The 54,502-nt window shown below is 61.8% G+C and carries 57 protein-coding genes, 1 tRNA gene and 3 pseudogenes (1 of these 61 cut by a window edge); 26 read left to right on the top strand and 35 right to left on the bottom strand.

Annotated elements, in window-relative coordinates; all coding sequences use genetic code 11:
- Both FJ979_RS29090 and FJ979_RS29085 read right to left on the bottom strand, forming a co-directional pair.
- Positions 1 to 36, bottom strand: partial view of a TIGR02281 family clan AA aspartic protease gene (locus FJ979_RS29090; protein WP_140584433.1) — the 5' portion only. It extends 669 nt beyond the left edge of the window; only the first 36 of its 705 coding nucleotides appear in the window; the start codon lies at positions 34 to 36; its stop codon lies beyond the left edge, outside the window.
- 13 nt (positions 37 to 49) lie between these two features.
- Complete coding sequence (locus FJ979_RS29085) at positions 50 to 283, bottom strand: DUF1289 domain-containing protein (protein ID WP_140515375.1); 234 nt, start codon at positions 281 to 283, stop codon at positions 50 to 52.
- A 160-nt stretch (positions 284 to 443) separates the two neighbouring features.
- Between FJ979_RS29085 and FJ979_RS29080 the strand changes: the two genes are divergently transcribed.
- Positions 444 to 1,442, top strand: coding sequence for a nicotinate-nucleotide--dimethylbenzimidazole phosphoribosyltransferase (locus FJ979_RS29080; protein WP_140584444.1), 999 nt, complete (start codon positions 444 to 446; stop codon positions 1,440 to 1,442).
- A 37-nt stretch (positions 1,443 to 1,479) separates the two neighbouring features.
- Here the strand turns inward: FJ979_RS29080 and FJ979_RS29075 are convergent, their stop codons facing one another.
- Positions 1,480 to 3,000, bottom strand: coding sequence for a HAMP domain-containing sensor histidine kinase (locus FJ979_RS29075; RefSeq protein ID WP_140515376.1), 1,521 nt, complete (start codon positions 2,998 to 3,000; stop codon positions 1,480 to 1,482).
- 73 nt (positions 3,001 to 3,073) lie between these two features.
- Here FJ979_RS29075 and FJ979_RS29070 point away from each other — a divergent pair, with 73 nt between their 5' ends.
- The 4 genes from FJ979_RS29070 to FJ979_RS29055 all read left to right on the top strand — a co-directional run bounded on the left by FJ979_RS29070 (position 3,074) and on the right by FJ979_RS29055 (position 5,578).
- Entirely contained in the window at positions 3,074 to 3,697 is a 624-nt protein-coding gene (locus FJ979_RS29070; RefSeq protein WP_140584432.1) for a thermonuclease family protein, read from the top strand.
- 49 nt (positions 3,698 to 3,746) lie between these two features.
- Positions 3,747 to 4,358 carry a glutathione S-transferase gene (locus FJ979_RS29065; protein ID WP_140498639.1) on the top strand — a complete coding sequence of 204 codons (612 nt, stop codon included), beginning with the start codon at positions 3,747 to 3,749 and terminating at the stop codon, positions 4,356 to 4,358.
- Positions 4,298 to 4,978 (top strand): uracil-DNA glycosylase family protein, encoded by a 681-nt coding sequence (locus tag FJ979_RS29060; RefSeq protein WP_140561231.1) that lies wholly within the window; start codon positions 4,298 to 4,300, stop codon positions 4,976 to 4,978. Before FJ979_RS29065 ends, FJ979_RS29060 begins: the two co-directional genes overlap by 61 nt.
- Before the next feature lie 108 nt (positions 4,979 to 5,086).
- Entirely contained in the window at positions 5,087 to 5,578 is a 492-nt protein-coding gene (locus tag FJ979_RS29055) for an Lrp/AsnC family transcriptional regulator (protein WP_006205209.1), read from the top strand.
- 46 nt (positions 5,579 to 5,624) lie between these two features.
- On the opposite strand, the gene FJ979_RS29050 is transcribed toward FJ979_RS29055, so the two are convergent.
- The 13 genes and pseudogenes from FJ979_RS29050 to moaA form a co-directional block, all read right to left on the bottom strand.
- Entirely contained in the window at positions 5,625 to 6,194 is a 570-nt protein-coding gene (locus FJ979_RS29050; RefSeq protein WP_140498637.1) for a DUF3299 domain-containing protein, read from the bottom strand.
- A 47-nt stretch (positions 6,195 to 6,241) separates the two neighbouring features.
- The gene (locus tag FJ979_RS29045) at positions 6,242 to 6,721 is read right to left on the bottom strand and encodes a GNAT family N-acetyltransferase (protein WP_246679052.1); all 480 of its coding nucleotides are present in this window, start codon (positions 6,719 to 6,721) and stop codon (positions 6,242 to 6,244) included.
- 58 nt (positions 6,722 to 6,779) lie between these two features.
- The gene (locus FJ979_RS29040; RefSeq protein ID WP_140584430.1) at positions 6,780 to 7,484 is read right to left on the bottom strand and encodes a DNA alkylation repair protein; all 705 of its coding nucleotides are present in this window, start codon (positions 7,482 to 7,484) and stop codon (positions 6,780 to 6,782) included.
- Positions 7,485 to 7,491: 7 nt separating this feature from the next.
- Positions 7,492 to 8,361 (bottom strand): NAD(P)-dependent oxidoreductase, encoded by an 870-nt coding sequence (locus tag FJ979_RS29035; protein ID WP_140584429.1) that lies wholly within the window; start codon positions 8,359 to 8,361, stop codon positions 7,492 to 7,494.
- A 110-nt stretch (positions 8,362 to 8,471) separates the two neighbouring features.
- Positions 8,472 to 9,296 carry an ABC transporter permease gene (locus tag FJ979_RS29030; RefSeq protein ID WP_140584428.1) on the bottom strand — a complete coding sequence of 275 codons (825 nt, stop codon included), beginning with the start codon at positions 9,294 to 9,296 and terminating at the stop codon, positions 8,472 to 8,474.
- Positions 9,293 to 10,009 (bottom strand): ABC transporter permease, encoded by a 717-nt coding sequence (locus FJ979_RS29025; protein WP_140525212.1) that lies wholly within the window; start codon positions 10,007 to 10,009, stop codon positions 9,293 to 9,295. The genes FJ979_RS29030 and FJ979_RS29025 overlap by 4 nt, the downstream gene beginning before the upstream one ends.
- A gap of 74 nt (positions 10,010 to 10,083) precedes the next feature.
- On the bottom strand, positions 10,084 to 10,869 hold the full coding sequence (locus FJ979_RS29020) for an ABC transporter substrate-binding protein (RefSeq protein ID WP_140498631.1): 786 nt from the start codon (positions 10,867 to 10,869) through the stop codon (positions 10,084 to 10,086).
- A gap of 159 nt (positions 10,870 to 11,028) precedes the next feature.
- Complete coding sequence (gene mobB / locus FJ979_RS29015) at positions 11,029 to 11,538, bottom strand: molybdopterin-guanine dinucleotide biosynthesis protein B (protein ID WP_140498630.1); 510 nt, start codon at positions 11,536 to 11,538, stop codon at positions 11,029 to 11,031.
- Positions 11,539 to 11,588: 50 nt separating this feature from the next.
- Positions 11,589 to 11,678 (bottom strand): annotated as a pseudogene (locus FJ979_RS33505) (molybdenum cofactor guanylyltransferase MobA); the annotation flags it as partial.
- A gap of 50 nt (positions 11,679 to 11,728) precedes the next feature.
- A complete protein-coding gene (locus FJ979_RS29005; RefSeq protein WP_140584427.1) occupies positions 11,729 to 12,649 on the bottom strand; it encodes a DMT family transporter in 921 nt (306 codons plus the stop codon).
- Between the two features lie 119 nt (positions 12,650 to 12,768).
- Positions 12,769 to 13,128: a hypothetical protein gene (locus FJ979_RS29000; protein WP_140584426.1), complete on the bottom strand. Its 360-nt coding sequence runs from the start codon at positions 13,126 to 13,128 to the stop codon at positions 12,769 to 12,771.
- Between the two features lie 117 nt (positions 13,129 to 13,245).
- Positions 13,246 to 13,719 (bottom strand): hypothetical protein, encoded by a 474-nt coding sequence (locus FJ979_RS28995; RefSeq protein WP_140584425.1) that lies wholly within the window; start codon positions 13,717 to 13,719, stop codon positions 13,246 to 13,248.
- Between the two features lie 54 nt (positions 13,720 to 13,773).
- A complete protein-coding gene (gene moaA, locus FJ979_RS28990) occupies positions 13,774 to 14,769 on the bottom strand; it encodes a GTP 3',8-cyclase MoaA (protein ID WP_140584424.1) in 996 nt (331 codons plus the stop codon).
- A gap of 196 nt (positions 14,770 to 14,965) precedes the next feature.
- Here moaA and FJ979_RS28985 point away from each other — a divergent pair, with 196 nt between their 5' ends.
- Complete coding sequence (locus FJ979_RS28985; protein ID WP_140498625.1) at positions 14,966 to 15,319, top strand: DUF971 domain-containing protein; 354 nt, start codon at positions 14,966 to 14,968, stop codon at positions 15,317 to 15,319.
- Between the two features lie 63 nt (positions 15,320 to 15,382).
- Positions 15,383 to 15,994 carry a pyridoxamine 5'-phosphate oxidase family protein gene (locus tag FJ979_RS28980; RefSeq protein ID WP_140584423.1) on the top strand — a complete coding sequence of 204 codons (612 nt, stop codon included), beginning with the start codon at positions 15,383 to 15,385 and terminating at the stop codon, positions 15,992 to 15,994.
- A 21-nt stretch (positions 15,995 to 16,015) separates the two neighbouring features.
- Here the strand turns inward: FJ979_RS28980 and FJ979_RS28975 are convergent, their stop codons facing one another.
- On the bottom strand, positions 16,016 to 16,468 hold the full coding sequence (locus FJ979_RS28975; RefSeq protein WP_140548466.1) for a MarR family transcriptional regulator: 453 nt from the start codon (positions 16,466 to 16,468) through the stop codon (positions 16,016 to 16,018).
- Positions 16,469 to 16,515: 47 nt separating this feature from the next.
- Between FJ979_RS28975 and FJ979_RS28970 the strand changes: the two genes are divergently transcribed.
- Entirely contained in the window at positions 16,516 to 17,427 is a 912-nt protein-coding gene (locus FJ979_RS28970) for an alpha/beta fold hydrolase (RefSeq protein ID WP_140584422.1), read from the top strand.
- A 7-nt stretch (positions 17,428 to 17,434) separates the two neighbouring features.
- Here the strand turns inward: FJ979_RS28970 and FJ979_RS28965 are convergent, their stop codons facing one another.
- Entirely contained in the window at positions 17,435 to 17,836 is a 402-nt protein-coding gene (locus FJ979_RS28965; protein WP_140548470.1) for a rhodanese-like domain-containing protein, read from the bottom strand.
- Between the two features lie 72 nt (positions 17,837 to 17,908).
- Positions 17,909 to 18,088: pseudogene (locus tag FJ979_RS28960) on the bottom strand (TetR/AcrR family transcriptional regulator); the annotation flags it as partial.
- Positions 18,089 to 18,312: 224 nt separating this feature from the next.
- Here FJ979_RS28960 and FJ979_RS28955 point away from each other — a divergent pair.
- Positions 18,313 to 20,208: a murein L,D-transpeptidase gene (locus FJ979_RS28955; protein WP_140584421.1), complete on the top strand. Its 1,896-nt coding sequence runs from the start codon at positions 18,313 to 18,315 to the stop codon at positions 20,206 to 20,208.
- A gap of 4 nt (positions 20,209 to 20,212) precedes the next feature.
- Here the strand turns inward: FJ979_RS28955 and FJ979_RS28950 are convergent, their stop codons facing one another.
- Positions 20,213 to 20,689: a hypothetical protein gene (locus tag FJ979_RS28950; RefSeq protein ID WP_140584420.1), complete on the bottom strand. Its 477-nt coding sequence runs from the start codon at positions 20,687 to 20,689 to the stop codon at positions 20,213 to 20,215.
- Between the two features lie 161 nt (positions 20,690 to 20,850).
- Positions 20,851 to 21,108 carry a PepSY domain-containing protein gene (locus FJ979_RS28945; protein WP_140515390.1) on the bottom strand — a complete coding sequence of 86 codons (258 nt, stop codon included), beginning with the start codon at positions 21,106 to 21,108 and terminating at the stop codon, positions 20,851 to 20,853.
- 114 nt (positions 21,109 to 21,222) lie between these two features.
- Here FJ979_RS28945 and FJ979_RS28940 point away from each other — a divergent pair.
- A pseudogene (locus tag FJ979_RS28940) lies at positions 21,223 to 21,383 on the top strand (glutathione S-transferase N-terminal domain-containing protein); the annotation flags it as partial.
- A gap of 30 nt (positions 21,384 to 21,413) precedes the next feature.
- On the opposite strand, the gene FJ979_RS32715 reads toward FJ979_RS28940, so the two are convergent.
- The 3 genes from FJ979_RS32715 to FJ979_RS28930 form a co-directional block, all read right to left on the bottom strand.
- The gene (locus FJ979_RS32715) at positions 21,414 to 21,587 is read right to left on the bottom strand and encodes a hypothetical protein (protein WP_181165341.1); all 174 of its coding nucleotides are present in this window, start codon (positions 21,585 to 21,587) and stop codon (positions 21,414 to 21,416) included.
- A 196-nt stretch (positions 21,588 to 21,783) separates the two neighbouring features.
- Positions 21,784 to 21,858: transfer RNA gene (locus tag FJ979_RS28935), tRNA-Val, on the bottom strand.
- Between the two features lie 374 nt (positions 21,859 to 22,232).
- Positions 22,233 to 22,916 carry a phosphoglycolate phosphatase gene (locus FJ979_RS28930; RefSeq protein WP_140498617.1) on the bottom strand — a complete coding sequence of 228 codons (684 nt, stop codon included), beginning with the start codon at positions 22,914 to 22,916 and terminating at the stop codon, positions 22,233 to 22,235.
- Positions 22,917 to 23,303: 387 nt separating this feature from the next.
- On the opposite strand from FJ979_RS28930, the gene rpiA reads away from it, so the two are divergent.
- From rpiA to gor, 3 genes are all read left to right on the top strand, one after another.
- Positions 23,304 to 23,999, top strand: a complete 696-nt coding sequence (rpiA, locus tag FJ979_RS28925) for a ribose-5-phosphate isomerase RpiA (protein ID WP_140515391.1) — start codon at positions 23,304 to 23,306, stop codon at positions 23,997 to 23,999.
- A 22-nt stretch (positions 24,000 to 24,021) separates the two neighbouring features.
- Positions 24,022 to 24,618, top strand: coding sequence for a DUF2059 domain-containing protein (locus tag FJ979_RS28920; RefSeq protein WP_140584419.1), 597 nt, complete (start codon positions 24,022 to 24,024; stop codon positions 24,616 to 24,618).
- Positions 24,619 to 24,736: 118 nt separating this feature from the next.
- Complete coding sequence (gene gor, locus FJ979_RS28915) at positions 24,737 to 26,128, top strand: glutathione-disulfide reductase (protein WP_140584418.1); 1,392 nt, start codon at positions 24,737 to 24,739, stop codon at positions 26,126 to 26,128.
- Between the two features lie 52 nt (positions 26,129 to 26,180).
- Here the strand turns inward: gor and mgtE are convergent, their stop codons facing one another.
- The 4 genes from mgtE to FJ979_RS28895 all read right to left on the bottom strand — a co-directional run bounded on the left by mgtE (position 26,181) and on the right by FJ979_RS28895 (position 32,927).
- Positions 26,181 to 27,545 (bottom strand): magnesium transporter, encoded by a 1,365-nt coding sequence (gene mgtE, locus FJ979_RS28910; protein WP_140584417.1) that lies wholly within the window; start codon positions 27,543 to 27,545, stop codon positions 26,181 to 26,183.
- 290 nt (positions 27,546 to 27,835) lie between these two features.
- Positions 27,836 to 29,740 carry an ABC transporter ATP-binding protein/permease gene (locus tag FJ979_RS28905; protein ID WP_181168624.1) on the bottom strand — a complete coding sequence of 635 codons (1,905 nt, stop codon included), beginning with the start codon at positions 29,738 to 29,740 and terminating at the stop codon, positions 27,836 to 27,838.
- A 614-nt stretch (positions 29,741 to 30,354) separates the two neighbouring features.
- Positions 30,355 to 31,035: a DsbA family protein gene (locus tag FJ979_RS28900; RefSeq protein ID WP_140584416.1), complete on the bottom strand. Its 681-nt coding sequence runs from the start codon at positions 31,033 to 31,035 to the stop codon at positions 30,355 to 30,357.
- A 71-nt stretch (positions 31,036 to 31,106) separates the two neighbouring features.
- Positions 31,107 to 32,927, bottom strand: coding sequence for an extracellular solute-binding protein (locus tag FJ979_RS28895; protein WP_140584415.1), 1,821 nt, complete (start codon positions 32,925 to 32,927; stop codon positions 31,107 to 31,109).
- Positions 32,928 to 33,152: 225 nt separating this feature from the next.
- Here FJ979_RS28895 and FJ979_RS28890 point away from each other — a divergent pair, with 225 nt between their 5' ends.
- Positions 33,153 to 33,782 (top strand): invasion associated locus B family protein, encoded by a 630-nt coding sequence (locus tag FJ979_RS28890; protein ID WP_140498608.1) that lies wholly within the window; start codon positions 33,153 to 33,155, stop codon positions 33,780 to 33,782.
- A gap of 92 nt (positions 33,783 to 33,874) precedes the next feature.
- Here the strand turns inward: FJ979_RS28890 and hspQ are convergent, their stop codons facing one another.
- The gene (gene hspQ, locus FJ979_RS28885; RefSeq protein WP_181165343.1) at positions 33,875 to 34,198 is read right to left on the bottom strand and encodes a heat shock protein HspQ; all 324 of its coding nucleotides are present in this window, start codon (positions 34,196 to 34,198) and stop codon (positions 33,875 to 33,877) included.
- A 159-nt stretch (positions 34,199 to 34,357) separates the two neighbouring features.
- Complete coding sequence (locus FJ979_RS28880; protein ID WP_140584414.1) at positions 34,358 to 35,572, bottom strand: UbiH/UbiF family hydroxylase; 1,215 nt, start codon at positions 35,570 to 35,572, stop codon at positions 34,358 to 34,360.
- A 112-nt stretch (positions 35,573 to 35,684) separates the two neighbouring features.
- On the opposite strand from FJ979_RS28880, the gene FJ979_RS28875 reads away from it, so the two are divergent.
- The 8 genes from FJ979_RS28875 (at position 35,685) to FJ979_RS28840 (ending at position 43,989) form a co-directional block, all read left to right on the top strand.
- Positions 35,685 to 36,581: a DUF2182 domain-containing protein gene (locus FJ979_RS28875; protein WP_181168623.1), complete on the top strand. Its 897-nt coding sequence runs from the start codon at positions 35,685 to 35,687 to the stop codon at positions 36,579 to 36,581.
- A gap of 14 nt (positions 36,582 to 36,595) precedes the next feature.
- Positions 36,596 to 37,210, top strand: a complete 615-nt coding sequence (locus tag FJ979_RS28870) for a DUF1326 domain-containing protein (protein ID WP_140515399.1) — start codon at positions 36,596 to 36,598, stop codon at positions 37,208 to 37,210.
- A complete protein-coding gene (gene pcsA, locus FJ979_RS28865; RefSeq protein WP_140498605.1) occupies positions 37,207 to 38,025 on the top strand; it encodes a phosphatidylcholine synthase in 819 nt (272 codons plus the stop codon). Before FJ979_RS28870 ends, pcsA begins: the two co-directional genes overlap by 4 nt.
- Positions 38,026 to 38,052: 27 nt before the next feature.
- Positions 38,053 to 39,030, top strand: coding sequence for a quinone oxidoreductase (locus FJ979_RS28860; RefSeq protein ID WP_140557210.1), 978 nt, complete (start codon positions 38,053 to 38,055; stop codon positions 39,028 to 39,030).
- A gap of 215 nt (positions 39,031 to 39,245) precedes the next feature.
- Positions 39,246 to 40,823 carry an ABC transporter ATP-binding protein gene (locus FJ979_RS28855; protein ID WP_181165345.1) on the top strand — a complete coding sequence of 526 codons (1,578 nt, stop codon included), beginning with the start codon at positions 39,246 to 39,248 and terminating at the stop codon, positions 40,821 to 40,823.
- Positions 40,820 to 41,950 (top strand): ABC transporter permease, encoded by a 1,131-nt coding sequence (locus FJ979_RS28850; RefSeq protein ID WP_140584413.1) that lies wholly within the window; start codon positions 40,820 to 40,822, stop codon positions 41,948 to 41,950. The genes FJ979_RS28855 and FJ979_RS28850 overlap by 4 nt, the downstream gene beginning before the upstream one ends.
- Positions 41,950 to 42,870, top strand: a complete 921-nt coding sequence (locus FJ979_RS28845; RefSeq protein ID WP_140498601.1) for an ABC transporter permease — start codon at positions 41,950 to 41,952, stop codon at positions 42,868 to 42,870. Before FJ979_RS28850 ends, FJ979_RS28845 begins: the two co-directional genes overlap by 1 nt.
- A gap of 51 nt (positions 42,871 to 42,921) precedes the next feature.
- Positions 42,922 to 43,989, top strand: a complete 1,068-nt coding sequence (locus FJ979_RS28840; protein WP_140498600.1) for a BMP family ABC transporter substrate-binding protein — start codon at positions 42,922 to 42,924, stop codon at positions 43,987 to 43,989.
- Positions 43,990 to 44,034: 45 nt separating this feature from the next.
- Here the strand turns inward: FJ979_RS28840 and FJ979_RS28835 are convergent, their stop codons facing one another.
- Together FJ979_RS28835 and rimO are read right to left on the bottom strand one after the other, a co-directional pair.
- Complete coding sequence (locus tag FJ979_RS28835; protein ID WP_140498599.1) at positions 44,035 to 45,141, bottom strand: acyltransferase; 1,107 nt, start codon at positions 45,139 to 45,141, stop codon at positions 44,035 to 44,037.
- 98 nt (positions 45,142 to 45,239) lie between these two features.
- Positions 45,240 to 46,553 (bottom strand): 30S ribosomal protein S12 methylthiotransferase RimO, encoded by a 1,314-nt coding sequence (gene rimO, locus FJ979_RS28830; RefSeq protein ID WP_140498598.1) that lies wholly within the window; start codon positions 46,551 to 46,553, stop codon positions 45,240 to 45,242.
- A gap of 314 nt (positions 46,554 to 46,867) precedes the next feature.
- On the opposite strand from rimO, the gene FJ979_RS28825 reads away from it, so the two are divergent.
- Positions 46,868 to 47,293: a hypothetical protein gene (locus FJ979_RS28825; RefSeq protein ID WP_140584412.1), complete on the top strand. Its 426-nt coding sequence runs from the start codon at positions 46,868 to 46,870 to the stop codon at positions 47,291 to 47,293.
- A gap of 29 nt (positions 47,294 to 47,322) precedes the next feature.
- Here FJ979_RS28825 and FJ979_RS28820 read toward each other — a convergent pair whose 3' ends face one another.
- The 3 genes from FJ979_RS28820 to FJ979_RS28810 form a co-directional block, all read right to left on the bottom strand.
- Positions 47,323 to 48,009 carry a TerC family protein gene (locus FJ979_RS28820; protein ID WP_140498596.1) on the bottom strand — a complete coding sequence of 229 codons (687 nt, stop codon included), beginning with the start codon at positions 48,007 to 48,009 and terminating at the stop codon, positions 47,323 to 47,325.
- Between the two features lie 185 nt (positions 48,010 to 48,194).
- Positions 48,195 to 48,602: a DUF930 domain-containing protein gene (locus FJ979_RS28815; protein WP_140498595.1), complete on the bottom strand. Its 408-nt coding sequence runs from the start codon at positions 48,600 to 48,602 to the stop codon at positions 48,195 to 48,197.
- 45 nt (positions 48,603 to 48,647) lie between these two features.
- Entirely contained in the window at positions 48,648 to 49,346 is a 699-nt protein-coding gene (locus tag FJ979_RS28810; RefSeq protein WP_140525192.1) for a DUF2161 family putative PD-(D/E)XK-type phosphodiesterase, read from the bottom strand.
- Positions 49,347 to 50,055: 709 nt separating this feature from the next.
- Between FJ979_RS28810 and FJ979_RS28805 the strand changes: the two genes are divergently transcribed.
- From FJ979_RS28805 to FJ979_RS28795, 3 genes are read left to right on the top strand one after another with little or no spacing between them, the layout of a single operon-like run.
- A complete protein-coding gene (locus FJ979_RS28805; RefSeq protein ID WP_140584411.1) occupies positions 50,056 to 52,062 on the top strand; it encodes an N-6 DNA methylase in 2,007 nt (668 codons plus the stop codon).
- Positions 52,063 to 52,082: 20 nt separating this feature from the next.
- Entirely contained in the window at positions 52,083 to 53,495 is a 1,413-nt protein-coding gene (locus tag FJ979_RS28800; protein WP_140584410.1) for a hypothetical protein, read from the top strand.
- Positions 53,495 to 54,319 (top strand): hypothetical protein, encoded by an 825-nt coding sequence (locus FJ979_RS28795; RefSeq protein WP_140584409.1) that lies wholly within the window; start codon positions 53,495 to 53,497, stop codon positions 54,317 to 54,319. The genes FJ979_RS28800 and FJ979_RS28795 overlap by 1 nt, the downstream gene beginning before the upstream one ends.
- The last annotated feature ends 183 nt before the right edge of the window (positions 54,320 to 54,502 follow it).

Here is a 54,502-nt window from a genome sequence, read left to right as displayed (position 1 = left end):
GATGACGAGCATCAGGATCCAGAACAGGCGGTTCATGTCGGCAATCCGTTCACGAGAGCGCGTCGCGTTCCCGTGCCATACGGGTGCGGCGGGTTTCGCGGCGCGGCCGGCGCTCTACCGTCTCCAGCCTTGCAGGCAGTTGGGCCATGACGTCACGGCGCGCCTGCGCCGTCATGTCGATCCAGGCGCCGATCTCGTCCCGGGTGCGGCCGCACCCGAAACAGAAACCGGTCTTCATATCGATCGAACAGACCAGAATGCATGGGGATTCGATGGCCGTCATGAATGTTTCCTTGGCTGACTTCCACATGGTGCAACGGCATGCCCTTTGCAAGCCCTCGGGAATGCGTCGCCCACGGCCGCTTTTACATCAGGCGCGGGAGGTTGTGCCGGCGCACGAGGGCGGCTATGCCGCTGCCATCTGCAAGGACGATTTCCACGACATGACCAGAGCACAGCCCTTCGACGATTTCCGTAACCTGCTGGCCAACCTGCCGGCGGCCGACACGACAGCCGAGGCCCGTGTGCGAACGCTGTTCGCCAAGGCGGACAAGCCAAGGAACTCGCTTGGTCGCATCGAGGATATCGCTGCCTGGCTGGCAGCATGGAGTGGCCGTGCGCCGCCGGCAGTGACGCGGCCTCTGGTCGCGGTCTTTGCCGGCAACCATGGTGTTGTCAGGCACGGCGTCTCGCCGAGAGCCGTGGCGGCGACCGCAAACGCCGTCGAACTGTGTGCGGCCGGCGGTGCAGCGATCAACCAGGTCTGCGTCGCCAACGACCTCGGGCTGAAGGTTTTCGATCTCGCCTTGCATATTCCGACAGCCGACATCACGCAGGATGCCGCACTCGACGAGCGGGGTTGCGCCGTGACCATGGCCTTTGGCATGGAGGCGATCGCCGGCGGCGCCGACCTGCTTTGCCTCGGCGATCTGGGCGTCGGCAATTCCACCGTCGCCGCGGCCCTGTTCGCGGCCGTGTTGGGCGGCAAGGGCACCGATTGGGTCGGCCCGGGCTCTGGCGCCGATGCGGCGATGCAGGCGCGCAAGGCGGAGGTGGTCGATGCGGCGCTGGCTTTCCACGCCGGCCATCTCGATGAACCGTTGGAGGTGCTGCGCCGGCTCGGTGGCCGTGAGTTCGCGGCGATAGCCGGCGCCATCCTTGCGGCACGGATGCAAAAGATCCCCGTGCTGCTCGACGGAGTTGCGGCAACGGCAGCCGCAGCGGTCCTGCATGCCGCCAATCCTGCCGCGCTGGATCATTGCCTTCTCGCCGGCCTGTCGCCGGAGCCCGCGCATGCGCAGGCCGCCGAGCGCCTTGGCCTTCGCCCCTTGCTTGACCTCGGCGTCGGCCACGGCGAGGGAGTAGGCGCGGCACTTGCCGCCGGCCTAATCAAGGCAGCGGCACTGACCAGTTCGGGCATGGCCGCGGCCGTTCGCGGCTAGGCCGAGCATTCGTCGCTCATTCCACGCATGAGGCGCGTCAACGCCGACGCGCCGCGACCGCCGCGGTCGGCAGGGCCGGGAGTTCCTCCATCACCCGGCTCAGCGGGAAGATGGCAATCGCCTCTGTGCCTTCGCGCAGCTTGGAATGAAGTTGGAATTCGCCGCCATGCATGGCGAGCAGGCCCTGCACGATCGGCAGACCAAGTCCGGTGCCCTGTTCGGCGCTCTTGATGGCGATCGAACCCTGGCCGAAGGCCGAAAGCACTACCGGGATCTCGTCTTCCGGTATGCCGGGGCCGTTGTCCCTGACCGAGATGTATTGTCCGCCGCCGGCCGTCCAGCCGACGCGCACGCGGATTTCGCCGCCGGTAGCGGTGAACTTGATCGCGTTGGACAAGAGGTTGAGGGTGATCTGGCGCACCGCGCGCTCGTCGGCGAACAGGCGCGGCAAGGCATGTTCGAAATCCTGAATGACGCGGATATCCTTGTTGCGCGCCTTCAACTCCATCATGTGGCAGCAATCCTCGACAATGCCGAGCAGCATCACCGGCTCTTCATTGAGCTGGTACCGGCCGGCCTCGATGCGCGACAGGTCGAGGATCTCGTTGATGAGGTCGAGAAGATGCTGGCCGGATTCGTGCACGTCATGGGCATAGTCGCGATAAGTGGGATTGCTCATCGGCCCCAGCACTTCGTTCGACATCACTTCGGAAAAACCGAGAATTGCGTTGAGCGGCGTGCGCAATTCATGGCTCATCGAGGCAAGAAAGCGCGATTTGGCCAGATTGGCATCTTCCGCGCGCCGCCGCGCCTCGTCCGACATCGATTTCGCGGTCTCGACTTCGGCGATCAGTGCGTCCTTTTCGGAGCGGAACGACAAAAGCATCAGGGAGGAGCGGTTGAGGTTCCGCGCGATATAGGCAAAGAAAGGCAGCGAAAGAACGAGCAGTACGGCCATGATCGCCCCGACAGGCATCCACAGCCTTATTTCGGCGTAGGCGTAAAGCGTCACCGGAACAGCGAAAGTCGCCAGCAGCGCCCCGCGCAGGGATGAGGCCATGATAGCGGTTCCGGCCATGGCAAGCAGCAGCACCACGGCCTTGACCACCTGAAACTGGTCGACCGCGCAGGCACCGCAGCCGAGCCAGACGAACCAGCCCCAGCCGAGGCCGCACAGGAAATGTGCGAACAGGAATTCTCTCTGGGTTTGCAACGGGTTAAGCTCGGACGCTTCCACGCGTTCGACGCGGCGCGCCATGAAAGCCAACATCGTGTAGCAGGTCAGGGTGAACAGCGCCCAGAGAATGATCTCATTGCCGATGCCGGCCAGCCGGCCAAGCGCGGCGATCGCCAGGACAAGCAGCGGAATGGCAATGGCGCCGCTGGTCATCGCGCGCGCATGGAGTTTCAATAGTTCGCGATCGAAATCCGGATTGCCGGCCTGTTGCGAAAGACGGTCGCGCGTCTTGCGCACCGCGCGCGCGACATCGCTGTTGCGATGGCGTTTCCTGCGGTCCACAATGAATTTGTCCGCTGTGTTCGAGCGTTGCAAAGGCATGAAGACTTCAATTATGCGGGCGGCATTTCAAGGTGTTAAGCTACGTTCGAATGATTAACCAACCGTTTGCCATATGAGCCGTTCCTGGTCGCAAGGACCGCGCCGGCGGTACGCTGCGCCGCGTCCGCGAAGCCCATGGCGCAAATTGCTGGACTACGGGCTGACCGTCATTATTCTGGGGTTGCTGATCGTGCTTGCGGCGCGCCTCGATCGCGTGGAGACGCGAAAGACACAGGGCGTCGCCATCATCAATGATGGCGACTCGATCACGCTCGGCGCCGAACGCATTCGCATGCGCGGCATCGACGCGCCGGAATACACTCAGACCTGCCGCAAGAAAGGCGCCGACTATTCCTGTGGCACGCTTGCGCGCCAATCTCTGGTGCGCCTGATCGCCGGCAGGCCCGTCATCTGCAGCGGCTGGCAGCGCGATCGTTACGGCCGGCTGCTCGGCGATTGCAAGGCGGGCGATACCGATCTCAACCGCGCACAGGTCGAGGCAGGCTGGGCGGTCGCTTTCGGCGATTACGAGAGCGAGGAAGCCATCGCGCGCGCGGCAAGGGCCGGCATCTGGGCAGGTACATTCGACCAGCCGCAAGATTGGCGCGACAGCCACCATGGCGAGTCCGTCGAGAGAAAACATGGCACGCTCGCCTCCATCGCCGATGCCGTGCGAGAGATTTTCCGCTTCTGGTAAGCCGGCGGAAGCTGAACCCTGCCGTCACCGGCAAGAACTGGAGGATCGAATGAAGCTCTTCGACGGCGGCCGGGCGCCCAACCCAAGGCGGGTTCGCGTTTTTCTGGCCGAGAAGGGAATCGCGGTTCCGCTGGTGTCCGTCGACATGGGCGCGCTGGAACACAGGCAACAGGCGGTCAGCTCGCGCAATCCACTGCGGCGACTGCCGGTGCTGGAGCTTGACGACGGCACCGTCATCACCGAGTCCGTCGCCATCTGCCGCTATTTCGAGGAACTCAATCCCGAGCCCGCACTGTTCGGTCGCGGGGCGCTCGGCAAGGCGCAGGTCGAGATGTGGCAAAGGCGGATGGAATTCAACCTGCTGACCTGCGTCGCGCAAGCTTTCCGCCACACCCATCCGGCCATGAAGGAATGGGAGATCCCGCAGATTCCCGAGTGGGGCGAGGCCAACAAGCCGAAGGCAATCGAATTCCTGCGACTTCTCGACGGCGAGCTGGGAACCCGCGAATTCGCCGCCGGCGACGCCTATTCGATCGCCGATATCACCGGGATGATCGCCATCGATTTCATGAAACCGGCGCGCATCAAGGTGCCGGACGAGTGCAGCAATGTGTTGCGCTGGTATCGGATGGTTTCGAGCCGGCCGAGTGCCGCGGCCTGAGGATGACTGCGGAACTCGAAAGCTTCGCCGCGACGGTTCGCTCCTGCCGCATCTGCGTCGACAATCCGATCGGCCGGCCACTGCCGCACGAACCGCGCCCGGTGCTGCGACCCTCGTCGAATGCCCGCATCCTGATTGCCAGCCAGGCACCGGGAACCAAGGTGCATCTGTCGGGCATGCCGTTCACCGATGCTTCGGGCGACCGGCTCAGAGACTGGCTCGGCGTCACCAGTGAGGAGTTCTACGACACCGAGAAGTTTGCCATCGTGCCGATGGGCTTCTGTTTCCCCGGCCAGGACGCCAAGGGCAGCGACTTGCCGCCAAGGCGGGAATGCGCGCCGGCCTGGCGCGCGCCGTTGATGGGGCTCATGCCGCAGATCGACCTGGTGCTGACGATCGGCATCTACGCGCAGTCCTGGCACATGGGTGCCGCGCGGCGCCCGTCCCTGACGGAAACGGTGAGGGACTGGCGCTCCATCTGGGAGAAATCCGCTGGCCAGAAGGTGCTGCCGCTGCCGCATCCGTCCTGGCGCAACACCGGCTGGCTGAAGCGGAATCCCTGGTTTGAAATGGATTTGCTGCCTTTCCTCAGGTCGGAAATCCGCTATCGCCTCGGTTAGACATTCAGCAAGAAACCACCGGCTTTTCCGCCAATCAGCAGAATTTTTTTCTTGTGAAAGGCTATAATAACGCCGATTATGGCCAATCCATTCCTTCAGGAGCTTTCAATGGACCGCCTTGACCGAAAAATTCTCCGCCTCCTGCAGGAGGACGCGACGCTCGCGGTCGCAGATGTCGCCAAGAAAGTGGGACTGTCGACGACCCCTTGCTGGCGGCGCATCCAGAAGCTCGAGGAAGAGGGCGTCATCAAGCGGCGTGTCGCCATTCTCGATCATGAAAAGGTCAATGTGCGGGTCACCGTCTTCGTCTCGATCCGCACCAATTCGCACAGCCATGAATGGCTGCGGCGTTTTTCCGAAGTCATCCAGGAATTCCCCGAGGTGGTCGAGTTCTACCGCATGAGCGGCGATGTCGACTACCTCCTGCGTGTCGTGGTGCCCGACATTGCAGCCTATGATGCCTTCTATAAGCGGCTGATCGCCAAGATCGAGATTCGCGACGTCTCGTCCTCCTTCGCCATGGAGCAGATCAAGTACACGACCGAAATCCCGCTCGATTACATGGTGCTGGACAAGGAATCGGGCGCGAACGCGGCCTGAGCGCGCGTGGCCTTGGTGCATGCAAGGTCACGCAAGCTCGCCTTGCTTAGTTCTTCTTTTTGTTGAGGAAAGTCCAAGGCGAGTTGACCGGTAGGGTTATTGTGTCCGGCACGGTGTCGACGCCGGTCACGTCTGCCTTGCGCACGGTATAGCCCGACTGGATGACCGAGACGCCGTCCAGGATGAAAAGCTGGCTCTTCTCCATGCCTGGTTTCAGCGCGCCGGTTACGGAAACCGGCTGGTAGGCCCGCGATATTTTGTAGGGCTGAGCCGGGGTGACCAGGACGATCTGGTTGGGTGGTGGTGTCGGCATGTGGCTGCAGGCGCCGGTCCACGGCACCAGTAGGAATTGATAGACAAGATCGCCTTCGCGATCGACCGGCAACGCATAGCCGGCTATTTGTATGGTCTTGTCCTGCAGGCCGAGGGATAACGTCTCGCCGCGATCGGGCAATTTTGCCGCGATCATCGGCAGGCCAGCTTCTTCGGCAACCGCCTGGGTCGCCGGGCGCAAATCCTTCCAGAATATGTGTGTGGTCTCGGCCGAAGCGAGGGCGGCTGTAAAAGCCGACATCGCGCCCGCGAACGCTGCCATGGCTATCAGACGTTTGGTCATCGGACGTTTTCCTTTGCGTTCGAGTAAAGACACCGCCACCGGCGACGTCAACGCTCGAGCCGCATTACATGCCGGCGAGAACCGGTCATGCCGGCGTCGTGAAAGCCGCGCGCCGCAAACATGTCGCGAAACCCCATGAAACGGTAGCTCGGCGATGCCTCGCCCACCGGATAGGCCTCAATGATATGCGCCCCCTTGGCGAACGCGTGGTCAATGGCCGCATCGAGCAATGCGGAAGCAAAACCGCGGCCGCGCAAAGCCCTTGGCACATAAAAGCAGACGATTGACCATACCCCCGTCTCGCTGTCGTCCTGCTGCTTTGAAAGCCTTCGGTAGGTTTCGCGCGGCGCGACCGAACACCAGGCAACGGTCTTGCCGTCGATCTGGGCGAGGATGCCGACCGGCCTGCCGGCATCGATAAGTGCCATCATCTGGCGCTTTTTCTCATCATTCGGGATGTGCTCGCGGACGGACTGCCGCCACGCCATGCACCAGCAATATTTTGGCGCACCCGGCTGCTCGAACAATATCTCGAAGTCGCCGCGTGTTGCCGGCGTCACCTCCGTGAACCGGATATCGGCAAGATCAGCTTTTTCTGGAGGTGAGCCGTTCCAGCCTTTTGACATCCGTTAACTCCTTCACGGCGTCCCGGCCGATCCAGCGCGCCGTCTTGTCGGATGATCCGGCCAACTTTTGCGCGAGCGCAAGGGCAGGGGCATGCAGCGCCGCCGAGCGTTTGCCAATCTGCCGCAGCGCCCAGCTGACCGCCTTCCTGACGAAATTGCGCGGATCGCCGGCATGCGCCTCGATCAACGGCAGATAGGCGAGAAACGTCGCGTCCGGCTCCTGCTTCAGATGCACTGCGCTCCACGCCACCATGGCAAAGCCGGCGCGGCGCACGAACTCGCGTTCGTCGGCAGCAAACTCCTCGATCAACTCACGCCGGAACGACGTTTCAGCAAAGAGATCCGAAACGCTGTCTACGATCTCCCAGGAGTCGAAATCGCCGGCCCAGCGGCGGCACTGCTCGGCCGTGATCCTTTTCGGCTCCCCGGTGAACGCCGCCACCAGCCGCGCCTCGCGAACACCGCTGTCCCACAGGGCAAGCGCCCGCTCGTGATTGCGCTTCAGCTTGCGCGCCAGCGGCCGCAAATCCGAATTGCCTACACCAAGCGCCGTCGCGGTGTTGATGCCGAACCGGGCCATGCCGGCGCGGTTTTCCTGCGTGCCGATCGAGCGCAGGTGAGCGACGATCTCGTCCGCGCTCCAGCTCGGGCCGGGCAGGGACATCTGCGTTCTACTTTTCCAGCCTCGCCAGCAGTGAGGATGTGTCCCAGCGCCTGCCGCCCATCGCCTGGACGTCCTTATAGAACTGGTCGACGAGCGCCGTCACGGGCAGTCTGGCCCCGTTGCGGTCGGCTTCATCAAGACAGATGCCGAGATCCTTGCGCATCCAGTCGACCGCGAAGCCGAAGTCGTATTTGCCTGCATTCATCGTCTTGTGCCGGTTCTCCATCTGCCACGAGCCCGCTGCGCCCTTGGAGATCACATCGATGACCTTCTCGATGTCGAGCCCGGCCTTCCTGCCGAAATGGATGCCTTCGGACAGTCCCTGCACCAGCCCGGCGATGCAGATTTGGTTGATCATCTTGGTGAGCTGGCCGGCGCCTGCCGGTCCCATAAGCCCGACCATCCGGGCATAGGCGTCGATGACGGGCCTGGCTTTGTCGAAGGCTGCCTGGTCGCCGCCGACCATGACGGTCAGAATGCCGTTTTCGGCGCCGGCCTGGCCGCCGGAGACCGGCGCGTCGAGGAACGAGAAGCCGCGCTCCTGTGCGGTCTCGGCCAATTCGCGCGCGACCTCGGCCGATGCCGTGGTGTTGTCGATGTAGACGGCGCCCTTTTTCATGGCCTGAAAGGCACCGTCCTTTGCCGTCGTCACCGAACGCAGATCGTCGTCATTGCCCACGCACGAGAAAACAAAGTCCTTGCCTTCGGCAGCCTGCGCCGGCGTCAGGGCGAGAGCGCCGCCATGCTGGGCGACCCATTGCTCGGCCTTTGCCCTGGTGCGGTTGTAGACGGTGACGTCGTGGCCGCCCTTGTTCTTCAGATGCGCGGCCATGGGATAGCCCATGACGCCAAGACCGAGAAATGCCACCGATGCCATGGCTTGTTCCTTCCGACGGGAGCAAAGATTGCAGTTGCGGAAGGTCTAGGCCATGCGGCGGATTCGTCAAGGCGCGCGCCGAGCCATCGACTGGCACAGATCAGGTAAGCTTACCGTTTCAGGTGAATGGTAATCCGGCGCTCGATCCATTCGACGCCGTGGCGCAGGATCTCGACCATCACCAGATAGACGATCGCCACCCAGACATAGGCCTGGAAGTCGAAGGACTTGGCGTAGGCGAGTTTCGCATTGCCCATCAGGTCGTAGACGGTGATGATGGCGACGATCGCGGAGGCCTTGATCATCAGAACGAGTTCATTGCCGTAGGGTCGCAAGGCCACGATGATCGCCTGGGGCAGAATGACCTTGCGCAGCGTCTGCAGCTTGTGCAGGCCGAGCGAAGCGGCGCCTTCCCACTGGCCCCTTGGAACGCTCTCAATGGCACCGCGCAAGATTTCGGCCTGATAGGCGGCCGTGTTGAGCGCAAAGGCGAACACGCCGCAGTTGAAGGCGTCGCGGAAGAACCACCATAGCCCAACCGATTCGAGCTGCACGCGGAAAGAACCGACCCCGTAATAGACCAGATAGACCTGAACCAGCAGCGGCGTGCCGCGGAAGAAATAGACGTAGCAATAGGCGGGCCACGACAGCAACCGGTTGTTCGACATGCGGCCATAGGTGACGGGCAGCGACAGGATGGCGCCGGCCACCATCGACACCGCCACCAGCGACAGGGTGGTTCCAAGTCCCTGCAGATAGGCCGGCGCATATCGTGCGAAGAACTCGCCGTTCCACGCGGAGACCAGATAGGCCAGTATACCGAAGCCGAAGAGGATCCAGAGGCCGACGAGTGCGTATCCCACGATACGGGCACGCGGCCAGCCGCGCGCCGGCGGCGGCGGCCGTTCGACGGCAATGGTGTCGGTGACGCTCATCGCGCTTCCCTCTGTCCGAGCGACCGCAAGATGAAGCCGGTGGCGATCGAAGACAGGATTGCCAGGATGAGAAAGACCAGCGCCGCGACGCTGTAGAACAGGAACGAATGTTTGGTGACGCGCGCCGCGACGCCCGCATTGCGCAAGGTCTCGGCGAGGTTGACGACCGAGACCAGGGCTGTGTCCTTGAGCAGGCTGAGCCAGCAATTCTCGAGACCAGGGAAGGCGATGCGCAGCAATTGAGGCAGGATCACCTTGCGCATGGTCAGCCACTTCGACAGACCGATCGCATAGCCGCCCTCATACTGGCCCTTCGGAATGGCGCGAAAGGCCGAAAGGAATACCTCGCTGGCATAGGAAGAGAAGATCAGCGAGAGCACGATCATGCCGGCGATGAAGCTGTCGACATCGATCGTCGCCTCGGGCCTGAAGAAGCGGATTATGTATTGCAGCAGGATGGGCATGCCGAAGAAGAACAGGAAGAGCGTCACCAGCTCCGGAAGGCCCCGAAACATGGTGGTGTAAATGTTCGCGGCCAGCCGCAGCGAAGGCTCTTCGGATTGCTTTGCCCAGGCAATGAAAAAGCCGATCGTCAGGCCGATCGGAAGCGTGGCGAGCGCCAGCGCGATGGTGACCACCGCGCCATAGGCGATATCGTCAAGCCAGCCATTGGGTCCCCAACTGAGAAGTGTCCATATGCTTTGGGCTGGCATCGAGTGGTGTTATCTCCAGAGCTCCCAGATCGGGTAAAGCGGCAGGGAGACCCTGCCGCCCTTGGAGGTGATTATCAGGACTCGGCGCCGTAGACGTCGAACTTGAAGTACTTGTCGTTGATTTCCTTGTATTTTCCGTTGGCCCTGATGGCGTCGATGGCGGAATTCAGCTTGTTGACCAGATCGGTCTCGCCCTTGCGCACGGCAATGCCGGCGCCAGGTCCGAAAATCTCGACCGGCTGCGGCGAGGGCTGGCCGAGGATCTTGCAGCAGGCACCGTCAGGCGAATCCAGCCACTGCTGCAGCACCACGATATCATCCTCGATGGCGTCGAGGCGGCCGTTGGCCAGATCCGCCTGTTCCTCGGGGCTGCTCGGATAACCCTTGATCGTGCTGTCGGTGTAGGTCTTCGAGGCATAGTTGAAATGGGTCGTCGTGGTGGCCACGCCGATACTCTTGCCGGCGAGGTCCTCCTTGGTCACGCCCTTCAGCGTCGAATCCTTCGGGACGGCGAGCGCCGAGGGCGTGTTGTAGTATTTGTGAGTGAAGTCTACCTTCTCGGCACGCTCCGGCGTGATCGACATTGATGCCACGATGGCGTCGAACTTGCCCGCCTGCAGCGCCGGGATGATGCCGTCCCAATCCTGGGCGACGAAGGTGCACTTGACCTTCATCTCATCGCAGAGCGCCTGGGCGATGTCGATGTCGAAACCGACGAGCTTGCCATCGGAAGTCAGGTTGTTGAAGGGCGGGTAGGCGCCCTCGGTGCCGATCCTCAGGGTCTTTTCCTGGGCCTGGGCTACGCCGAGCGTCAGCAGCGCGGCCGAAGCGGCGAGCGCGATACGCAGTGCAATACGCATAATGATCCTCTCTTTATGGTCCCGGCCGTCGTTCCGAAACGGCTCTGTGGGGGCGGTGCTTTTGACCGCCCGCTGGCCCGATACTCCCACTCTTTCCAAGAAAAAAGCAACTGCAAAACCACGAAAATCGGCAATGTCCTTCTGCCGTTACGTTACTTCTCAAGCAACGAGGCCGGTCGCGCGCTCGACGAAGTCGGCTATCGATTTCACGTCGTCGAGGTCGAACACCGGCAGGCTTTTGTCCTCGATGACGAAGTCGGCCGCAATGGCAACGATCCCGGGGTCACCCGCCGAAAGCGGCGTCCGGTCCTTCGCCTCCAGGCGCCGGGTTTCGATCTTGCGGTGGGCTTCGCGCTTGTAGCCTTCGACCAACACGATGTCGGACGGCGCAAGCCGCGACAGGATCGCTTCCAGCGCCGGCTCATCCTCGCCGCGCAATTCGTGCATCAGCGCCCAGCGATTGGCGGAGACGATGGCGACTTCCATGGCTCCTGCCTGCCGGTGGCGAAAGCTGTCCGCGCCCGGCTTGTCGATGTCGAAATCATGATGGGCGTGCTTTACGGTCGAAACCGTCCAGCCGCGCCCAACGAGTTCCGCGACCAGTTTCTCAGTCAGGGTCGTCTTGCCGGAGTTCTTCCAGCCGGTGATGCCGAAGAGGCGCTTGTTCATCTCAGATGCTCTGCAGCAACCGCGCCGCCTTGGCAAGATCGCCGGGGGGCGCTTTCGAGCCGCAGCAAGGTCTTGTCGCCGCCGCCCCTGCGTCTGGATTGAACGCCGGCCAGCATCAATCCCGCAATATCCATCACCATCATCGAGCCCGTGCGCCGTCGCGAAAATCACGGGATTCTCCCCGAGCCTCTTATATGCCGTCCGGGGCCATGGCAGGACCAGTGCTTTCCGCGACGATCCTGCGCCGGCCGACGACCCGCTCACGATAAAGCGCGTAAAGGCCGGAGCCCACGATTGTGCTGGCGCCGATGATCATCGTCATATCGGGGACATCGCCGAAGACCAGCAGGCCGAGCACAATGGACCAGAGCAGCGCCGTATAGCGGAACGGCGCTATGAAGGAAATCTCGCCCGAGCGCATCGCCATGATGATGAATTGGTAGCCGATGAGCACCAGCACTGCTGCGAGCGCCAGCAGTGCAGTGGCTTTGCCCGTCATCGGTGTCCAGCCGCCCATCGGCGACAGCAGCAGCGCGCCGACCACCGTCATGGCCAACGCCGTTGCGGTTGAGACGAGCAGCGTGGGGATAGCCTGCGGAATCCGCTTGGTGGCGAGGTCGCGTACCGCACAGCAGGCAACGCTGGCCAGCGCCACCAGCGAAAACATGCTGAACCCGTCGAAGCCCGGGCGCACCACGACCAGCACGCCGGCAAATCCGGCAGCGATCGCCAGCCAGCGGCGCCAGCCGACCGCCTCGCCGAAGACAAGGGCCGCGCCCATCGTCACGGCCAGCGGCAGTGCCTGCAGGACGGCCGAGACGCTGGCGATCGGCAAATGGGCAAGCGCGACCAGGAAGGTCACCGTCGCGCCGGCCTCGGCAAGGACGCGCAGCGCCACCAGTGGCTGCAGCATCGAGCGCGGCCGGACCAGCGCGCCGCGCTGCCAGGCAAGCAGGCCGACGAAGAGCGAGGCAAATGCGCCTCTGATCAGCATGACCTGCGCCATGTTCATCGACTGCGACGAATATTTGGTGATGGCGTCATTGAGGGTGAAGCCGGCCATCGCCACCACCATGAACAACGCACCGCGAAGATTGGGAGAAAGGGGCAAGATCTCTACCGGTTCTGCTTTGAAAAAAGCCTGTAGCAGCCGGGACCGAAACAGCAACGACAAAGGGCTGGGCCACGGCCTTGATCGCGGCCCAGACTTTCAACCGCGGATGGCCGGCCTTACTTCTTCGGCGTCAGCACCTCGGTGCCGCTGCCGTCTTTGCCGGCGATCGTCCACAGGCCGTGCAGCGAGCCGTCGTCATCCATCTTGTAGACGACAAGGCCGATCTCCTTGCCCAGGACATAGCCGGCCGAGAAGGCGTTGTCGTTGCGCATGCAGATGCCGTCCGAGGACGAGCCGCCGGTTTCCCAATGGATCGTGCAGGTCGTGCCGCTTGTCAGCGTGATGGTGGCTTCGCCGCCATAGGCCGAACCATCGAAATTGGTGCCGGCGACATCGTAAGTGCCGCCGATGGATTGCGCCGCCGCCGGTATGGCGGCGAGGCCGAGCAAGGCAACAGAAAAGATGAACTTGCGCATAATGTTTTCCCCCACGGAGCGAAAGCCGCTACCGGATGGAAGGCTAGGCGCGAAAACGGCTGGGGTAAATCAGGCAGGCATTTGCCGACAGGTTTATTTGCGGCGTGACCGCGATAGTCACGGTCCCTGGAGGCTGGCGGCGATGGCGCCGACCAGCGGGTCGTATTTCGACTTCACGGCCGGCGGATATTCGATCCAGACGGTGCGGATGACGCCGTCCTTGCCGAACAGGCGGCGCTCATAAAAGATGTTCCCGGCCTTCAGTCCCGAAAGCACGGCCCAGTTCTTTCCCGTCCTGCTGTAGGTGACCTTGTAACCCGCCTCCGTGCTGGCTTTCTCGGTCGCGACGAAGTGCTTCGGCGTGTCGTTGTCGATATTCAGGATGCCGGAACAGATCAGTCTGGCGCCGTCGGCCGCGAGCCATTGCTGGCCGTCGCCATTGTCCGGTTCGGGCTGGCGGTCGGTGAAAACATCGTCGGGAAAGGTGCAGACCGTGCCGAATCGCTCGTTGGTGTAGGTGAAAGGAGCGGCAGCCGACGGGATTGCCGCGATCGCCACAACGAATGCCAGTACCGAGCGCGCGCACTTCATTCCATTCCTCCAGCAGTCAGCCGGAAGCGATCCTGCACCAGATCCGTGGAAAGATCAGCCGCCGGTGACGCTCATATGCCGCGACACGGAGGGGCGGCTGGTGCGGCGGTCGATGATGAAATCATGCCCTTTCGGCTTGCGCCCGATCGCCTCGTCGATCGCCGCGCTGACCAGCTCGTTGCCTTCGGACGCGCGCAACGGTTCCCTGAGATCGGCGGCATCGTCCTGGCCCAGGCACATATAGAGCGTGCCGGTGCAGGTCAGCCGGACGCGGTTGCAGCTCTCGCAAAAATTATGGGTCATCGGCGTGATGAAGCCGAGCCGGCCACCGGTTTCCGCGACATGGACATAGCGGGCCGGACCGCCGGTCTTGAACGGGACGTCTGTCAACGTGAACTGGCGCTCCAGCGAGGCGCGCAGCAGCGACAGCGGCAGGTACTGGTCGGTGCGATCGGCATCGATCTCGCCCATCGGCATGGTTTCGATGACGGTCAGGTCCATGCCGCGGCCATGCGCCCAGCGCATCATCTCAGGCAATTCGACGTCGTTGAAATCCTTCAGCGCCACGGCGTTGAGTTTTATCTTCAGTCCCGCCGCCTGCGCCGCATCGATGCCGGCCATGACCTTGCCGAGATGGCCCCAGCGGGTGATTGCATGGAACTTGTCGGCATCGAGCGTGTCGAGCGAAACATTGATCCGCCTGACGCCGCAATCGGCGAGCTCGGCAGCAAAACGCGAAAGCTGCGAGCCGTTGGTGGTCAGCGTCAGTTCTTCCAGCGCGCCGCTTTCGAGATGACGCGACAGCTGGCGCACCAAATGCATGATGTTCTTGCGTACCAGCGGCTCGCCGCCGGTGAGGCGCAATTTGCGCACCCCTTTTGCGATGAAGACGCTGCACAGCCGATCGAGTTCCTCGAGCGACAGCAGGTCCTTCTTGGGCAGGAAAGCCATGTCCTCGGCCATGCAATAGGTGCAGCGGAAATCGCAGCGGTCGGTGACCGACACGCGCAGGTAGCTGATCGTGCGGCCGAAAGGATCGATCATGTCCATGCGTGAAGCGTTTCCCGTGGCTGTGAACGACGGCGTTATATATCACTATGTGATACGATCCGGCCTGTCGTTCAAGATAGCCGCTCTCGATCTTTGGTAACATTCCCCGACCGACACCGGATGTCGGCTGCCTGGTACGGGCTTTTCCAATCCGGCGAAGCGGCGTAGGGAAGGGTGGTTCAAAACGGAAAACACCATGACGGCGCCGAAGGAACTGCGGGTCTCCAAAGACCGCAAACTGCTCTCCGTGACCTTTCCCGGCCACCAGCCATTCGAGCTGCCGGCCGAGCTGCTGCGCGTCGCCTCGCCGTCGGCCGAGGTGCAGGGCCATTCGCCGGACCAGCGGGTGACCGTTCCCGGCAAACGCGATGTCGCCATCCTCAAAATTGAACCGGTCGGCAACTACGCGGTGCGCATCACCTTCGACGATTTCCACGACACCGGGATCTTCACCTGGAATTACCTGCACACGCTAGGCCACGAGAAGGACGCGCGCTGGAACGCCTACCTTGCCGAGCTTGCGCAAAAGGGTCTCAGCCGCGACCGTTAGCCGGCGGGCGTCGTCAAGATGTCATGGAGCGGGAGTAGGGGCGGCGGATCGGAAGACGAGACAATGTCCATCATAACCACAGTCGAACAGCTTGAAACGCTCTATGGCCTGCCCGGCGAAGCCTCGGTGGTCAAGGAACTCGACCACGTCATTCCCGAATACGCCGCCTTCATCGAGGCCTCGCCCTTCGTCGCGCTGGCGACCAGCGGGCCGGAAGGGCTGGATTGCTCGCCGCGCGGCGATCTCGCCGGCTTCGTGCGCATTGTCGATCCGAAAACCCTGATGATGCCGGACCGGCGCGGCAACAACCGCGCCGATTCGCTGAAGAACATTATTCGCGATCCTCGCGTCGGGCTGCTGTTCCTGGTGCCGGGCTCCGGCACGACGCTGCGCATCAACGGCCGCGCGCGCATCACCACGGATGCCGCGCTCTGCGCGTCGTTCACGGTCGACGGCAGGCCGGCACGCTCGGTGAGCGTCATCGATGTCGATACGGTCTATTTCCAATGCGCCCGCGCCATCGTGCGGTCGGAACTGTGGAACCCGGAAAGGCATGTCGATCCGAAGTCCCTGCCGACGCCAGGAAAGATCCTGGAGATCACCAGCCGCAGGAACATCGACGGCGAAACCTATGACAAGGAATGGCCGGAGCGGGCAAAAAAGACGATGTGGTGATCCGCCGGACCGCAATGGCGGTCAGGCGTCCTTCAACACCTCGTAGATCTTGCGCATCTGCTCGCCGATCATGTCGCACTGCTCCGGCGTCGACTGGCTCATCGCTTTCTCGATCAGCGCCATGTGCACCTTCAGCGCCTGCATCAGCAGCGCCTCGCCGGCTTCGGTGAGGGCCAGCCGCAGTATGCGCTTGTCCTTCTCGTCGCCTTCGCGGCGCAGCAGGCCGCGAGCCTCAAGCTGCGGCAACAGCATGGTGATGTTGGAGCGGCCGACGAGCAGCTTGCGGGCGAGATCGTGCTGCGACATGCCGGGATGGCGGTAGAGATTCATCAAAACATCGAGCTGCGCGGGTTTCAGATCGAGCGGAGCGAGCTTCACGGCAAGCGTGCGCTCCAGCACATGGCAGGCGCGCGCAACCGCGACCCAGTTGCGAAACCGCGGGTTGTCCCAGGGCAGCTCTTGTTTATTGTTCATCTTTGAACTATTATGTTCATGCTTGAACGTATGGATGGATTCCCACTATGGCATCATTCGGACTGAAGGTCATCCGGGGTGTATTCGGGGCCGCCGAACATGTCGCCCCCCGCCTCACCGGGCGCGCCGCATTCGAGCTGTTCTGCCGTACGCCGAACGCCAGGGTGCTGAGCGAGGGCGAACGCCGTGCCGTCGACCGCGCGGCAGATTTCATGGCCGAAGCGCGGCATCACCGGCTGAAAGCCGGGTCCGGCTGCGTCATGGTGCATGAATTCCGTCCGGAGCCAGGCAGGGCGTCCGCCGGAACGGTTCTCGTCGTTCATGGGTGGCGCTCGCGCACCGAATATATGCGCATGCTGATCGAGGGCTACCGCGCCGCCGGCTACAGGGTCGTCTCGCTCGACCTTCCCGGCCACGGCCAATCGCATGGCCGGCGGTTGAACATGGTCAATGCCGTGGATGCGGTGCGAATCGCGGGCGAATGGTTCGGCCCGTTCGCGGCGGTGGTCGGTCATTCCTTCGGCGGCGCCGTCGCCGCCAATGCAATCGCCGGATGGATCAGGAACATTGCGCCGCTGGCGGCCGGGCGCCTGGTGCTGATCGCCGCGCCCAGTTCATTGCCGGCCATCGTCGCCGACTTCAGCCGCATGCTCAATGTCGGTCCGCGCTCGCAGGCCGCCATGGCGGACCGTGTCGAATATCTTTCCGGCCGGCCGCTGCACGAATTCACCGGCGATCGGCAGCTTGCCCAGGCGCCGGTGCCGACGTTGGTCATCCACGCACCCGACGATCGCGAAGTCTCGGCCGATCATGCCTGGCGTTATGCCGGCGCCGGTGACCATGTGTTGCTCCACTGGGCCGAAGGGCTCGGCCATCGCCGCATCCTGGCGGACAAGGGCGTGGTGGAACGCGCCGTCAGCTTCGTGGCCGCGCACCGGGAGCCGTCGCTGCTCCATTGAACCGCAATCAGGGCTGTTTCTTCTTCTCGCCGGGTTCCACCGGCAGTCCGGCCGCCTTCCAGGCGGTGTAGCCGCCAAGGATATGCTTGACCGGCGACAGCCCCATGTCCTGCGCGGTCTTGGTGGCGAGCGCCGAACGCCAGCCGCCGGCGCAGAAGAAGACGAAGCTCTTTCCCGAAGCGAAGAACGGCTTGTGGTAAGGGCTCTCGGGATCGATCCAGAATTCCAGCATGCCACGGGTGACATGTTTGGCGCCGGGAATCCTGCCGTCGCGTTCAATCTCGCGAGGATCTCGCAGGTCGACAAAGATGGTGCCTTCGTCCTCGATCAGGGCTGCCGCTTCCTCGGGCGAAAGCACTTCGATCTCGGCATTCGCCTCATCCAGCAGTTCGCGATAACCCTTTTTCACCGTCCGATCCTCCCGGCCCGTTTAGACTGGCGCTCCGTCCGTTCGGATTTCGAGCACAACGCCCGGCGTTTGTCATCCCGCGTCGGTACCGGCTATCATCTTCCAGGCGGCCATTGCCCCCTCCACGGTTGCCAACAGGGCCGCATGCGAAGCACCGTCGCGCGCCTGGATCGACATGCCGTGTTGAACCGTCGCGAAAAAGGTCGCGGCGGCTTCGCAGTCGAAACTCCTCGGCAATTCGCCCACGGCCATGCGCCGAGGTCTGACGACGCCCCTGGGCTTCGACGGCCGGAGCGGATTGTGTCCGCTCCGGCCGTCACGATGTTGTGAAACCGTTCTGCCACAGCCGCCCCAAAATTTATGAAAGCTTAACGAAATCGGTATGAATCGGTATAGTCGCGTCTTACATCCGCCATGCGGTGGGCAAGACGCACGAGCGTGCGGAACGGAGCCGGTTGCGGCTGGAGCGGGTGACCATGAAATTGCCGGGAAACAAAGCTACCGCGTTGCCGCTTGCAGCGCTCGTGGCGACGCTGGCCCTGGGAACGCCGCAAGCAGGCGCGCAGGGGCTTTTCGACATGCTTTTCGGCGGCGGCGTAAGGCACGAGCCGCGAGGTGAGTTTCCTCCTCCGCCACCAAGGCGCAAGCCGAACCCCAACGTATCCGCCGGCGGTGGTGGCGGCGGCAGCGTGAAGATCAGCAGCCCTTCCTACTACACCTACAAAGCCGACAAGCTCGTGCGCGTCGACTTCTCGGCGCTTACGGCAGCGCCGCAGCCGGCGACGCCGCAGGACGCCGCCTTCGTGCCCTCAGCCACCGGCAACGCCTTTCGCGAGGCAATCGCCGGACTGAGCGACTACGAGCTCTATGCGGAGCCGGATATCGCCAAGGCGCTGATCGCCTATTATTCGGCCAATCCGGATTTCATCTGGGTGACCGGAGCCAACGCCAACAGCCGCGCACAGGACGCGGTGCGGGTGCTTGGCGAGGCGGCGAGCTACGGCCTGGCACCGTCCGACTACACGGTCGACGTGCCGACCGCCGCTGCGTCGACTGGTGACGCCGCTGCACGTTTGAAGGAGTTCGTGCGCTTCGAAATGGCGCTGTCGGCTCGCGTGCTTCGCTATGTCCATGATGCCCAAAGCGGCCGCGTCGAACCCAACCGCATGACCGGCTACTATGATTTCCCCGCCAAGCCGCTCGACATGGAAGGCGTTTTGAAGACGCTGGCGCACACCCAGGAAGTGCGCACCTATCTCGAATCGCGGCATCCGCAGAACCCGGAGTACCAGGCGCTGCGCGTCGAGCTGGAGTCGCTGCAAGCGAGCGCCGAAAACGAGATCGTCGTCGATCCCAAGCTGTTGCTGAAGCCGGGCGAAACCAGTCCCGAGCTTCCCAAGCTGCTGAGCCTGATCGCGCGCAATCTCGACGACGAGATGGGCGGCGCCTACGGCGAAGTGCTGTCGCGGCTCGCCACCAGCGACGTCTACCTCCCTGAGCTGGTCCCGGTCATCAAGGCGGTGCAGCAAAAGGCAGGCATGAAGGGCGACGGCGTCATCGGACCGCGCACCGTCGCGTCGCTGGCCGGAACGTCCAAGGCCGACCGGCTGCTCAAGGTACAGGTGGCGCTGGAAGAACTGCGCTGGCTGCCATCCGACCTCGGCAGCCCGCGTGTGTTCATCAACCAGCCGGCCTTCACGGCGAGCTACATCGACAATGGCGAGGAAAAGCTGAAAACCCGTGCGGTCATCGGCAGGACCACCAACCAGACCGCCTTCTTCTACGACCAGATCAAGCAGGTCGACTTCCATCCCTATTGGGGGGTGCCGCAGTCGATCATCGTCAACGAAATGCTGCCGAGATTGCGCAGCGATCCGGGTTATCTCGACCGGGCCGGCTATGAGGTGACCGATTCGCGCGGCAAGCGCATTCCGTCCTCGGCGGTCAACTGGGGCGGCTATGGCGCGAACATCCCCTACAGCGTGCGCCAACTCCCGAGCGAGGCCAATGCGCTGGGCGAATTGAAGATCCTGTTCCCCAACAAGCACGCCATCTACATGCACGACACGCCGCAGAAGTCGTTCTTCCAGCGCGATATGCGTGCGCTCAGCCACGGCTGCGTGCGGTTGCAGGACCCGCGCGGCATGGCGGCTGCGGTGCTGGGCACGTCGGTCGACTACATCGCCGAGAAGCTGAAGCACGGGCACGCGACCGAGAATGTGACGCGCACGATTCCGGTCTATGTCGCCTATTTCACCGCATGGCCCGACATGTCCGGCAAGGTCGAATACTTCAACGACGTCTACGACCGGGACACGCGGTTGAAGCAAGCCCTGGACGCTACCGAAGCAGCACGCTCGCCGTCGAGCTGAGAATTCAGCGGGCCGAGAGCGGTCGCCGGAAACCGGCGTCGCGCCCTGCGATCAGCCAGTAGACAAGCCCGGCGACCAGGCCTGCAGCGGCGATGATGCCGATGTCGGCCCAGCGCTCCGGGGCCATGTCCTCGAGCGCGCTCGGCCAGATCAGGGCAAAGCCGCCGACCGCCGCCGCCCCGCCGAAGAGCATGTGGAGCCAGAAGCCGCGCAACGAGAAGCATTCGGCGATCAATGCGAACACCAATGTCTGCACCCCGGTCAGCACGATCGTCAGGAAATAGATGAACATGCCGACCGGCGGCACCACCAGCGCCGCGATCGGCGAGACGCCCATGAGGTCGAAATACCGGGGCGCATTGGGTAGGGAGCTCAGCACGGCATAGATCGCGACAACGGCGATCAGACCGACCAGCGCGGCGACGAGATAGCCGGCAAGCACCATCAAGATACGTTTCAACACATGCCTGGCCGTCGCCATGCATACCCCCCGTGAAGCTCCGCTGTAATCAGCCATCAAAGGTGCATTGGCGCAAGGGCGGGCTTACGCCGCAGGCTCGGCATTTTCAGATGGGAACCGGTGATCACCGCGGGAGGGATCGTAGAACGGGTTGCCCGCCCCGCAAGTTTCTCCTGACGAAGCTATCTGGGCTCGGCCGTCACCGGATCATAGGTGATTTCGACCTTCGCCTTGTCGGCGGTGTAGTAGGTGACGGTATAGGCGCCATCATCCCAGTCGACCTCCTGGACATAGCGGAAGCCATCGCGCTGCTCGACCTTGGCGATGATGTCAGACAATTTCTTGGCATTGGGCGGCGGCAGCGGTTTTTCGTCGGCCGCCAGAACCGGGCCGGAGCCGAGAAGAACGGCGACGCTTGTCGCCACGAGAAATCTGGTCATGGTTTTCCCTCAAGTTTCGACAGGGGGAAACTCAGTGATGGGGAGGTTTGTTCCCCAGGCGGGATGGATGGCCAGGCTATGCATCGGCTTTGTGACTGCCCTCGAGCAATTCCCGATTTTCTTGCAATCAACCCCGCCGGCTTTGTCCCGGCGCTACAAGACGGCGAGATGATCATGGTCGAATCGATCGCGATTCTCGAATACCTGCTCGCCCGCACGGGCCGAGCCCGCTCGCCGTCGCCCCACATGATCCGGCTTTCGTCGCCTACCTGCAATCTTTCGGAGGGCTTCTCAACCCCCACGCGTCAGGCTGACCGCTTAAGCTCTGCCACCTGCACACCCAGCCGGAACGCCTGACCGTCGGCGTATGAGCGCGCATAACTTTCGGCTGAGAATGGGACGGTGGTGGTGACGCCATTGACGGTCACGCGAACCGACCACGACTTTTCCCTGACGATTTCAACGGCGTGTTCTGCCATGTTCTCCCCCGAGAATCTGACGTTGAGGAAGCTACCATAGCGTCGCCCAACTGATTTGCATACAAACAAACCGACAGATGGTGACGGAAACCCAAAATCAATAAGGGCGAGGCGCCAAGCTGTTTGGCCTACGCGCCAGTAGCTTTTTTGGACAAAGTGGAGGGGCCTAGTCATCCAACAAATCAGTTTAGTTGGATGGTGGGCGATGCAGGGATTGAACCTGCGACCCCACCCGTGTGAAGGGTGTGCTCTCCCGCTGAGCTAATCGCCCGCTCGTTGCCCGAAGGCCAAGCGAGCCGCGATATAAGGGAGGGCGGTGCGGGAAGTCAAGGCGGTGTCCGGCGTTCTCACAGGGGCAATCGCTTCAGGTTTCGTCATACTCTTTCAAGCGCCGGCGCCGCCCCTCACCTGCCTGCCGGCATCCTCTCCCCGTATAGACGGGGAGAGGGGGCTGTGTCGCCGTTTTCGCCAATTTTTAACGTTGCAATGGAGGCGCCAGCGTTCCGGCCAGACCCTTCTCCCCGTCTCTGTGCGGGGAGAAATGCCCGGCAGGGCGATGAGGGGCGGCGCCGACTTCGATCATTAGAGGCATCCGCCGCAAACAGGAAACTGTCATTGAACCTGTCCCGGCCGCCCGCTATCCGTTCAATGTTGCGCCGCGGCGATCAGCCGCTCAGCCAGGTCCAGCGTCAGCGCGTCGAAATGCGAGATTACCGCCGAGGGCTCGAATTCGCGCACGTGGCGGTCGGTGTAGCCGAAGTCGACGGCCACCACTGGGATGCCGGCGGCTTTCGCGGTGTCGATGTCGGTCTGCGAATCGCCGACCATCAAAGCTCGGTGCGGGTCGCCGCCGGCGCGCTTGATGGTTTCGGTGAGGTGACGCGGGTCGGGTTTGCGGAAGGCGAAGGTATCCTGTCCGGCAATCGCCGCGAAGTGTTTGGTCAGGCCGAGCGCCTCGATCAGCGCCAGCGAGTTGGCCTCGTATTTGTTGGTGCAGACGGCCAGGAGATAGCCTGCCTTCTCGAAGCGGGCGATCGCCTCGAGGACGCCGGGGTAGGGGCGGGACTTGCCGGGAATGTTGAGGGTGTAGTGGTCGAGGAACAGTTTCAGCAGCCGGTCGTGTTCGGCGACATCGAGCGACCGCTGCTGCGCGGCGTGCGCCCGCTCGATCATGACGCGGCCGCCATGGCCGACGAAGCGCCTGAAGCCGGCTTCGTCGACGGCCGCGAGCGCGCTGGCGGCAAGGCTGTGGTTAAGGCTGTCGAGCAGGTCCGGCGCTGTGTCGATCAGCGTACCGTCGAGGTCAAACACGATGATCGGGCGGGTCATGATCCATCCTGGGTAGTTTATGCAATGGGCAGGCGATAAAGGCTGCGGCGCGTCAAGGCAAGCGCCGGGCAGGCTCGTTCAGGCAAGCAAGCTCCCCGGACCGGGCATTCGCGACGAACCGCCAGCCATGAAAAAACCCGCCAGTGCGGCGGGTCCCGGCGCAAATCTGCACCATAGGCAAATATGTAGCATAACTGCCTTCACCCAGTCAATGGCATATAAGAAAAAATTCCTATTAACGTTGCCCGCGCATCGCTCGCTGACCGCGCGGGCACACCATTGACGGGAGGCCGACCGTCATCAACCTACGCCGCTGCAAGGGCTTTGACCGGACCGGCAAAAATGGTAGGAGCCGCAAACACCAGGTTCCGGGGCGGTAAAAGCGGCATGGATGCAAGACAGTTGAAGGTCGAAGCCGCGCGGGCGGCCCTTGCCCATGTCACCGACGGCATGCGGCTCGGCATCGGCACCGGCACCACCGCCGACGAGTTCGTGCGGCTGCTTGCCGACAAGGTGGCCACCGGCCTGACCATCATCGGCGTGCCGACGTCCGAGCGCACCGCCTCGCTGTGCCGCGAGCTTGGGGTGCCGCTGTCGACACTGGAGGACACGCCGGAACTCGATCTCACTGTGGACGGCGCCGACGAAGTCGACCCCGCACTAACGCTGATCAAGGGCGGCGGCGGCGCATTGCTGCGCGAGAAGATCGTCGCGGCGGCTTCCGCTCGCATGATCGTCATCGCCGATCGCTCCAAGATGGTCGAGACGCTCGGCCGTTTTCCATTGCCCATCGAGGTCAACCCGTTCGGCCTGCGCGCAACCGAAATCGCGATCGGGAAGGCGGCTGCAAGGCTCGGCCTTTCCGGTCCGGTTACATTGAGGATGACGGGCGGCCAGGCTTTTGTTACAGACGGCGGCCACTTTATCCTCGATGCATCTTTTGGCCGCATTCCGGATACAAGAGCGCTATCGAATGCTCTCCACGCCATTCCCGGTGTGGTCGAGCACGGTCTTTTCATCGGGCTGGCGTCAGCGGCCATCATCGCCGGGGGCGATGGCATCCAAACCGTCCATGCCGCCTGAAAAACAGGGAGTTCTATCGACCATGATGTTGCATAACCGGGTTCGCCGCTTGACCGTCCTTCTGGCGGCATCGGCCGTCTTCGCCTTCTCTTCGCCGGCGTTCTCGCAGGACGTCACGGAAGCACACCTGAAGGCGGCGCGCGCCGCGGTCACCGCGATCCATGCGACCGACCCGTTCGACAACATCCTGCCGCAGGCCGCCGCCGCCCTCGAATCGCAGCTCATCCAAAAGAACCCCGACATGCAGGAGCTGATCGCCAAGACGATCAGCGAGAAGGCGCTGGCGCTTGCCTCGCGCCGGGCCGACCTGGAGAAGGAAGCGGCCCTTGCCTATGCGAAGGTGTTTTCCGAACAGGAACTCAACGACATCGCGACCTTCTACAATTCGGACTCCGGCAAGAAGCTCCTCGAGAGCGGCCCGGCCGTGACGCGCGACCTGGTGAAGGCCGCCGATATCTGGCAGAACGGGCTTGCTCGTGACCTCGCCCAGCAGGTCGGTGAAACGCTGGCCGCGGCGGCCAAGGCGAAAGCGCCGGCAGCGCCTGCTAATGCGGCCGCGCCCGCCGATGGCGCCGCGCCTGCCGATGGATCGGCCCCTGCCGACGACACGCAGAACTGATCCTGCCATTCCAAACGGCCCTGCGGCCATCTGTGAAGCCCGGCTCGTCCGGGCTTTTCTTTTGATGGTTTGCGGCCTACCTGTCACTCACATTTTCCGAAGCTCAAGGAGCCGCGCAATGGCCGGTTACGACTACGATCTTTTCGTTATCGGCGGCGGTTCGGGCGGGGTGAGGGCGGCGCGCGTCGCCGCAGCGCTCGGCAAGCGCGTCGGCATCGCCGAGGAATATCGCTTCGGCGGCACCTGCGTCATCAGAGGCTGCGTACCGAAGAAGCTCTATGTCTATGCTTCGCAATTTCCCGAGCATTTCGCCGATGCCGCCGGCTATGGCTGGACGGTGCCGGAAGCCAGTTTCGACTGGCCCACGCTGGTCGCCAACAAGGACCGCGAGATCAGCCGTCTGGAGGCGATCTACAAGAGGAACGTCGAGGGCGCCGGCGGCGAGGCCTTTCACACGCGCGCCATGATCGTCGACCCGCATGTGGTGCATCTTCTGGACGAGGACCGTACCGTCACCGCCGACCAGATCCTGATCGCCACCGGCGGCCGTCCGGCGCCGCACCCGGCATTGCCCGGCCACGAACACTGCATCTTCTCCAACGAGGCCTTCGACCTCAAGCAGTTGCCCAAGTCGATCATGATCGAAGGCGGCGGCTATATCGCGGTCGAATTCGCCAACATCTTCCATGGCCTGGGCGTCGACACCACGCTGGTCTATCGCGGCAAGGAGATCCTCAGCCGCTTCGATATGGACCTGCGGCGCATGCTGCACGAAACGATGGAGAAGAAGGGGATCAAGATCCTTTGCCATGCCGTCTCGGAATGGATCCGCAAACGGCCGGACGGCCGGCTCGACGCGTTGCTCACCGGCGGCCAGACGCTGACGGTCGACCAGGTGATGCTCGCCATCGGCCGCATCCCCAACACCGAGAATATGGGACTGGAAGGCATCGGCATCGAGATGACCGCGACCGGCGCGATCCAGGTCGACGCGTACTCCCGCACCAACATCGAAAACATCTGGGCGATCGGCGACGTCACCAATCGCGTGCAACTGACGCCGGTGGCGATCCACGAGGCGATGTGCTTCGTCGAGACCGCCTTCAAGGGCAACCCGACCGCGCCCGACCACGACACGATCGCCACCGCCGTGTTCTCGCAGCCGGAGATCGGCACGGTCGGCCTGTCGGAAGACGAGGCGGTCAAGCGCTTCCCCGACATCGAGATCTATCGCGCGGCATTCCGTCCGATGCGGCACACCTTGTCCGGCCGCGACGAAAAAATGCTGATGAAGCTGGTGGTCGATGGCGCGTCTAAGAAGGTACTCGGCGCGCACATATTGGGGCCGGATGCCGGCGAGATGGCGCAGCTTCTCGCCATTCCGCTGAAGGCCGGGCTGGTCAAGGATGATTTCGACCGCACCATGGCCGTGCATCCGACGGCCGCGGAAGAGCTTGTGACCATGTACAAGCCGACTTACCGAGTGAAGGATGGCGAGCGCGTAGACTGACGGACAAACGCGCCGCGGCAAGGTGCTTGCCGCGACGCAGCTAGGAGAGCTGCTACAGCAACGTGCCGCGCAGGATCACCTGCGCCACCGAGAAATAGATGACAAGCCCGGTGACATCGACCAGCGTGGCGACAAATGGCGCCGACGCGCTGGCCGGGTCGAAGCCGATGCGTTTCAAGGCGAACGGCAACATCGAGCCCGACAGCGAGCCGAAGGTGACGATGCCGACCAATGCCGCTCCGACCGTCGCGGCGATCAACGGCCAGTGCGGGCCGTAGTCGTAGAAGTCGAAATACTGCCAGAGCGCGATGCGGCAGATGCCGACGACGCCGAGTATCGCCCCGAGCAGGAGGCCGGTGGGCAATTCGCGCAACGCCACCCGCCACCAGTCGCGCAGGCCGATCTCGCGCAACGCCAGCGCGCGTATGACCAGCGAGGTCGCCTGCGAGCCGGAATTGCCGCCGGAACTCATGATCAGCGGAATGAAGAGCGTCAGCACGATCGCTTTTTCCAGCTCGCTCTCGTAGCTCTGCATCGCGTTGGCCGTCAGCATCTCGCTGATGAACAGCGCGCACAGCCAGCCGGCGCGCTTCTGGATCATGGCGAGGAAGCTCATCTTCATGTAGGGCTCGTCGAGAGCCTCCATGCCGCCGAAGCGATGCACGTCCTCCGTCGTCTCCTCGATCATCGTGTCGATGATGTCGTCGATGGTGACGATGCCGAGGATCTTGCCGTGATCGACGACGGGAACGGCGAGCAGATCGTATTTGGAAATCGTCTGCGCCAGGGTTTCGCGATCGGTCAAAGGCGTGACGGTCACCGGCACGCGGTCCGGCGCCACCGACAGGATCGAATCGTCAGGCTCGCCGGTGATGAGCCGGCGCAGACCGGTCGAGCGCATGAGCAGATGCGTCTGGGGATCGACGATGTAGATGGCGTAGACGGTTTCGCGCGTCCGCTCGACCTTGCGGATGTAGTCGAGCGTGCGGCCGACGGTCCAGTCCGAGGGCACGCTGACGAACTCCGTCGTCATGATCGAAGCGGCACTGCCTTCGGGGTAACCGAGAATCGAGAGCAGGGTTGCGCGCAGCGGCGGCGCCAGCACGCCGAGCAGCTCGGAACGGGCGGGTTCGTCAAGATCGCGCAGGATGTCGGCAGCGCGATCGACCGACATGGCGGTAAGCAGCTTGCCCGCCTTGGCGCGAGGCAAGGCCTCCGCCAGCTCTGGCGCGCCCTCGAGCTCCGGCTGGTCGAAGATATCGACCAGCCGTTCGAACGGCACTTCGCAAAGCAGCTCGGTCGCCGTTTCGCGCGACACGCGGTTGAGCGCTTCGACCACGTCTGCGACATGGTCGTTTGCAAGGACGCGGGCGATGGCGACGGCCTCGTCGTCCGCTACGGGGGAAAAATCGTTCATGGTTCACTCCTTGCCGTCCGGCAAGACGTGAACCGTCGAGGTCACGTCAGGGCGGACGGCGGTTGCGTTCGACTGTGACTGTCGCCAGGCATGGCGCGGTGACCTTTCCGCTCGCGGGTTCGAGTTTGATGTCTGCGAGCGGGCGCAACATAGGAGCTCGCCTTGCCCTGTCAATCGAGGTGATCGAGGAAAATGCGGGCAACATGCCCCAGTCGCGAGACTGTGATCGCTGAAGCGTATCGCGCCGAAACGGTAAAATGGCTGGACGGCCTATGCCGCGGCGAGTCCGGCTACTTCTGCTTCAGCCGGCGCGGAAAACGCAGCCATTTGTCGTCGACCGGCCTTGGCACCGGCCCTGGCTGTGCGAGAATGGTGGTGAGCTCGGGAGGCAGGCTCGGCACCAGCGGCTTCTTGGTGGCGACGCCGTCCGCGATCGCGACGATCGAGTGGTAGAACTCGGCGCCGGTGACCGATCGCGGCGCCACCGCTTCATGCATGACGCTGATCACCGTTACATCCGGGCAGTTGTCCTTGATCGCCTGGTGGAAGGCAACCTTGCCCTCCGGATCGAGTGCGCCGGTCGCCTCGTCCAGGAATAGCAGCCCGGGTTGATGGAGCACGATGCGGGCCACCACCAGCTTCTGTTTCTGACCGCCGGACAGGACCTGATCCCAGCTTTTGCCTTCGCGGCTTTCGTCGCCCATATTCTCGATGAAGTCGCCCAGACCCGCCTTGTGCAGCGCGGACGCGACCTGCGCGTCGCCATGGTCGTGCTCGGAGCCCGGCAGGCAGACCAGCTGCTTCAGGGTCACCTGCTGCAGCTTGACCTCCTGGGCTGCATAGAAACTCTTCACCCCTTCGGGGAAGACGATGGTGCCGCGGCCGTAGGGCCACAGGCCGTTGATGGCCTTGATCAGCGAGGTCTTGCCGCAGCCGGATTCGCCTTTCAGGAAGGTCCATTCGCCGCGCCGGAAGCGCAGGTTCGCCGCTACGAGGAAAGGCGTTGCGTCCTCGCCCTGATGCGCCAGTTCAAGCTTCTGGATGGTCAAGCCAAAAACCGGGTTCTGGCTGGCGTAGCGGAAGTCGGAACGGCCGCTCTGGCTGTAGAATTCCTGGGGGTGCTGAACGTTCTCGATCGCATTGGCCAACTCGGTGACACGCTGGCTGTTGGCGCGCAGGGTGGCGATGGCGGGCATGACATGGATGAACCACGAACATTGGCCGATCAGCGAATTGACCAGTTCGGAGCCGGTTATGTAGCCCTTCAGGTCGAAGCCGTTGTGGATGAACGGCACAAGGCCCGGTCCATAGGCGACAATGCGGGCGCCGATGAAATTGTAGATCAGCTCGAACGACATGTAGACGGTGTTGACGATGTTGAGCCGCGTCCATGTGCCGTCAATATCGCCATAGAGGCGGCCATGCATGGTCCTCTGCACGCCTTCGCCGCGCGAGGCCGCGACATGGAAGCTGCGGCGCAGGAATGTCGTCAGCTCGCCACGGTAACTGCCTTCGGCCTGCTGCATCCTGACATTGAGACGCTCGAGCATGCCACCGAGCTTTACCGCGATCCAAGTGTTGAGCGGCACATAGATGGCGACGGCAAGGAGGGCGAGGATGGCGCTGCCATAGCTGCCGAGGAATTCGAGCCCCTTTACCTCGACGGAGGTCTCGAGCAGCTTCTGGCCGACGAAATAGAGCGAGGTGGCGACACCCAGCACACCCATGGCCAGCCCGATGGCGCCGCCCGTCATGTCCTTGATCGATTCCTGGACGCGCTGATCGATGTTGTCGGGGGCCGGCGCGCCATTGCCGGTCGAGGCATGCTGGGCGTGGAAATGGGTGTGGTTGCCGTCCAGCAGCGCCTCGTTGAAACGGCTGTCGAGCCAACCGCGCCATTTGCGGTGCAAGGTTGCCGAGACAAGATTGCGGATGCCCGTGAAGCCGGCGTCCTTGAGCACGACCAGCAGCACCAAAATACCGGCATTGGCCAAAAGCGTCTGGAGAGGGGTGGTGTTGGCGGCGTCGTGGAAGAAGGCGATCGAGTTGACCAGTTCTCCGGATGCTTCTGCGAACCAGACGCCGGCCTTGCTGGACAGAGCGGTGAGCAGCGCGATCACCAGCGTCAGCGTCCAGGCCTCCTTCCACCGGTCCGAGACCCAGTAGGCCCGCATCAGGCCCCAGAAGCTGCGCATCGAGGAAACCGGGGTCAGAAGCGACCGCCTTGCGGCATCGCTGTGTAGTCCATCTGTTCCTGACAGTTGCGGTGGTCTGTCGACCCGAATCACAATCCCGCCCAAACCTTTTTTGTATTGTTACGGATGGTAACACCAATTGATCATTTTCCATTAATTTTTATAGGGGGCAGCGGGATTGAGGTGGATGCCGTGGCTGCAGGGCAACAGGTTGGGCTTCCCGAGCGTCGCGCCAAAGCCGACGAAAAGCCGGTTTAAGCTAGTGATGTCAGGTAATTACGCGGCATCAGAGCGCGACGTTTCTACCTTCCCCTAGGGAAGGCGTTCGCACGAATTTGTGACCCGCTTGGCCTGCCCGGCAAGCCGGCTTTTCATTGCAGGCTAATCAAATTCCGGAAAACACGTCGCCCTCGACGCCTCATTCCTCGCCGGCATGTCCACGCCGGAGGTCCGGAAATGACCTGAGACGCTGGGCAAGCCATCGATCGACCGGACCGGCGGCGTCAGGGCAGGCCGCGACGCCGGCAAAGCCAACGATCGCGGATCCCACCGGGGCCAGGCGTTGCCTCACGCCCGGGGAGGGCTGCTTGAAAATCCTGCGTTGAAGATCGGGTTCAGTCGACTTTTTCCAGTTCGCCACGCGCCTTGGCGGCGGCTACCTGGCGGATGGCGTCGGCGAGCGTGTCGACGTCCTGCGCGCCCATCACCGCATATTTGCCCTCCAGCAGGAAACATGGCACGCCTGATATGCCCATGCGCGACGCGGTGGCGATCTCGGTGCGAACCGCCTCGACATCGGCATCGGTCGGCAACAGCGTCTCGACAACGGATGCGTCCATTCCGGTCTCGCGCGCCGCCTCGACCAGCACGGCGTGATCGCCGATGTTGGCGCCCTCCTCGAAATTCAGCTGGAACAGGCGGCGCACCAGCCGGTTCTGCACGTCCTCGCCGGCCGCACCGGCCCAGCGGATGACGCGATGGGCATCAAGCGTGTTGGGCGCGACCTCGATGGCGCCGAAAGCGAAGGAAATGCCTTCGACTTCGCCGAGCGGCTCGATACGGGCGTGGATCTGGCGAATGTGTTCGTCGCTGCCGAATTTGGCCAGCATGTACTCGCGGCGATCCTTGCCTTCCGGCGGAATGGTCGGGTCAAGCTGGAACGGCCGCCAGCGTATATGCACATCCACCTCGCCGGCGGCGGCGACTGCCTTGTCCAGCCGCTTCTGGCCGATGAAGCACCATGGGCACACGACGTCGGACACCACGTCTATGGTGATCGCATTCGCTTGGCTCATCTCGATCTCCTGAACGTCTTGGGTGCCGTGCACTTCACGGAGAACCCGGCTTCCACTCCTCGGGCCCATGCTCAGTTCGGCTTTCGCCACCAGGTCGGCAACTGGTAACCGAATATGGGCGTCTTTCGCGGATGGTCCAGATAATTCCAGTAAGAGATCCATTGCTGCGTGTTGTGCTGCATCGGCACCATGTAGTTGCCGGAGATCAGCAACCGGTCGAGAACGCGCACGGCGGCGATGTATTCCTCCTTGGTGCGGGCGCGCAACATGGCCTCGATCGCAGCGTCCACCGCGGGATCGGCGACGCCGGCGAGGTTGAACGAACCTTCAGCCTTGGCGGCGGAGGATGACCAACGCCCGATCTGCTCGATGCCGGGCGAGAGCGAATTGTTGAAGCCGCTCGAGCCGATCAGCACCTCGAAATCGAAACGCTGCTTGCGCGACTGGATCTGGTCGCCGTCGAGGCTGCGGATGGAGACATCGATGCCGATCTTTTCCAGCGTGCGCTGGTAGATGCCGGCGAGACGCTCCTCGTCCTGCGAGGCCGTCAGGATCTCGAAGCCGAAGGGCTTGCCCTCGGGGTCGAGCATCGTGCCGCCCTGCAGGTGGTAGCCGATGCTTTTCAGGAGATCGAAAGCCGCCTTCAGCACCTTGCGGTCCTGGCCCGAGCCATCCGTCACCGGCGGCCGCCAGGTTCCGTCCATGACGTCGGCCGGCACGCGGCCGGGGTAGGGCGCCAGCAACGCCTTTTCCCTGTCGTCGGCCGGATGGCCGAGCGCGGAAAGCTCGGAATTCTGCCAGTAGCTCATCGTTCGCGCGTATTTGCCGCCAAACAGGTTCTTGTTGGCCCATTCGAAGTCGTAGAGCATGCCGAGCGCCCGACGCACCACGGGGTTCGAGAATTTCGGCAGCCTCGTGTTGAACAGGAAACCGGTCACGACGGGTGGAATACCGGTGTCGAAAGTTTCGGCAACCACCTCTCCCCTATGGAAAGCGGGAAAATCCAGATCGCGTTCGCGCTTCACCGGATCGCTGTCGTCGTCGATGGCGCAAAGGCCTTTCTTGAACGCCTCGAGCTTGGCATTGGCGTTGAGGAAATATTCGATGGTGATCTGGTCGTAATTGTCGAAGCCGCGCTTGGCCGGAATATCCTTGCCCCAATAGTCCGGGTTGCGCTTGAAAACGATGCGCTGGCCGGGCGTCACCTGTGCGATCCTGTAGGGGCCGCTGCCGATCAACGGCTTCAGCGTCGTCCTGTCGAAAGTCTCGATGTCGAAGGCGTGCTTGGGGATGATCGGCGTCAGCGCGATGATCAGCGGAAATTCGCGATCGGCCTTGTCGTTGAAGGTGAACCGCACGCTGTGGTCGCCGGTCTTCTCAAGCTTGGCAATCCTGGCCATGCGGTCGCTGTAGGGCGGACGGCCTTTCTGCGTATAGGCATCGTAGGTGAACAGCACGTCCTCCGGCGTCACCGGCTGGCCGTCCGACCATTTGGCATTCGGGTTGAGATGGAATTCGATGCTCTTGCGCTCGGAATCCATGTCGGCCGACTCGGCAAGCAAGCCATAGAGCGTGAAGGCCTCGTCGGCATTGCGCTGCATCAGCGGCTCGAAGACCAGATTGCCGAAGATCGTGTCCATCATGCCGCGCGCCGTGGTGCGCAGGCTCTTCAGGATGAAGGGGTTGAGATTGTCGAAACTGCCGACGACGCAATAGGTAATGCTGCCGCCCTTCGGCGCGTCGGGATTGACGTAGTCGAAATGCGCATAGTCGGGCGGCAGGGCCGGCTCACCCTGCATGGCAATTGCATATCTGGGTTCCGACGCCGCCGGCAGGGGCGAAAGGGCGAAAAATGATGTCGCGGTGATCAGCCAAACGAGAACGCGGCCCATGACCGTCTCCTTACCGGGTCGGCTTGATGATTCGGTGCGCACACTAGCATGGGGCACCGCCAATGTTCGTTGCCAAGAATCGCAGATTGCGGGCTGGATTCGGCACCGCTTGCAGTGTAACACGCCGTCCGAAGTCATTCTGTTGCCTCATTTCGGCAACAGGTAGCTGGACCACACGGCGCGAAGAAGCGGGTCCCCGGGATCATTTGAGAGGAAGTGCACGACATGACGAGCCTGAACAGCAATGCGTACCGCCTGTCGGTCATGGCCGCTGGCGTGATCGGCTTTCTGGGCGCGGCAATTCCCGTTGCTTCCGCACAGCAGCAACAACAGATCCCGCAGGGCTGGTTCAAGGCTTGCACAAAGCAGGAAGACGTCGACATCTGCAACGTGCAGAACATCACCACCGCCGGCAACGGCCAGTTGGTCACCGGCGTGAGCCTGATCGAGCTGAAAGGCAAGGTGAACCGCAAGGTCTTCCAGGTGACGGTTCCGACCGGTCGTCTGGTTGGTGCCGGCATTGGCCTCCAGATCGATACCGGCAAAACGCAGAAGCTTGAATATGTGGTCTGCTTCCCCGACCGCTGCGTGGCGGAAGTGCCGCTGACCGACCAGCTCGTCGCCTCCTTCAAGAAGGGCCAGGCGCTCACCTTGACCTCGATCAATTTCCAGAACCAGCCCAATCCGATCAAGGTCGCGCTGCAGGGCTTCAGCGGCGCCTATGACGGCCCGCCGCTGCAGCAGTCGGACATCGAGGACCGGCAGAAGAAGCTCCAGGATTTCGTCGCCAAGAACAACCAGGACTTCGCCAAGAAGCTCAAGGAAGAGCAGGACAAGGCGAAGACCGCGAACTGATCGGTTCGGGCATTCTCAAAGCCACAAAAAAGCGGGGTCATGCCCCGCTTTTTTGCTTCTGCACCTGACTCACTGATCAGTGCCTGAGGTGATCAATGCCTGGACTGCCGTTTCGGTTCGTAGCGTCCGTCCGGCTTTTTGTCGAACATTTCCTTGATCTGCGGGTGGCGGACCGGTTCTCCCGATTGGTCCTCGAGCAGATTCTGCTCGGACACATAGGCGATGTACTCGGTTTCCGAATTCTCGGCGAGCAGATGGTAGAACGGCTGGTCCTTGCGCGGGCGCACGTCGACGGGGATCGCCTCGTACCATTCCTCCGTATTGGCGAATTGCGGATCGACATCGAAAATGATGCCCCGGAACGGAAACAGCCGATGGCGAACCACCTGTCCGATCGCGAATTTGGCTGTTCTCATCGTACTCACCACTGAATTCCTTAGCTTTATTTGGCGCAGACTCCGAATCAATTCAATCCCGAAGCTTTGAGCGTCCTCAAGCTGCGTGTGATACGGAGCAAAGATTGTGGGCGAGTTGCCGGCCATCGATGCCTGCCGGCAGCAAATGTGTTCGCAAGCTCACTGCTGGCGCGCTTGCTTTCCCAAGCCACCGCCAAGCGCCGCAAACCCGCTGCCGGGACGGAGCCCTTCGCGCATGAAGAAAGCGCGAAGCGGTGCAAAACCACCAAGCACGCCGAGCCCGGCACCGCGCGCCATCTGCGCCGGCAGCAGGTCGGAAAGCAGCGACATGTTCAGTAGATTGACCGCGCTGCTGCGCGCCAGAATATCGGGCCGGCGCTTGAAGTCATAGATGGCGAGGGCTTTCGCGGCCCCTGGGTCTTCATAATTTTCATTCGCGATTCCAATAAGATCGTCGATATCCCTGATGCCAAGATTGAGCCCTTGCGCGCCGATCGGCGGAAATACGTGGGCGGCTTCGCCGACAAGCGCCACCCGGTCGCGCGCAAAACGCAGCGGCGTCGCCGTTGCAAGCGGATAGACCTGCCGGCCTGGCTCGACCGTCACCCGGCCCAGCATGGACTGCATCCGCTGTTCGACCCGCAGCGACAACGTCGCATCGTCCAGCGCGGCAAGTTCCGTGGCGGTTTCCGGCTTGACCACCCAGACCAGGCTCGAGCGGTTGCCGGGCAGCGGAACCTGCGTGAACGGACCGGTTTCGGTATGGAACTCGGTCGAGGTGAAGGCATGATCGCGGCCGTGGGAGAAGTTGAGCACCAGCGCTGCCTGGGGATAAGTCCGGGCGGCGGTCGAGATGCCCGCCGCCTGGCGCGCCGGCGACAGGCGTCCGTCGGCGGCAACCGCCAGGGATGCTTCGATCACGCTGCCGTCGGCAAGGGCCGCGCGAGCCTTATCGGCGCCGAGATGCCAGACATCGACCATGGATGTCAGCCACGCGATCCCGGAATGCGCGGCAACCCTGCCGGCGAGCGCGGGAATGAGGACGCTATTGGGCAGGTTGAGCCCGAACTGATCCTCGTCGATCTCGCTGGCGCGGAAGGTGACGACCGGACTGCGGATCAACCGGTTGGTCGCGTCGACGATGCGCATCACCTTGAGGGGCGCGGCCTGCGGCTTGATGTCGGCGAGGACGCCCAGCCGCTCAAGCACCTTCAAGGCAGGGTTCATCAGTGCCGTCGTGCGGCCATCGCGGGCGGATGCCTCCGGCCCGACGAGCGTCACCGGAAAGCCGGCATCGGCGAAACCGAGCGCGGCGATCAGCCCTGCCGGCCCCGTGCCGGCGATGAGTATCCGTGCTGTTTTCTGATGCTCCAAGATCGACTTCCGGCTTGCGATGCGGGGCAGCGCACGCGCCCCGCCACTCGATGAGCATATAGGTCAGGTCATACGGCTTGATCAACGGGGCGATTCGGCCCATTCGAAGGTCATGACCGGCCGCCAGGACGACTTCAGCCATCTCGACAGCGCAGGCCGTGCGACGGCCGATATCGCACGCAACCCGCGTTTGACGGTGAACCTCGTTGTCGGCGCCGGCATCCTGCTTGCCTGGCTGTCCCTGGCCGCAATGGCGGTCCGCGCCGCGGAGGGACGCGCCGCGGGTATCGGCGCGCCCGGCGACGCCTTGTTGAAAACCCTGCCGCAGCTGCCGTTGCCCGATTCGCTGGCCCGGTTCTTCGCCCTCTGCCTCTCGGCCGCGCCCCTGGACGGAGATATCGGCCCGCGCGCCGGTGCGCTGACGGCAATGTGGTTCCTGATGGCGACCGCGACGATGCTGGCCTCGGCGGCGCCGATGATCCGAACCTATTGCGAGATCGCCGATACGGCCAGGATCAGGCATGAGCCGGTCGTCCATCCGCTGGTGCTGGTCGCCGGCTATCTCTCGACATGGCTGGCCGCGTCGGCTGGGTTTGCGGCGCTGACGCTCGCCATCGATGCGTTCGCCTCGTCAGGCCAGATGTTCGATCCGGTTCTGGGCATTGCCGGCGCTGTCGCCTTGCTGGTCGCCGGCCTCTACCAGTTCAGTGGCCTGAAGGAGGCCTGCCTGAAGAAATGCAGGAACCCCTTCGCGATTCTGTTTTCCAACTGGAGCGCGCGGCCTGCAGCCATTTTCCGGCTCGGCGTCGCGCAAGGCATCTGGTGCCTTGGCTGTTGCTGGGCACTGATGCTGGTGATGTTCGCCGTGGGCGTGATGAACGTCTTCTGGATGGCGCTGATCGGCCTGTTCACCCTGATCGAAAAACAAGCCGCGAGCAGGCTTCCAACCCGGCTGGCCGGTGCGATACTGCTTGTCTGGGCAGCCGCGCTGCTAGTAGTCTCGCTATGAGTGGGGGAAACTCGATGACGGATCCGAGCTGGGCAATGAAGGGGGAGCTCGTACTCTCCTGCAATTGCACGGTTTTTTGCCCTTGCGTGCTGTCGCTGGGCAGCCATCCTCCGACCGAAGGCTATTGCCAGACCTGGGCGGGTTTCCGTATCGATGCCGGTCATTTCGGAGAGGTCGACCTGTCAGGCCTCAATCTCGGGCTGATCATGGAAATTCCCGGCTATATGAGCCGCGGCAACTGGACCGCCGGCCTGTTCATCGACGTCAGAGCCTCGATCTACGCCGTCAAGGCGTTGACGAAGATCTTCACCGGCAAGGCGGGCGGGACGACGTCGCTGCTTTCGATCCTCGTCGGCAAATTCCTCGGTGTCGAACAAGTGCCGATTACCTATGAGACACGCGACAAGACGCGTATCTTCCAGATACCGAAGATCATCGATGGGGCGGTCACGCCAATTGCCGGCAAGGACCGCGACAAGGACACGGTGATCAGCAATTCCGAATATTGGATCGCGCCGGAGATCATCGTGGCCAAGTCCGACAAGAGCAAGATGCGAGCCTTTGGTCGCAACTGGAATTTCGGCGGCCGTTCAGCCGAAATCTGCAAGCTGGACTGGCAGGGCCCGTGAGCAAGAACACAACGGCCAGGAAAGCCGCCAAGAAAATCGCCGACCGGATTCCGCGGCCGAAGAAGAAAGTCACCTGGCCGCAGGCGCGCGCCTTTTCGGTGCATCTCCTGACCGCCTCGGGTTCGTTCCTGGCCTTCCTGTCGCTGGTGGCGGCGAGCGAGGAGCGCTGGACGGCCATGTTCTGGTGGCTGGGGCTGGCGCTGTTCGTCGACGGCATAGACGGGCCGATCGCGCGCAAGCTCGAGGTCAAGGAAATCCTGCCAACATGGTCGGGAGAGCTCCTCGACAACATCATCGACTATGTCACCTATGTGCTGATCCCGGCCTTCGCGCTCTATCAGCGCGGCTTCATGGGCGAGGGCCTGTCGTTCCTGTCGGCGGCCATCATCGTGGTGTCCAGCGCGATCTACTATGCAGACACCGGCATGAAGACGAAGGAGAATTTCTTCAAGGGATTCCCCGTTGTCTGGAACATGGTGGTGTTCACGCTCTTCGTCATCGAGCCGGGACAATGGGTCTCGTTCGCGGTGGTCGTGGTGGCGGGCATCCTGACATTCGTTCCGATCAACTTCATCCATCCGGTTAGGGTGGTGCGGCTGCGGCGCATCAATCTCGCAATGACTCTTTTGTGGTGCGCTTTCGGCGCGCTTGCGCTTGCGCAAGCGGCACTCGCCGCCTTCTATGACCAGATCGGCGTGCTGGGCGCGCAGGTCAGCACCTTCATAAAGATTGGCATTACCGTTACCGGGCTCTATCTCGCCTGTATCGGCGGCATCATGCAGTTCTTTCCAAATCTCGGTGCCAAAAAAGCCTGATCGGCAAATTTCTCAAGGAAGCCCACCATGCCCAAAGCAGTCCGCATCCACGCCCATGGCGGTCCGGAAGTCCTGACCTATGAGGACACCGATCCCGGCCAACCGGGATCAGGGCAGATCCTGGTCAGGCACACGGCAATCGGCCTCAATTTCATCGACGTCTATCATCGCTCCGGTCTCTATCCGCCGCCCGGCGGGTTTCCGCTTATTCCCGGCAGCGAGGCCGCCGGTTTGGTCCTGACTGTGGGCGAGGGCGTTGACTGGCTGAAGCCCGGCGACCGGATCGCCTATGCCGTCACCACAGGCGCCTATGCGCAGGAGCGCGTCATCGATGCCAGCAAGGTCGTCAAGGTGCCGGACGGCATCAGCGACGAGCAGGCGGCAGCAATGATGCTGAAAGGCATGACCGCCGAATATCTCTTGCGCCGGACCTTCAAGGTCAAGGCAGGCGACACCATCCTGTTCCATGCGGCAGCCGGCGGCGTCGGGCTCATTCTCGGCCAATGGGCGAAGCATCTGGGCGCGACCGTCATCGGCACGGCAAGTTCGAGCGACAAGATCGAACTCGCAAAGGCACACGGGTTCGACCATGTCATCAACTACAAGGAGCAGGATTTCGTTGCCGGCGTCGCGGCCATCACCGGCGGCAAAAAATGCGACGTCGTCTACGACTCCGTCGGCAACGACACATTCCCGGCCTCGCTCGACTGCCTGAAGCCGCTCGGCATGTTCGTCAGCTTCGGCCAGTCGTCGGGACCGATCCCGCCATTCTCGATGTCGCTGCTGGCGCAGAAAGGCTCCTTGTTCGCTACAAGGCCGACGTTGTTCGTCTACAATGCAAAACGCGAGGATCTGGACGCCTCGGCCGCGGCCTTGTTCGAAGTCGTGCTTAGCGGCGCCGTCGAGATCAAGATCAACCAGCGTTATGCACTCAAGGACGCGGGCAAAGCCCATGCGGATCTTGAAGGCCGCCGGACCACGGGCACGACCATACTGGTTCCCTGACGGGAACTGCCCTGGTTTTGAGCTCTCTGCCGCAGGTGCGGGCACGGTTTGCGCGAAAAGGCGGCCCGCCGCGTGGTTGCGCGAAGAAGACTGATCTTTGCCCTTGAGTTTCCGCTGAAATTCTTGAAGCTCTTTCAAGTCGAGTGCTGCTTTCGCATGAGAGCTGGCCGCGCATACGATGCTTGCGGGAACACAGAACATATCCGGGAACCCGGATGGGAGGCACTGTGAGTGCAAATCATAACGGAGCGAATCTGCTTGAGGTTCGCGGCCTGACCAAGATTTTCGGCACGCTGACGGCGTGCGATCATGTCGACCTCGACATAGCCAAGGGTGAGATCCACGCGCTGCTCGGCGAGAACGGCGCCGGCAAATCGACGCTGGTCAAGATGCTGTTCGGCTCGCTGGAGCCCAATTCCGGCGAAATATTCTGGAATGGCCAGGCCGTCAGAATTACCAGCCCGGGCGTCGCGAAAAAGCTCGGCATCGGCATGGTGTTCCAGCACTTCTCGCTGTTCGAGGCGCTGACAGCGGCCGAGAACATCGCGCTTTCCCTGGATGACGGCTCCCCGATCAGCAGCATCGCGGCCAAGGCGAGGGCGCTTTCCTACAGCTACGGCCTGCCGCTCGATCCTGAATCGCTGGTAGGGGACCTGTCGGTGGGCGAGCGCCAGCGCATCGAGATCATCCGCTGCCTGCTGCAGACGCCGCAACTCATCATCCTGGACGAGCCGACCTCGGTGCTGACGCCGCAGGAGGCCGACAAGCTGTTCGAGACGCTCGAACGTCTGCGCTCGGAAGGCAAATCGATCCTGTACATCTCGCACCGGCTGGAGGAGGTCAAACGCATCTGCGACCGCGCCACCGTGCTGCGGCACGGCAAGGTGGTCGGCCACTGCAATCCGCGCGAGGAGACCGCCGCGTCCTTGGCCCGCATGATGGTCGGCAACGAAGTGCAGGCCGTGGTGCGCGCGCCGGTCGCGGGCATCGAAACGGCACAGTCCCTGCTCGAAATCCGCGGCCTCAGCCGCAAGCCGGCGACGCCGTTTTCGATCCCGCTCAAGAATATCAATCTCACCGTCCGCGCCGGCGAGGTGATCGGCATCGCCGGTGTCGCCGGCAACGGCCAGGGCGAGTTCTTCGAATCCGTTTCCGGTGAAGTCCTGCAGCCGGATGCCGCCTCGGTGCGCATTCGCGGCAAGGATGCGGGCAGCCTCAGCATCACCGGGCGCCGGCTGCTGGGTGCAGCCTTCGTGCCGGAGGAGCGCCTCGGCCATGGTGCCGCCCCGCGCATGCGGCTTTCGGAAAACCTGCTCCTGTCGCGCCATGCCACCGACGGCAAGACCTTCGTCGGGACGGGCGGAATGGTCAAGAGCGGCACCGTCTATGCCGCCGCCCAGCGCATCATCGAGGCGATGGACGTGCGCAAGAGCGCGCCCGATCCGGAGGCGGCAGCGCTGTCCGGCGGCAATCTGCAGAAATTCATCGTCGGCCGCGAACTCGACCGCAGGCCTGATGTCATGGTGGTCAACCAGCCGACCTGGGGTGTCGATGCAGGCGCAGCCGCCCATATCCGCCAGGCACTCATCGAACTGTCCCGCAGCGGATCGGCGGTGTTGGTCATCAGCCAGGATCTCGACGAGCTGTTCGAGATATCGGATGCGATCGCGGTGATGCACAATGGCGAACTGTCCAGGCCGCTGGCGATCGCCGAGGCGACCTTCGAAAAAATCGGCCTGCTGATGGGCGGCGCCGAACCAGGCCACGCCGAACACACGCTGGAGACGGCATGATGCGCCTCGAACTCGTCAAACGGCCGCAGCGCTCGGCGCTGTTTTCCATGCTGTCGCCATTCATCGCCTTCGCGCTGACGATCATCGCGGGCGGCATCATGTTCGCGCTGCTCGGGGTCAATCCGTTCAGCGCGTTCAACATCTATTTCATCGAGCCGGTCAGTCAGGTCTGGCAGTTGCACGAGCTGGCGATCAAGGCGGCGCCGCTGATCCTGATCGCGGTCGGCCTGTCGGTCTGCTACAAGGCCAACATCTGGAACATCGGCGCCGAAGGCCAGTTCATCTTCGGCGCCATCTTCGGCTCGGCCGTTCCGGTGCTGTTTCCTGGGTTCGAGGGCCCATTGGTGCTGCCGCTGATGCTTCTGCTGGGCATGGTCGGCGGTGCCGCCTACGCGGCTATCCCCGCATTTCTGAAAACCCGCTTCAGCACCAACGAGATCCTGACCAGCCTGATGCTGGTTTACGTCGCACAGCTCTTCCTCGACTGGCTGGTGCGCGGACCCTGGCGCGACCCGCAGGGCCATGGCTTCCCGCAGACCATCGAATTCGGCGATTCCGCCATCCTGCCGGAACTGATGCCGGATGCCGGCCGCGCCAATTGGGGCTTCGTGTTCGCGCTGGTCGCGGCGGTGCTGGTGTGGCTGATGATGAGCCGCATGCTCAAGGGTTTCGAGGTTCGCGTGCTCGGCTCCAGCCCGAGGGCAGGGCGCTTCGCCGGCTTCGGCCTCAACCGCATGGTCTTCTTCGCCTTCCTGTTGTCGGGCGCCTTGGCCGGGCTTGCCGGGATATCGGAAGTTTCCGGCGCCATCGGGCAACTTCAGCCCGTCATTTCGCCCGGCTACGGCTTCACCGCCATCATCGTGGCGTTCCTTGGCCGGCTCAATCCCCTCGGCATCGTCGCGGCGGGCCTGGTGCTGGCCCTGACCTATCTCGGCGGCGAGGCGGTGCAAAGCGCGCTCGGCATCTCCGACAAGGTGGCGCGCGTGTTCCAGGGCATGCTGCTGTTCTTCGTGCTCGGCTGCGACACGCTCATCCATTACCGCATCCGGTTGATCAGTCTGGCGCTGACCAAATCGGAGAGTGCCGCGAAGCTCGAGGCCGCGCCAAAGTTGAAGGAAGCCCGCTGATGGACATCACCGTCAACATCCTCCTGACCATCGCCACGGCGGCGACGCCGCTGCTCATTGCGGCGATCGGGGAACTGGTGGTCGAACGCTCCGGCGTGCTCAACCTTGGCGTCGAGGGCATGATGATCATGGGCGCCGTCGGCGGTTTCGGCGCAGGCTATCTGACCGGCTCGCCCTGGATCGGGCTCTTGGCGGCCATCGCCATGGGCGCGCTGTTCTCGCTGCTGTTTGCCGTCATGACGCTGTCGCTGGCCACCAACCAGGTGGCGACCGGCCTGTCGCTGACACTGCTCGGCCTCGGCCTCTCCGGCATGATGGGAACCAGTTTCGTCGGCCAGCCCGGCGTCAGGTTGCCCAATCTCGATATTCCCGGGCTCAGCTCCATCCCGGTGGTGGGCAGACTGCTGTTCGGCCAGGATCCGCTGTTCTACATCTCGATAGCGCTGACGGCGGCGGTGATGTGGTTCCTGTTCCGGACGCGCACCGGGCTGACGCTGCGCTCGATCGGCGACAGCCACGCCTCGGCGCATGCGCTCGGCATCAGGGTCATCCGCTACCGCTATCTCTCGGTGATCTTCGGCGGCGCCTGCGCCGGTCTTGCCGGCGGCCATCTCTCGCTGGTCTACACCCCGCAATGGGTCGAGAACATGAGCGCGGGCCGCGGCTGGATCGCGCTTGCGTTGGTGGTGTTCGCGTCCTGGCGGCCGTGGCGGGTGCTGGCGGGCGCCTATATCTTCGGCGCGGTGTGGATCGGCCAGCTTCATGCACAGGCTTTTGGCATTCCGGTGCCTTCGCAACTGCTTTCTTCGTTGCCCTATCTGGCGACGGTCGTGGTTCTCGTTCTAATCTCGCGCAACAAGCGTCTGACGATGATGAACACACCGGCTTCCTTGGGGCAGCCATTCGTTCCGGATCGTTGACAACAATAACAAGACGGGAAGCTCCAAGGCTTAACTCAGAGAGGTAACACGATGAAAAAACTGCTTATTGCCCTTATGACGACGACAGCGGCATTTTCGCTGGTCGCGTCCGCGGAGGCCGCCGACAAGCTGAAGGCATGCTGGGTCTATACCGGCCCTATCGGCGACTTCGGCTATTCCTACCAGCACGACCAGGGCCGCCTCGAAGTCGAAAAGGCGCTCGGCGACAAGGTCGAGACCGCCTATCTTGAAAACGTCTCCGAAGGCCCCGATGCCGACCGTGCTTTCGAGCGCTTGGCGCGCGAAGGCTGCAAGATCATCTTCGGCACGTCCTTCGGCTTCATGGACGCCGAAGTGAAGGTCGCCAAGAAGTTCCCCAAGGTGATGTTTGAGCACGCCACCGGCTACAAGACGGCGGACAATCTCGGCATCTACAATGCGCGCTTCTATGAAGGCCGCTATGTGCTCGGTCAGATCGCGGCCAAGGAATCGAAGTCCGGCGTCGCCGGCTACATCGTCTCCTTCCCGATCCCGGAAGTGGTGATGGGCATCAACTCCTTCATGCTCGGCGCGCAGTCGATCAATCCGAATTTCAAGGCCAAGATCGTCTGGGTGAATTCCTGGTTCGATCCGGGCAAGGAAGCCGATGCGGCCAAGGCCCTGTTCGACCAGGGAGCCGATATCATCGTCCAGCACACGGATTCGACCGCGGCCCTGCAGGTGGCCGAGGAGCGCAAGCTGCACGGCTTCGGCCAGTCCTCCGACATGATCAAGTTCGCGCCGAACGCGCAGTTGACTTCGCTGACCGACGAATGGGGACCCTATTACATCAGCCGGGTTCAGGCAGCCATCGACGGCACCTGGAAGCCCGACAATGTCTGGCTCGGCATCAAGGACGGCGCGGTGAAGCTCGCGCCCTACACCAATATGCCCGACGACGTGAAGGCGATGGCCGAGGCGACCGAGAAGAAGATCGCCGGCGGCTGGAACCCCTTCACCGGACCGATCGCCAAGCAGGACGGCTCGCCATGGCTGAAGGACGGCGAGGTCGCCGATGACGGCACGCTGCTCGGCATGAATTTCTACGTCAAGGGCGTCGACGACAAGCTGCCGCAATAAGCTCTACGTACGTTCGTCAGGGAAGGGCGCCGCGAGGCGCCCTTTTCATTCGGCGGCTTGCGCTACCGCCGGGACATGGCGAAACCGCACCAGGCCGGCGTCCACCACGAGGCTGAGCCGGATCCTGAGCCAACGCTGCACCGGCCGCTCGAAATAGCGCCAGATCGCCCACGACACCAAAACCATGAGCGCCACGCAGGTCCACGCTGCAACCCATTTGCCGGCCAGCGGCGTCAAGGCGCTGATGAAGAGATAGCCGGCATTCTGGTGAATGAGATAAAGCGGGTAAGTCAGCCCGCCGAGAGCCAGCGTGAACGCCGACGGCCTGATCCGGTGGCGCAGCAGGACAGCGCCGATCAGCGCCGCGTGCATCGCGAGGTTGGCGGCCACGAGATGGGCGGACGAGACCGCAATGCCATAATGCCCGATCATCCACTGTTGCGTCACCGATAGCGTATAGCTGGAGAGCACGAAGGCGGCCGCCAGCAACAGCAAGGCCGGCACTGAGCGACCATGCGCGTGGAGATGATGGACCAGCATGCCGGCGGCGAAGAACGGCCCGAACTCGGTGAGAAACAGAAGCCGCGCCGCGCCGCTGCCGAGGAAGAGTTCGTTGATGGCCGAGATCGCCAGCCAGCCGAGGATCAGCCCCAATTTCCATCGCTGGAAAACGCCGGCAATCAGGGCCAGCGTCACCCAGCCGTAGAAAACCACTTCAAGCACGACCGACCAGTAGACGCCGTCCATGAAAGGCTGACCGAAGGCCGGCGCGAACATTGTGAGATTGGCGAGATATTGGCTGAGAGAGGCCGGGAGCAGCGGCGTGCCGGAAAAGGCGATAACCGCGAAGCTTATCGTCATGCAGAGCAGAAAGCCCGGATATAGACGCGCGAAACGTGCGACGGCGAATTCTTCCCAGCCGCCGCCTTCCGCCGACCATGCGATGACGAAACCGCTGATCAGAAAGAAAAGATTGACGCCGAGATAGCCGTACAGAGCGAGTGGCGCGGCATGAGGATAGCCCGTCGTGAGAAAGCCGTCGGCAGCCGCGCCGCGGAAGAAATAGTGAAACAGCACAACGGCCAGCGCCGCCGCCAGCCTCAACAGGTCGAGCGTCGCGATATAATCCTGGCGGACAGGTCTGGGGTCCATCCTGAGTTCCTGCGTTTACGGTCCGGAAACCATAAGGCAGGCGGCGGCCAAACAGGGTAAATGGCCGGAACTATCGCGAAATGTGGTAAATCGCAGTCTCAGACGGCCGAGCCGTAGAGGTCATAGGCGTCGGCGCGATCGACCTTGACGGTGACGATGTCGCCGGCGCGCAGCGGGCGGCGCGACTGGATGTGGACGGAGCCATCAATCTCCGGCGCATCGTATTTGGTGCGGCCCTTGGCTGATGTGCCATGCGCTTCGTCGATCAGCACCGGCAGGCGCTTGCCGACCTTCTTGGCCAATTGCGTCGCCGAGATCTTCTGCTGGCGCTGCATGAAGCGGTGCCAGCGCGCCTCCTTGATTTCCTGCGGCACCTGCTCAAGGCCGAGTTCGTTGGAGCGCGCGCCCCGTACAGGTTCATATTTGAAGCAGCCGGCGCGATCGATCTTCGCTTCGTCCAGCCAGTCGAGCAGCATCTCGAAATCCTCGTCGGTCTCGCCGGGAAAGCCGACGATGAAGGTCGAGCGGATGGCGAGGTCGGGACACACATCGCGCCAGCCGCGAATGCGCTCGAGCGTCTTTTCGCCATGTGCCGGTCGGCGCATGTTCTTCAACACCTGCGGCGACGCATGCTGGAAGGGGATGTCGAGGTAGGGAAGGATTTTTCCCTCGGCCATCAGCGGGATGACGTCGGCCACGTGCGGGTAGGGGTAGACATAGTGCATGCGCACCCAGATGCCGAGCTTGCCCAGTTCCTCGGACAGATCGAGGAATTTCGCCCGCACTTCACGATCACCGAACATGCTGGCCTGGTATTTGATGTCGATGCCGTAGGCGCTGGTGTCCTGCGAGATGACGAGGAGTTCCTTGACGCCGGCCTTGGCCAGTTTCTCGGCTTCACGCAGCACATCGGCCGCTGGCCGCGAGACAAGGTCGCCGCGCAGCGCCGGGATGATGCAGAAGGTGCAGCGATTGTTGCAGCCTTCCGAAATCTTGAGATAGGCATAGTGGCGCGGCGTGAGCTTGACGCCTTGAGGCGGCAGCAGATCGATATAGGGATCATGGCTCGGCGGCGCAGCCTCGTGCACGGCCGCCATGACGCTCTCATAGGCCTGCGGACCGGTGATGGCGAGAACGTTGGGATGCTTCTCGCGAATGACATCGGGCTCGGCGCCCAGGCAGCCGGTGACGATGACCCTGCCGTTCTCCGAAAGCGCCGAACCAATGGCGTTGAGCGATTCATCACGGGCGGAATCGAGGAAGCCGCAGGTGTTGACCACGACGAGATCGGCACCGTCATGCTTGCGCGCGATCTCATAGCCCTCGGCGCGCAGGCGCGTGATGATGCGTTCGGAATCCACCAGGGCTTTGGGGCATCCGAGACTGACGAAGCTGACGCGCGGGGCGGACATGGGCAAGGTTCCAATGGACATGAACCGGAAACGCTGATCCGGCTCGAAGTCTCGACATATAACGGTTTGCACGGCTCTGGCGGGAGCTCAATTCGGGCGGCGCAATAGCACGGCTCGCCCGAACAGGCAAACAGGCAAGCTCTCCGACATCGGCGATCTCGTTGTGCAGATCGAAGCGAAGAAGCCGAAAGCCGTTGGTTCGTGGCTCTTACAAAAGCGAATTGTCGGGTAATGGCAGCCAGTCAACGCGACTTTCAGTGCTATGATTAGGATTCACTAATATGCTATAGGCAGAATGGTGAGGGGCTAGTCCCATGAGACAGTTGCTAGGACACATTGCATTGGCATGGCTTGTGCTGCCCGGCGATGCGGACGCACACGGTTGGTATACGGGCAAGACCGATCCCGTTCTTCACTATGACTGCTGCGGAAACAAGGATTGCCGCCCCATCGATTCCAACGATGTCAGGATGACCAAAGACGGCTATTTTGTCAGGCTGCACCCTACCTACTTGAATGAGCCACAAGAAGCAGAGTGGTTTATCCCGAGAGAACGTGTCCAGGCTGCGCCCGATGATCGATACCACATCTGCGAGCGTCTAGTGACGTTTTATCGAACGATCATTCCCCATATGAAGTTTGATCCTTACCAGCGATATAGGTGGACATGCTTCTTCGCGCCGATGGGCACCGGTTCAATCCCAATTAGAATGAACCACTACGCTGCAATTTCAAACTGACCAACATCGGCGGGCGCGAGGGTTCCGGCTCAGTGGCCGCTCGACCCGAACCAGGGCGCCAGGAAAGCGAATTGGTCGGGAAACTGCTGCACGGCGCCATCGAGAAGCATCTTCACGGCGACGTAAAGGATGATCAGCAGGCCGATATAGGCGATCCAGCGGTATTTGTGCAGCAGGCGCGCCACGAAGGACGCGGCGAAGCCCATCAGCGCAATCGACAGAGCGAGGCCGATGATCAGCACCGTCGGATGGTTCATGGCCGCACCCGCGACGGCCAGGACATTGTCGAGCGACATCGAGACGTCGGCAATGACGATCTGCCACGCGGCCTGCGAGAAGGTCTTGCGCGGCGACTTGCCGGCGATGGTCCCATCCTTGTCGAAATCGCCATTCGACAGCGCTTCGGTCGCGTCGCGTTCCTGCTCGTGGCTGACACCCAGCTCCCGCCACATCTTCCAGCATACCCAAAGCAGCAGCAGGCCGCCGGCGATGAGGAGCATGGGGCCAATTGTCAGCAGCCATTGCGTGATCAGGGCGAAGAAAATGCGAAGGACGGTGGCCGCGATGATGCCGACCAGAATGGCCCGTTTGCGCTGACTGGCCGGCAGGCCGGCCGCCGCAAGGCCGATGACGATGGCGTTGTCCCCAGCCAGCGCAAGATCGATCGCGATAACCTGAAAAAGGGCCGATAAGCCTGCGGCAGTAAATATTTCCATCGACCTGGAAGCCCTTGCCTGTTCGCCGAGTGTTCGTTGTCGATCACCCAGCCCGCCCTAAAGGCATGGTTCCTTGCCGTCAAGACATCGCTTCGGGCAACGCCGCAAAACCGCTTTCGTTGCAGCGGCGCCATTGAGGGGATTCGACAATCACGGGCAGACGAGCCGAAACGGCAATGAAAAACCTAATCGTAGAGATTGTATTTTGCCCAGTCGGTCTCCGGAATCTCGTCGCCGATGCGGTAGCGGAGCTGTAAGACCTCCATATGGTCCGGCGCCGTCTCGCACTTGAATTTCAGCCGGTACCATTGCCCCTTGCTGCGGAAGGCGGCTCCCGGGCTCTTAATGGCGTCGTCGCTCATGACCGGCGTGGCAAAGGCGTAAGCGACCACCCGATCCGCCTTGTACTTGCGGTCGTCATGGGTGATCCGGTCGAGGACTTCAGCATCACAGCGCTGTTCGAGGCGGGTTTGCGGGTCGAGTTTCAGGAGGCCTGCGCGCAAGGCGCTGTCCATGGCGTTGGCCGGAAAAGCCAGGGTCAAGAACGCCATGACCGTCGTGCAGAGTGTCTTCATGGGCGGGACAAGCAGCATATTTTGTCTGAAAAATCAACCAAAGGGCCGGGCGTTGTCCCGCGCTCAGGCACTCGGCGCGTTCAAAATCCCGTGTCGGGATTCATCGTGCGATGGCTGCGGCCAACGCATCAGCGAGGCACGGCCGGCGTCGGTCAGATCGTATACGCCGCGGTCGACGCGCGCGAACCAGCCATAGACATTGTGCAGCAGGATTTTCGGCGCAAGCGGCGTCAGCGCCTTGAGATCGCGCGGGCGCTTGGGCCCGTCGGCCAATGCCGCGGCGCAGGCGAGGGCGCTTTGGCGGTATGCTGTCATGATGGGATTGCGCGATCCCCCGCCCGCGACAGGATCGCCGCGGCGCCGGCGGTGCTCGTCGACCAGCCGCGAGCGGCGCCGTGGGTTCTTGCGCGGCGCGACGGTGACCGGACTCAGGAGCACCTCGACCCGGTCGCTCGCCGTCACGCCGAGCAGGCCGAAGCCAAGCCGGCGGCAAAGATTGCGGAACCGGGCGTCGCTCTCGCGTCCCTTGCCCCTGGCCGACATGCGCGCGGCCAGCCACACCTCGTCGCAGGCGGTCGCGCGGTCGACGCCTTGCAGCACCAGTTCGAGATTGAACGCCAGCTTCAACTCGCAAATGACGACGACGGGCGGCTCCCCCTCACGCAGCGCGACAATGTCGCAGCCGCCGATCTCGCCCTTAACGGCAAAATCCAGGCTTTCGAGAAACCGCTTCACCGGCGCGTAGAGGGAGGTTTCGTTCATAGGCTCAAGGCTTAGCCGATTCGGCACGAAAAGCCTCGGGAGTGACCCTCACCACATCATGAAGGAAGCGACATCGGCGTCCCACACCGCACTATGGATGGTCATTTTGATCGCGTCAGATGGCAAATTCACCGCGTGTATCGAGCACGAAACCAATTGGTTCATGCGGGCCGGATGCCGAGCTATCTTGAATCCGTAATCCTCAACCTCGCTGAATACTATCGCTCAGCAATAGTCACCATCGTAGGTCGCACGAAACGAGAAAACGAACGCTCGGACATCGACCAAGTCGTCGCGGAAATTGGTATCAGGTATGAGATCCTTCGCAGCCGCTTCAAGGCCCCCAAACAGGATGCCGCGATGACCAGGGACCATGTATCCAAGCTTATGGATTGGCCTTTGAGATGACGGTTCACAGTTCGGGCCGGGGCTGCTTGGCCACGTTCGGTTAACCGCGAATTTGCACCATTCGGTGAGAACACATGATTAGTGACAGGCCAAATGAAATCAAACAGCCTGGTTCTTGCTGAATTTCTGCCAAGAAATCGACGGAGAGGGCCTCCGCTAGTCGCGTCCGTTGCGGATGTTCGACCCGCTGGTCAGTTCGCACCGATGAAGTCAACCTTAGTGGTGAATGCGCCTGCCAAGGCGGATTTCGTATGTTACCAATCCGGAAAATCGAATCGACCGAGGGGGCGAGAAACTGGGCATGGGGACTATCGAAGCATTTGGCCGAAGCGACATCGGCCCTTGGTTAAAATCTCTCTCCGGGGTTGAATTGGCCGCTCTTGATGCCCTATTGCTGGAAAAAGATGAGCGTTTCTATTTTAAGTGTCCAGTTCGCAAGAAGGACATACTTGCCAAGTCTGAAGAGTGCGTAAGACAATATTGGTTGCATCTACTTCAGGCTAGGTACGGCTACCCTCTAAATCGCCTAGCGGTTGAATTCCCCATCACCTTTGGTCGAGATTCTTCCAAGCGAGCAGATATCGTTGTATTTGACGAACACCGACCGACGGTGCCCTACATAATTGTTGAGGTTAAGCAGGGCAAACAGAAGGACGGCAAAGAGCAGCTTCGATCGTATACCCACGCCACGGGCGCGCCACTGGCGCTATGGACCAACGGGCCAGATAGCGCCGTTTGGAACCGCAAGAGTCCCAACTATCTGCAAGAAATCCCACACCTCCCCACCGCCACGCAGGACATTGAAGATATCATTAATGAGCCGTGGACGCTAAAGACGCTTGAAGACAAGGAAAACGAACGCGCCCTTTCTTCGGTTGGTAACAAGGCACTGCGCGAGAAGATTGTCGATCTTGAAGACGAAGTTCTGGCCAACGCGGGCGTGGACGTGTTCGAGGAAGTCTTCAAACTGGTCTTCACCAAGTTGTATGATGAAATGTCCTGCCACCAAGGGCGTTATCCGCACCTTCGGTTCCGCAACAGCAACACAGCCTCGAAGCTAAAAGAGAACATTCAGAATCTTTTCGACGCTGCCAAGGCCGAATGGCCCGGCGTCTTTTCCGAAGACGAACGCATCAAGCTTTCACAGGACCACCTTCAGGTCTGTGTCGCGTCACTGGAAGAATGGAAGTTGTTCAACTCCAACCTGGATGTGGTGGACGATGCATTCGAATACCTGGTTTCCAAATCAGCTAAGGGTGAAAAGGGGCAGTATTTCACGCCCCGATGGGTCATCGACATGTGTGTGAAGATGTTGAACCCGACAGAGAAGGAAACCGTCATCGACCCGGCCTGCGGGTCCGCCGGGTTCACGGTCCATTCGATGTTCCACGTTTGGGGCGATATCCTTGAGGACCTCAAACTACCCCGATCAAACCTTTTTACTGCCGAAGAGAAGCCACAGCGCTGCAGGGACTATGTAAGGAACAAGGTCTTCGCTCTGGACTTTGACGAAAAGAGCGTGCGTGTGTCCCGCTGCCTCAACCTCATTGCAGGCGATGGACAAACTAACGTGTTGCATATGAACACGTTGGACTGGCCAAAGTGGGAAGAGACGACCAAGCAGGACGAATGGCAGGAAACCTACGGCCGAGGCTGGACAAAGCTGAAGAAGCTCCGAGCCGATAAGAAGCAGGGCAATTTCCGCCGCTTCAGTTTCGATCTCGTCATGGCCAACCCGCCATTCGCCGGAGATATCAAGCAGACAGACATGCTTGCGCCTTATGTCATCGCGCAGAAGGATAACGGCAAGTACGAAAGTTCCGTCGGTCGTGACCTCCTGTTCATCGAACGCAATCTTGACTTTCTGAAGCCCGGTGGGCGCATGGCGGTCGTTCTGCCCCAAGGTAGGTTCAACAATTCCAGTGACCAGCGCGTGCGCAACTTCATCATGGAGCAATGCCGCGTTCTGGCAGTTGTCGGCCTCCACCCGAACACGTTCAAGCCGCACACTGGTACGAAGACAAGTGTTCTATTCGTGCAGAAATGGAACGACGACGCCGAGGCGGGGCCGGTTTGTAAGAAGGTGGATGACTACAACATCTTCTTCGCTACGCAACAGGTCGAGAGCGTCAATAATCGGGGCGAAAAAGTCTACGTCAAGAATCCGGACGGCACCAACAAGCGCGACAGCCATGGGCATTTCATCGTTGCCCATGATCTGTTCAACCATGACGGACGAACGCAGGACGGCGTAGCCGAAGCCTTCATCGAATTTGCCAAGAAAGAGGGCCTAAGTTTTTTTCCATAGGCCTCCACGATAGCGCGAAATTGGACGCGCTGTCGGGGAGGCTAGAAATTTCCATCGTCGCCAAGAGTCATGCAATGAGAAGCGCGAGCACGCGCAGGCTTGATCCAGAATATTTTAAGAAAGCATACCTTCGAGATGAGCAACTAATAATAGCAAACTCCTCTTTGTTCAAAACATCTAAGGCAATGCGAATTTCGGTTGACGCTAGTGCCTTTTATCCAAGTATCGAAGAGTATTATGAATCCGGAGAATTACCATTTTATCGAGTGGGTGATATTGACGGAATTATTGATGAACAAAGAGCTTTGCGAATTCCGGAAGAGCTATGCAGTCGCTTTCCAACCTTAAAAATGGTCCGGCCCGGCGACATAGTATTTACGAAAGGTGGCGCGATAGACCGTACTGGTCTTGTTAAGTCTATGGGCGCTGTTAGCCGTGACCTAATTTTCCTCAATACGTCGGGCTTGCCTGAAAATGAACGCCAGTCACTCTTCGCCTATTTCCGCTCCGACCTTTTTAAGAGGCTTTTGACGCGTTCAAGTTCGCAGACCGCGCAGCCGCATTTGACAATCACTCTAGTTCGAGACTTGCCGTTTTTTGTAGGTTCGCGCGACCTAAGGAATGCAATCGCTGAAACAGTGAGCACAGCATACCAAAATGTTGATAGCGCTCGCTATCAAGAGGAGAAAGCTGAACAGCATTTGATTTCTGCCCTTGGACTGGCCGATTTGAGGCCGTCAGAACTATTAACGTATAGCGCTTCCTCCAACGATGCATTCGCCTCGAAGAGGCTGGACGCGCAATTCTTCGCACCCCGCATCCAACAGTTGATCGACCACTTGTCAGGCGCGGGCACGACCGTCGGTACGATAGCTGCACCCCGCCGCGAAAAGTTCAACGCAGGCAGGCACGGCGACTTCGACTACATCGAAATCGGCGACCTTGATGGAACGGGAGCCACCGGAAGCAGCCGGGTTGCAGCCGACGAAGCGCCCAGCCGCGCGACGTGGTTCGTTCGACCCGGAGATATCATTACATCGACCGTTCGCCCCATCCGGCGCTTGAGTGCGCAGATCGGGCCAGAACAAAACGGCTATGTGTGCTCTTCCGGCTTTGTCGTACTGAACCCGACCGGTGTGCAGCCGGAATTGCTTCTGACCTATCTGCGTCTTCCCGTTATTTGCGAGTTGATGGACCTGTTTGCCAGCGCAAGCATGTATCCGGCAATTTCGGAAGCCGACATCTTGGCTTTACCCTTTCCTGCAGTCGATGAAGCAACCGAAAAGGCGGTTGTTGCGGCGGTCCAGGAAGGCCGCGCTGCTCGGGCCCGCGCCCGGGCCCTTCTGAATGCCGCCAAGCGGGCGGTGGAAATCGCTATTGAAGACAGCGAAGGAGCGGCGCTGACCTCCCTCGACAAATCTGGGGGCGTGTGATGCCGGGTTTGGGCGACAATCTGAAGCGCTGGCGCGACGTCGCCGAAGTCGATTGGTTCAGCCAATTCATCAAGGCTTGGATACCCTTCAACGCATGGATGACCGACACATTCGGTGATTTGAGCGACCGCGAATTATTGGACAAGGTCAAAGGCACCAGCAATGTCGTAAAAAACAAAACGCTGCCTATGATATCGCGAAATCTGCGCGTCGCACGCGATGCAGAATCGAACTGGCAAGACGATAGTGGGGATGCGCAGCAATTCCGATTGCAGATTGGCGAACTACACCGCCGCCTTCAGCAATGCATCGTTGAAGGGCGTAGGGGCAGGGTCTGTTTCGAAACCGTCGATATTGGGGCGAACGGTAGAAAAGACGAACAGCAAGTCAAGTGGACGCGCACCTTCCGTTGCCGTCGCGATCACCCAAACAGAGGCGAGGTGTCTCTTGAGATTTCAGCATCGAGATCCATTTCCGCATTTGGTTTGACCCTTCCGTCGCACGATCGGCGTGCTCTAGAGGATGACGCAACGTTTCGCGCACTCGCAGATGTACAGCGTGCAGTTCTTTTAGCTCTTTTCGAAGCTGTCGCCCCAAGGTTGGTTATGAACGTGCTTGCCGAACATAGCGCGCAGAAAATGCTAACATACGGCGACGTGCATTTCATCGACGATTCCGAAAAGAACTTTTCTGCTTTGATCGACGTGCTTTATGGGCTGCGGAACGCACTGTTCCATGGATCCATCACGCCGAATGACACACACAATCAAATCTACAGGCCGGCATATCTAATTGCCATGCGGCTTGTGAAATGCACGCTTTGAGGGTTGGCCTCCCCGGCGGTGCCGAGGGCCAACGAAGTGATTAGATGATTGGTTAGTAGCCCTCTAATCGAAAACTGCCAAAAGGCCGGGATATAAATGGATTTCGGGTGAGCGACCCGAGACATAGGTGACGTTTTGTACCGGACACATGGGTAACACTTTTGGCTTTTGGCCGGAGGTGTT

Source organism: Mesorhizobium sp. B1-1-6 (genome assembly GCF_006443035.1).
In the GTDB taxonomy this organism is placed as follows: domain Bacteria; phylum Pseudomonadota; class Alphaproteobacteria; order Rhizobiales; family Rhizobiaceae; genus Mesorhizobium.
The sequence above is the reverse complement of the archived record's forward strand: the minus strand, read 5'-3'. Positions and strand labels throughout refer to the sequence as shown.

What these genes read in the sequence shown, in the direction of transcription:
- FJ979_RS29085 (WP_140515375.1), bottom strand. Translation starts at nt 283, where the DNA reads ATGACGGCCATCGAATCCCCATGCATTCTGGTCTGTTCGATCGATATG.
- FJ979_RS29080 (WP_140584444.1), top strand. Translation starts at nt 444, where the DNA reads ATGACCAGAGCACAGCCCTTCGACGATTTCCGTAACCTGCTGGCCAAC.
- FJ979_RS29075 (WP_140515376.1), bottom strand. Translation starts at nt 3,000, where the DNA reads ATGCCTTTGCAACGCTCGAACACAGCGGACAAATTCATTGTGGACCGC.
- FJ979_RS29070 (WP_140584432.1), top strand. Translation starts at nt 3,074, where the DNA reads ATGAGCCGTTCCTGGTCGCAAGGACCGCGCCGGCGGTACGCTGCGCCG.
- FJ979_RS29065 (WP_140498639.1), top strand. Translation starts at nt 3,747, where the DNA reads ATGAAGCTCTTCGACGGCGGCCGGGCGCCCAACCCAAGGCGGGTTCGC.
- FJ979_RS29055 (WP_006205209.1), top strand. Translation starts at nt 5,087, where the DNA reads ATGGACCGCCTTGACCGAAAAATTCTCCGCCTCCTGCAGGAGGACGCG.
- FJ979_RS29050 (WP_140498637.1), bottom strand. Translation starts at nt 6,194, where the DNA reads ATGACCAAACGTCTGATAGCCATGGCAGCGTTCGCGGGCGCGATGTCG.
- FJ979_RS29040 (WP_140584430.1), bottom strand. Translation starts at nt 7,484, where the DNA reads ATGTCCCTGCCCGGCCCGAGCTGGAGCGCGGACGAGATCGTCGCTCAC.
- FJ979_RS29035 (WP_140584429.1), bottom strand. Translation starts at nt 8,361, where the DNA reads ATGGCATCGGTGGCATTTCTCGGTCTTGGCGTCATGGGCTATCCCATG.
- FJ979_RS29030 (WP_140584428.1), bottom strand. Translation starts at nt 9,296, where the DNA reads ATGAGCGTCACCGACACCATTGCCGTCGAACGGCCGCCGCCGCCGGCG.
- FJ979_RS29025 (WP_140525212.1), bottom strand. Translation starts at nt 10,009, where the DNA reads ATGCCAGCCCAAAGCATATGGACACTTCTCAGTTGGGGACCCAATGGC.
- FJ979_RS29020 (WP_140498631.1), bottom strand. Translation starts at nt 10,869, where the DNA reads ATGCGTATTGCACTGCGTATCGCGCTCGCCGCTTCGGCCGCGCTGCTG.
- mobB (WP_140498630.1), bottom strand. Translation starts at nt 11,538, where the DNA reads ATGAACAAGCGCCTCTTCGGCATCACCGGCTGGAAGAACTCCGGCAAG.
- FJ979_RS29000 (WP_140584426.1), bottom strand. Translation starts at nt 13,128, where the DNA reads ATGCGCAAGTTCATCTTTTCTGTTGCCTTGCTCGGCCTCGCCGCCATA.
- FJ979_RS28995 (WP_140584425.1), bottom strand. Translation starts at nt 13,719, where the DNA reads ATGAAGTGCGCGCGCTCGGTACTGGCATTCGTTGTGGCGATCGCGGCA.
- moaA (WP_140584424.1), bottom strand. Translation starts at nt 14,769, where the DNA reads ATGGACATGATCGATCCTTTCGGCCGCACGATCAGCTACCTGCGCGTG.
- FJ979_RS28985 (WP_140498625.1), top strand. Translation starts at nt 14,966, where the DNA reads ATGACGGCGCCGAAGGAACTGCGGGTCTCCAAAGACCGCAAACTGCTC.
- FJ979_RS28980 (WP_140584423.1), top strand. Translation starts at nt 15,383, where the DNA reads ATGTCCATCATAACCACAGTCGAACAGCTTGAAACGCTCTATGGCCTG.
- FJ979_RS28975 (WP_140548466.1), bottom strand. Translation starts at nt 16,468, where the DNA reads ATGAACAATAAACAAGAGCTGCCCTGGGACAACCCGCGGTTTCGCAAC.
- FJ979_RS28970 (WP_140584422.1), top strand. Translation starts at nt 16,516, where the DNA reads ATGGCATCATTCGGACTGAAGGTCATCCGGGGTGTATTCGGGGCCGCC.
- FJ979_RS28955 (WP_140584421.1), top strand. Translation starts at nt 18,313, where the DNA reads ATGAAATTGCCGGGAAACAAAGCTACCGCGTTGCCGCTTGCAGCGCTC.
- FJ979_RS28950 (WP_140584420.1), bottom strand. Translation starts at nt 20,689, where the DNA reads ATGGCGACGGCCAGGCATGTGTTGAAACGTATCTTGATGGTGCTTGCC.
- FJ979_RS28945 (WP_140515390.1), bottom strand. Translation starts at nt 21,108, where the DNA reads ATGACCAGATTTCTCGTGGCGACAAGCGTCGCCGTTCTTCTCGGCTCC.
- FJ979_RS32715 (WP_181165341.1), bottom strand. Translation starts at nt 21,587, where the DNA reads ATGGCAGAACACGCCGTTGAAATCGTCAGGGAAAAGTCGTGGTCGGTT.
- FJ979_RS28930 (WP_140498617.1), bottom strand. Translation starts at nt 22,916, where the DNA reads ATGACCCGCCCGATCATCGTGTTTGACCTCGACGGTACGCTGATCGAC.
- rpiA (WP_140515391.1), top strand. Translation starts at nt 23,304, where the DNA reads ATGGATGCAAGACAGTTGAAGGTCGAAGCCGCGCGGGCGGCCCTTGCC.
- FJ979_RS28920 (WP_140584419.1), top strand. Translation starts at nt 24,022, where the DNA reads ATGATGTTGCATAACCGGGTTCGCCGCTTGACCGTCCTTCTGGCGGCA.
- gor (WP_140584418.1), top strand. Translation starts at nt 24,737, where the DNA reads ATGGCCGGTTACGACTACGATCTTTTCGTTATCGGCGGCGGTTCGGGC.
- mgtE (WP_140584417.1), bottom strand. Translation starts at nt 27,545, where the DNA reads ATGAACGATTTTTCCCCCGTAGCGGACGACGAGGCCGTCGCCATCGCC.
- FJ979_RS28905 (WP_181168624.1), bottom strand. Translation starts at nt 29,740, where the DNA reads ATGCGCAGCTTCTGGGGCCTGATGCGGGCCTACTGGGTCTCGGACCGG.
- FJ979_RS28900 (WP_140584416.1), bottom strand. Translation starts at nt 31,035, where the DNA reads ATGAGCCAAGCGAATGCGATCACCATAGACGTGGTGTCCGACGTCGTG.
- FJ979_RS28895 (WP_140584415.1), bottom strand. Translation starts at nt 32,927, where the DNA reads ATGGGCCGCGTTCTCGTTTGGCTGATCACCGCGACATCATTTTTCGCC.
- FJ979_RS28890 (WP_140498608.1), top strand. Translation starts at nt 33,153, where the DNA reads ATGACGAGCCTGAACAGCAATGCGTACCGCCTGTCGGTCATGGCCGCT.
- hspQ (WP_181165343.1), bottom strand. Translation starts at nt 34,198, where the DNA reads ATGAGAACAGCCAAATTCGCGATCGGACAGGTGGTTCGCCATCGGCTG.
- FJ979_RS28875 (WP_181168623.1), top strand. Translation starts at nt 35,685, where the DNA reads ATGACCGGCCGCCAGGACGACTTCAGCCATCTCGACAGCGCAGGCCGT.
- FJ979_RS28870 (WP_140515399.1), top strand. Translation starts at nt 36,596, where the DNA reads ATGACGGATCCGAGCTGGGCAATGAAGGGGGAGCTCGTACTCTCCTGC.
- FJ979_RS28860 (WP_140557210.1), top strand. Translation starts at nt 38,053, where the DNA reads ATGCCCAAAGCAGTCCGCATCCACGCCCATGGCGGTCCGGAAGTCCTG.
- FJ979_RS28855 (WP_181165345.1), top strand. Translation starts at nt 39,246, where the DNA reads ATGGGAGGCACTGTGAGTGCAAATCATAACGGAGCGAATCTGCTTGAG.
- FJ979_RS28850 (WP_140584413.1), top strand. Translation starts at nt 40,820, where the DNA reads ATGATGCGCCTCGAACTCGTCAAACGGCCGCAGCGCTCGGCGCTGTTT.
- FJ979_RS28845 (WP_140498601.1), top strand. Translation starts at nt 41,950, where the DNA reads ATGGACATCACCGTCAACATCCTCCTGACCATCGCCACGGCGGCGACG.
- FJ979_RS28840 (WP_140498600.1), top strand. Translation starts at nt 42,922, where the DNA reads ATGAAAAAACTGCTTATTGCCCTTATGACGACGACAGCGGCATTTTCG.
- FJ979_RS28835 (WP_140498599.1), bottom strand. Translation starts at nt 45,141, where the DNA reads ATGGACCCCAGACCTGTCCGCCAGGATTATATCGCGACGCTCGACCTG.
- rimO (WP_140498598.1), bottom strand. Translation starts at nt 46,553, where the DNA reads ATGTCCGCCCCGCGCGTCAGCTTCGTCAGTCTCGGATGCCCCAAAGCC.
- FJ979_RS28825 (WP_140584412.1), top strand. Translation starts at nt 46,868, where the DNA reads ATGAGACAGTTGCTAGGACACATTGCATTGGCATGGCTTGTGCTGCCC.
- FJ979_RS28820 (WP_140498596.1), bottom strand. Translation starts at nt 48,009, where the DNA reads ATGGAAATATTTACTGCCGCAGGCTTATCGGCCCTTTTTCAGGTTATC.
- FJ979_RS28815 (WP_140498595.1), bottom strand. Translation starts at nt 48,602, where the DNA reads ATGCTGCTTGTCCCGCCCATGAAGACACTCTGCACGACGGTCATGGCG.
- FJ979_RS28810 (WP_140525192.1), bottom strand. Translation starts at nt 49,346, where the DNA reads ATGAACGAAACCTCCCTCTACGCGCCGGTGAAGCGGTTTCTCGAAAGC.
- FJ979_RS28805 (WP_140584411.1), top strand. Translation starts at nt 50,056, where the DNA reads ATGGGGACTATCGAAGCATTTGGCCGAAGCGACATCGGCCCTTGGTTA.
- FJ979_RS28795 (WP_140584409.1), top strand. Translation starts at nt 53,495, where the DNA reads ATGCCGGGTTTGGGCGACAATCTGAAGCGCTGGCGCGACGTCGCCGAA.